At 58.7% G+C, this 55,827-nt stretch carries 54 protein-coding genes and 1 pseudogene (2 of these 55 only partly in view); 24 read left to right on the forward strand and 31 right to left on the reverse strand.

Annotated features, from left to right (window positions below; genetic code table 11):
- Positions 1-1,604 carry the 5' portion of a GMC family oxidoreductase gene (locus AC1Q6Z_RS26940; RefSeq protein ID WP_137935223.1) on the reverse strand. Its footprint begins 106 nt before the window's first position, so the window shows 1,604 of its 1,710 coding nt (coding positions 1-1,604); the start codon lies at positions 1,602-1,604; the stop codon falls past the left edge of the window.
- 345 nt (positions 1,605-1,949) lie between these two features.
- Between AC1Q6Z_RS26940 and AC1Q6Z_RS26945 the strand changes: the two genes are divergently transcribed.
- Entirely contained in the window at positions 1,950-2,894 is a 945-nt protein-coding gene (locus AC1Q6Z_RS26945) for a LysR family transcriptional regulator (RefSeq protein ID WP_137935224.1), read from the forward strand.
- A gap of 30 nt (positions 2,895-2,924) precedes the next feature.
- Here AC1Q6Z_RS26945 and AC1Q6Z_RS26950 read toward each other — a convergent pair.
- Positions 2,925-3,275, reverse strand: a pseudogene (locus AC1Q6Z_RS26950) (aldehyde dehydrogenase family protein); the annotation flags it as partial.
- A gap of 93 nt (positions 3,276-3,368) precedes the next feature.
- On the opposite strand from AC1Q6Z_RS26950, the gene tnpA reads away from it, so the two are divergent.
- From tnpA to AC1Q6Z_RS26975, 5 genes are all read left to right on the forward strand, one after another.
- Positions 3,369-3,767 (forward strand): IS66-like element accessory protein TnpA, encoded by a 399-nt coding sequence (gene tnpA, locus AC1Q6Z_RS26955; RefSeq protein WP_137935546.1) that lies wholly within the window; start codon positions 3,369-3,371, stop codon positions 3,765-3,767.
- Complete coding sequence (tnpB, locus tag AC1Q6Z_RS26960) at positions 3,764-4,111, forward strand: IS66 family insertion sequence element accessory protein TnpB (RefSeq protein ID WP_137935547.1); 348 nt, start codon at positions 3,764-3,766, stop codon at positions 4,109-4,111. Before tnpA ends, tnpB begins: the two co-directional genes overlap by 4 nt.
- Before the next feature lie 65 nt (positions 4,112-4,176).
- Positions 4,177-5,781, forward strand: a complete 1,605-nt coding sequence (gene tnpC / locus AC1Q6Z_RS26965) for an IS66 family transposase (RefSeq protein WP_137935548.1) — start codon at positions 4,177-4,179, stop codon at positions 5,779-5,781.
- Between the two features lie 81 nt (positions 5,782-5,862).
- Positions 5,863-6,315 (forward strand): hypothetical protein, encoded by a 453-nt coding sequence (locus AC1Q6Z_RS26970; RefSeq protein ID WP_137935549.1) that lies wholly within the window; start codon positions 5,863-5,865, stop codon positions 6,313-6,315.
- 24 nt (positions 6,316-6,339) lie between these two features.
- Positions 6,340-6,573, forward strand: a complete 234-nt coding sequence (locus AC1Q6Z_RS26975) for a hypothetical protein (protein ID WP_137935550.1) — start codon at positions 6,340-6,342, stop codon at positions 6,571-6,573.
- Between the two features lie 16 nt (positions 6,574-6,589).
- Here AC1Q6Z_RS26975 and AC1Q6Z_RS26980 read toward each other — a convergent pair whose 3' ends face one another.
- From AC1Q6Z_RS26980 to AC1Q6Z_RS27015, 8 genes are all read right to left on the reverse strand, one after another.
- Positions 6,590-7,693, reverse strand: coding sequence for an aldehyde dehydrogenase family protein (locus AC1Q6Z_RS26980; RefSeq protein WP_137935361.1), 1,104 nt, complete (start codon positions 7,691-7,693; stop codon positions 6,590-6,592).
- 15 nt (positions 7,694-7,708) lie between these two features.
- Positions 7,709-8,401, reverse strand: coding sequence for an amino acid ABC transporter permease (locus tag AC1Q6Z_RS26985; protein WP_137935360.1), 693 nt, complete (start codon positions 8,399-8,401; stop codon positions 7,709-7,711).
- Positions 8,398-9,072, reverse strand: coding sequence for an amino acid ABC transporter permease (locus AC1Q6Z_RS26990; RefSeq protein WP_137935359.1), 675 nt, complete (start codon positions 9,070-9,072; stop codon positions 8,398-8,400). Before AC1Q6Z_RS26990 ends, AC1Q6Z_RS26985 begins: the two co-directional genes overlap by 4 nt.
- Before the next feature lie 55 nt (positions 9,073-9,127).
- On the reverse strand, positions 9,128-10,030 hold the full coding sequence (locus AC1Q6Z_RS26995) for a transporter substrate-binding domain-containing protein (RefSeq protein ID WP_137935358.1): 903 nt from the start codon (positions 10,028-10,030) through the stop codon (positions 9,128-9,130).
- 365 nt (positions 10,031-10,395) lie between these two features.
- Positions 10,396-11,748 (reverse strand): FAD-dependent oxidoreductase, encoded by a 1,353-nt coding sequence (locus tag AC1Q6Z_RS27000; RefSeq protein ID WP_171026548.1) that lies wholly within the window; start codon positions 11,746-11,748, stop codon positions 10,396-10,398.
- Positions 11,741-12,007 carry a 2Fe-2S iron-sulfur cluster-binding protein gene (locus AC1Q6Z_RS27005; RefSeq protein WP_137935356.1) on the reverse strand — a complete coding sequence of 89 codons (267 nt, stop codon included), beginning with the start codon at positions 12,005-12,007 and terminating at the stop codon, positions 11,741-11,743. The genes AC1Q6Z_RS27000 and AC1Q6Z_RS27005 overlap by 8 nt, the downstream gene beginning before the upstream one ends.
- A complete protein-coding gene (locus AC1Q6Z_RS27010; RefSeq protein ID WP_298799655.1) occupies positions 12,004-13,167 on the reverse strand; it encodes an NAD(P)/FAD-dependent oxidoreductase in 1,164 nt (387 codons plus the stop codon). The genes AC1Q6Z_RS27005 and AC1Q6Z_RS27010 overlap by 4 nt, the downstream gene beginning before the upstream one ends.
- A gap of 307 nt (positions 13,168-13,474) precedes the next feature.
- On the reverse strand, positions 13,475-14,092 hold the full coding sequence (locus tag AC1Q6Z_RS27015) for a TetR/AcrR family transcriptional regulator (protein ID WP_067941717.1): 618 nt from the start codon (positions 14,090-14,092) through the stop codon (positions 13,475-13,477).
- A gap of 332 nt (positions 14,093-14,424) precedes the next feature.
- On the opposite strand from AC1Q6Z_RS27015, the gene AC1Q6Z_RS27020 reads away from it, so the two are divergent.
- From AC1Q6Z_RS27020 to AC1Q6Z_RS27035, 4 genes are all read left to right on the forward strand, one after another.
- A complete protein-coding gene (locus tag AC1Q6Z_RS27020; protein WP_067941716.1) occupies positions 14,425-15,174 on the forward strand; it encodes an electron transfer flavoprotein subunit beta/FixA family protein in 750 nt (249 codons plus the stop codon).
- 27 nt (positions 15,175-15,201) lie between these two features.
- Complete coding sequence (locus AC1Q6Z_RS27025; RefSeq protein ID WP_067941714.1) at positions 15,202-16,137, forward strand: electron transfer flavoprotein subunit alpha/FixB family protein; 936 nt, start codon at positions 15,202-15,204, stop codon at positions 16,135-16,137.
- Between the two features lie 49 nt (positions 16,138-16,186).
- Positions 16,187-17,062: an aminotransferase class IV gene (locus AC1Q6Z_RS27030; RefSeq protein WP_067941712.1), complete on the forward strand. Its 876-nt coding sequence runs from the start codon at positions 16,187-16,189 to the stop codon at positions 17,060-17,062.
- 87 nt (positions 17,063-17,149) lie between these two features.
- On the forward strand, positions 17,150-18,820 hold the full coding sequence (locus tag AC1Q6Z_RS27035; RefSeq protein WP_067941710.1) for an FMN-binding glutamate synthase family protein: 1,671 nt from the start codon (positions 17,150-17,152) through the stop codon (positions 18,818-18,820).
- Between the two features lie 146 nt (positions 18,821-18,966).
- Here the strand turns inward: AC1Q6Z_RS27035 and pcaF are convergent, their stop codons facing one another.
- The 8 genes from pcaF to AC1Q6Z_RS27075 all read right to left on the reverse strand — a co-directional run bounded on the left by pcaF (position 18,967) and on the right by AC1Q6Z_RS27075 (position 28,051).
- Positions 18,967-20,169, reverse strand: coding sequence for a 3-oxoadipyl-CoA thiolase (gene pcaF, locus AC1Q6Z_RS27040; protein ID WP_033967481.1), 1,203 nt, complete (start codon positions 20,167-20,169; stop codon positions 18,967-18,969).
- A 28-nt stretch (positions 20,170-20,197) separates the two neighbouring features.
- Positions 20,198-22,222, reverse strand: a complete 2,025-nt coding sequence (locus AC1Q6Z_RS27045; RefSeq protein WP_093744152.1) for a 3-hydroxyacyl-CoA dehydrogenase NAD-binding domain-containing protein — start codon at positions 22,220-22,222, stop codon at positions 20,198-20,200.
- 98 nt (positions 22,223-22,320) lie between these two features.
- Positions 22,321-23,472 carry an acyl-CoA dehydrogenase family protein gene (locus AC1Q6Z_RS27050; RefSeq protein ID WP_033967480.1) on the reverse strand — a complete coding sequence of 384 codons (1,152 nt, stop codon included), beginning with the start codon at positions 23,470-23,472 and terminating at the stop codon, positions 22,321-22,323.
- Positions 23,473-23,690: 218 nt separating this feature from the next.
- Positions 23,691-25,061 (reverse strand): aspartate aminotransferase family protein, encoded by a 1,371-nt coding sequence (locus AC1Q6Z_RS27055; protein WP_033967567.1) that lies wholly within the window; start codon positions 25,059-25,061, stop codon positions 23,691-23,693.
- Positions 25,062-25,129: 68 nt separating this feature from the next.
- Positions 25,130-25,927: a cystine ABC transporter substrate-binding protein gene (gene tcyJ, locus AC1Q6Z_RS27060; protein ID WP_137935353.1), complete on the reverse strand. Its 798-nt coding sequence runs from the start codon at positions 25,925-25,927 to the stop codon at positions 25,130-25,132.
- A gap of 87 nt (positions 25,928-26,014) precedes the next feature.
- Positions 26,015-26,860: a transporter substrate-binding domain-containing protein gene (locus tag AC1Q6Z_RS27065; RefSeq protein WP_492649908.1), complete on the reverse strand. Its 846-nt coding sequence runs from the start codon at positions 26,858-26,860 to the stop codon at positions 26,015-26,017.
- A 152-nt stretch (positions 26,861-27,012) separates the two neighbouring features.
- Entirely contained in the window at positions 27,013-27,663 is a 651-nt protein-coding gene (locus tag AC1Q6Z_RS27070; RefSeq protein WP_151652876.1) for a TetR/AcrR family transcriptional regulator, read from the reverse strand.
- A 4-nt stretch (positions 27,664-27,667) separates the two neighbouring features.
- Positions 27,668-28,051, reverse strand: a complete 384-nt coding sequence (locus tag AC1Q6Z_RS27075; RefSeq protein WP_492649909.1) for a hypothetical protein — start codon at positions 28,049-28,051, stop codon at positions 27,668-27,670.
- On the opposite strand from AC1Q6Z_RS27075, the gene AC1Q6Z_RS27080 reads away from it, so the two are divergent.
- From AC1Q6Z_RS27080 to AC1Q6Z_RS27145, 14 genes are all read left to right on the forward strand, one after another.
- The gene (locus AC1Q6Z_RS27080) at positions 28,050-28,757 is read left to right on the forward strand and encodes an ABC transporter permease (protein ID WP_137935350.1); all 708 of its coding nucleotides are present in this window, start codon (positions 28,050-28,052) and stop codon (positions 28,755-28,757) included. The genes AC1Q6Z_RS27075 and AC1Q6Z_RS27080 overlap by 2 nt on opposite strands.
- A 6-nt stretch (positions 28,758-28,763) precedes the next feature.
- Positions 28,764-29,483 carry an ABC transporter permease gene (locus tag AC1Q6Z_RS27085; RefSeq protein WP_093744157.1) on the forward strand — a complete coding sequence of 240 codons (720 nt, stop codon included), beginning with the start codon at positions 28,764-28,766 and terminating at the stop codon, positions 29,481-29,483.
- A complete protein-coding gene (locus AC1Q6Z_RS27090) occupies positions 29,480-30,274 on the forward strand; it encodes an ABC transporter ATP-binding protein (protein ID WP_093744154.1) in 795 nt (264 codons plus the stop codon). Before AC1Q6Z_RS27085 ends, AC1Q6Z_RS27090 begins: the two co-directional genes overlap by 4 nt.
- Positions 30,275-30,537: 263 nt before the next feature.
- On the forward strand, positions 30,538-31,755 hold the full coding sequence (locus AC1Q6Z_RS27095; RefSeq protein ID WP_067938298.1) for a CaiB/BaiF CoA transferase family protein: 1,218 nt from the start codon (positions 30,538-30,540) through the stop codon (positions 31,753-31,755).
- Between the two features lie 5 nt (positions 31,756-31,760).
- Positions 31,761-32,516 carry a TetR/AcrR family transcriptional regulator gene (locus tag AC1Q6Z_RS27100; protein ID WP_081988879.1) on the forward strand — a complete coding sequence of 252 codons (756 nt, stop codon included), beginning with the start codon at positions 31,761-31,763 and terminating at the stop codon, positions 32,514-32,516.
- A gap of 2 nt (positions 32,517-32,518) precedes the next feature.
- On the forward strand, positions 32,519-32,968 hold the full coding sequence (locus tag AC1Q6Z_RS27105; protein ID WP_235923488.1) for a thiamine pyrophosphate-dependent enzyme: 450 nt from the start codon (positions 32,519-32,521) through the stop codon (positions 32,966-32,968).
- 62 nt (positions 32,969-33,030) lie between these two features.
- Positions 33,031-34,479, forward strand: a complete 1,449-nt coding sequence (locus AC1Q6Z_RS27110; protein ID WP_137934791.1) for an aldehyde dehydrogenase family protein — start codon at positions 33,031-33,033, stop codon at positions 34,477-34,479.
- Positions 34,480-34,552: 73 nt separating this feature from the next.
- On the forward strand, positions 34,553-35,803 hold the full coding sequence (locus AC1Q6Z_RS27115) for a sarcosine oxidase subunit beta family protein (RefSeq protein WP_137934800.1): 1,251 nt from the start codon (positions 34,553-34,555) through the stop codon (positions 35,801-35,803).
- A 24-nt stretch (positions 35,804-35,827) separates the two neighbouring features.
- Positions 35,828-36,100 (forward strand): sarcosine oxidase subunit delta, encoded by a 273-nt coding sequence (locus AC1Q6Z_RS27120; RefSeq protein WP_137934790.1) that lies wholly within the window; start codon positions 35,828-35,830, stop codon positions 36,098-36,100.
- Positions 36,097-39,057 carry a sarcosine oxidase subunit alpha family protein gene (locus AC1Q6Z_RS27125; protein ID WP_151652874.1) on the forward strand — a complete coding sequence of 987 codons (2,961 nt, stop codon included), beginning with the start codon at positions 36,097-36,099 and terminating at the stop codon, positions 39,055-39,057. The genes AC1Q6Z_RS27120 and AC1Q6Z_RS27125 overlap by 4 nt, the downstream gene beginning before the upstream one ends.
- Entirely contained in the window at positions 39,050-39,583 is a 534-nt protein-coding gene (locus AC1Q6Z_RS27130; RefSeq protein ID WP_137934788.1) for a sarcosine oxidase subunit gamma family protein, read from the forward strand. The genes AC1Q6Z_RS27125 and AC1Q6Z_RS27130 overlap by 8 nt, the downstream gene beginning before the upstream one ends.
- A 29-nt stretch (positions 39,584-39,612) precedes the next feature.
- The gene (gene metC / locus AC1Q6Z_RS27135; protein WP_137934787.1) at positions 39,613-40,773 is read left to right on the forward strand and encodes a cystathionine beta-lyase; all 1,161 of its coding nucleotides are present in this window, start codon (positions 39,613-39,615) and stop codon (positions 40,771-40,773) included.
- Positions 40,770-42,434, forward strand: a complete 1,665-nt coding sequence (locus AC1Q6Z_RS27140; RefSeq protein ID WP_492649910.1) for an electron transfer flavoprotein-ubiquinone oxidoreductase — start codon at positions 40,770-40,772, stop codon at positions 42,432-42,434. The genes metC and AC1Q6Z_RS27140 overlap by 4 nt, the downstream gene beginning before the upstream one ends.
- 112 nt (positions 42,435-42,546) lie before the next feature.
- Complete coding sequence (locus AC1Q6Z_RS27145; protein ID WP_137934785.1) at positions 42,547-43,311, forward strand: SDR family NAD(P)-dependent oxidoreductase; 765 nt, start codon at positions 42,547-42,549, stop codon at positions 43,309-43,311.
- Positions 43,312-43,396: 85 nt separating this feature from the next.
- Here AC1Q6Z_RS27145 and AC1Q6Z_RS27150 read toward each other — a convergent pair whose 3' ends face one another.
- The 13 genes from AC1Q6Z_RS27150 to AC1Q6Z_RS27210 form a co-directional block, all read right to left on the reverse strand.
- Positions 43,397-45,520 carry a type IV secretory system conjugative DNA transfer family protein gene (locus AC1Q6Z_RS27150; RefSeq protein ID WP_137934784.1) on the reverse strand — a complete coding sequence of 708 codons (2,124 nt, stop codon included), beginning with the start codon at positions 45,518-45,520 and terminating at the stop codon, positions 43,397-43,399.
- On the reverse strand, positions 45,517-46,515 hold the full coding sequence (virB11, locus tag AC1Q6Z_RS27155; protein WP_137934783.1) for a P-type DNA transfer ATPase VirB11: 999 nt from the start codon (positions 46,513-46,515) through the stop codon (positions 45,517-45,519). The genes AC1Q6Z_RS27150 and virB11 overlap by 4 nt, the downstream gene beginning before the upstream one ends.
- Positions 46,512-47,930 (reverse strand): type IV secretion system protein VirB10, encoded by a 1,419-nt coding sequence (gene virB10 / locus AC1Q6Z_RS27160; protein ID WP_137934782.1) that lies wholly within the window; start codon positions 47,928-47,930, stop codon positions 46,512-46,514. Before virB10 ends, virB11 begins: the two co-directional genes overlap by 4 nt.
- Positions 47,927-48,712: a TrbG/VirB9 family P-type conjugative transfer protein gene (locus tag AC1Q6Z_RS27165; RefSeq protein ID WP_137934781.1), complete on the reverse strand. Its 786-nt coding sequence runs from the start codon at positions 48,710-48,712 to the stop codon at positions 47,927-47,929. Before AC1Q6Z_RS27165 ends, virB10 begins: the two co-directional genes overlap by 4 nt.
- A complete protein-coding gene (locus tag AC1Q6Z_RS27170) occupies positions 48,709-49,443 on the reverse strand; it encodes a VirB8 family type IV secretion system protein (protein WP_137934780.1) in 735 nt (244 codons plus the stop codon). The genes AC1Q6Z_RS27165 and AC1Q6Z_RS27170 overlap by 4 nt, the downstream gene beginning before the upstream one ends.
- Before the next feature lie 154 nt (positions 49,444-49,597).
- On the reverse strand, positions 49,598-49,969 hold the full coding sequence (locus AC1Q6Z_RS27175; RefSeq protein ID WP_137934779.1) for a hypothetical protein: 372 nt from the start codon (positions 49,967-49,969) through the stop codon (positions 49,598-49,600).
- A 16-nt stretch (positions 49,970-49,985) separates the two neighbouring features.
- Positions 49,986-50,219: a hypothetical protein gene (locus AC1Q6Z_RS27180; RefSeq protein WP_137934778.1), complete on the reverse strand. Its 234-nt coding sequence runs from the start codon at positions 50,217-50,219 to the stop codon at positions 49,986-49,988.
- 54 nt (positions 50,220-50,273) lie between these two features.
- Complete coding sequence (locus tag AC1Q6Z_RS27185) at positions 50,274-51,293, reverse strand: TrbL/VirB6 family protein (protein ID WP_137934777.1); 1,020 nt, start codon at positions 51,291-51,293, stop codon at positions 50,274-50,276.
- Between the two features lie 4 nt (positions 51,294-51,297).
- Entirely contained in the window at positions 51,298-51,471 is a 174-nt protein-coding gene (locus AC1Q6Z_RS27190; protein WP_163602861.1) for a hypothetical protein, read from the reverse strand.
- Positions 51,472-51,477: 6 nt separating this feature from the next.
- Positions 51,478-52,194, reverse strand: coding sequence for a type IV secretion system protein (locus AC1Q6Z_RS27195; RefSeq protein ID WP_137934776.1), 717 nt, complete (start codon positions 52,192-52,194; stop codon positions 51,478-51,480).
- An 11-nt stretch (positions 52,195-52,205) separates the two neighbouring features.
- Complete coding sequence (locus tag AC1Q6Z_RS27200; RefSeq protein ID WP_171026492.1) at positions 52,206-53,369, reverse strand: transglycosylase SLT domain-containing protein; 1,164 nt, start codon at positions 53,367-53,369, stop codon at positions 52,206-52,208.
- A complete protein-coding gene (locus tag AC1Q6Z_RS27205) occupies positions 53,362-55,773 on the reverse strand; it encodes a VirB4 family type IV secretion/conjugal transfer ATPase (protein WP_137934774.1) in 2,412 nt (803 codons plus the stop codon). The genes AC1Q6Z_RS27200 and AC1Q6Z_RS27205 overlap by 8 nt, the downstream gene beginning before the upstream one ends.
- Positions 55,770-55,827, reverse strand: partial view of a VirB3 family type IV secretion system protein gene (locus AC1Q6Z_RS27210; protein ID WP_137934773.1) — the final stretch only. The gene runs 233 nt beyond the window's last position; the window shows 58 of its 291 coding nt (coding positions 234-291); its start codon lies off the right edge, out of view — the gene reads right to left on this strand; it ends in the stop codon at positions 55,770-55,772. Before AC1Q6Z_RS27210 ends, AC1Q6Z_RS27205 begins: the two co-directional genes overlap by 4 nt.

Consider the following 55,827-nt stretch of genomic DNA (forward strand, 5'->3'; position numbering starts at 1 on the left):
CACAGGCCTTCGACTCCATAGACCTTTCCGCGAGAGTTGACGACAGCCGCCTTGTCGTCCGGTCTACCCATGCGGCAGGTTCCACAAGCATGCCAGTCGCCCTGCACCCCGGTGCGTATCCACTCCTCGAGACTGTGCTCGTCATTCAGTACTTTATCGAGGGTGAAACGACTGTCGATCGCCTTGCCGAGAACGAAGTTGCGAGCCATTCCGCCCATGTCGAGAAAGCTGGCGGCGATCCGGGTCTTGACGTCGTTGATCCAGGTCTTTGCCGCGAGATTCCTGAGCGAGTCTGCATAGATGCCGGGCCAGAACGTTCGAACATAGTCATTAACAGGAGCGCTTGAAAGAATACCGCTTACCCACCGAGCCGTGGCCTTCATACGGTTCAAATCACGAATATCGGCGAGATAATTGAAGGCCACGAGCGGGTGCTCATTGGGGTTCTTGCTGCGCAGTTTGACGAATCCTCTCGAATAAGCCTTGTTCGGGCCGAAATTGACCATCGCAAGGCGCTTGCCAACCTCGCTCCAAGCAAACCGACCAGAAACAGTCAGTTTCATATCGGTTGGTGGGCAGCCCTCGTAGCCCGAGCTCCAACGCATATGCATCAAAAGACTGCTTTTTACGTAGTCGTCCATCATGCCCTTGGGGTCGAGATACACAGCGAAGCCGATCAAGGGATGGTCCTGCAGGTTCTGACCGACGCCCGGCCGATCGGCAACTACATCAATACCCAGTTCGCGAAGGTGTTCGGCTGGCCCTATGCCTGTCCGCATCAACAGCGCCGGCGAGTGCAGGGCGCCGGCCGACAGGATCACTTCTTCCGCGTGGATTGTTTCGGTCTTCCCCTTTCTGCGGAGAACAACGCCCTTCGCAACCCTGCCTTCGAGAAGGATGGATTCAACATGGGCTTCGGAGACAATCGTCAAGTTCGAACGCCGGCGCGTCGCCTCGTCGAGATAGCCTGCGGCCGAAGACACGCGATGATCGTAGACATTGTTACGGGTAAACGGAAAGCAACTGTCGATCGGTTCGGCATGACAATTGTCCACGTAAGGGATTCCCTTGGTCGCAACGCCTTCCCTCATGGCAAGCGCAAACTTGCTCCAGTGCTGAGGAAAGGTCCGTCGAATAGGGATTCGTCCTGCCGGCTGCCCGCTTACGGCGGGAAAGTCGATGTCGTTCTCCATTTTTTGAAAGTATGGTTCGCAGTCTCGGTACGACCATCCATCCGCTCCGAGCTTTTCCCATTCGTCGTAATCAGATGGAAGCCCACGAATGGCAACCTGGCCGTTGACCGTCGATCCGCCGCCCATGACGCGCGCCTGTTCGTAGCGCCTTGGTTTCATGTCTGCTTCTATCTGCTGCGGCGACCGGTTACCGACCGGGTCTGCGTATGCTGTCAACTCGGTCCAGTAACGGTTGGGCTGGAAATAGTCTGGGAGAAATGCATCGCCATAAACCGATCGCGGCACGTCTTCTGGCGGGGTATCGGGACCAGCCTCGATCAAGCATACATTATGCTTCCCGGTCTCGGAGAGTCGGTTGGCGAGGACGCATCCGGCGGAGCCGCCACCTACGATCAGATACTTGTATTTCATTGAAATCCACTCGTTTGCCGGAGACCAAATTCCATGCCGGTCGGAAGTATGGAGATAGCCGACAAGACCTTCTCCGACGCCGTGCGCGGGCAATGTGTGGAGCAGGCTAGCCGCTTGAGAAATCGAGCAGAATACAAATATGCGATGCCCTTGTAGGGGAAACCTTGGAACTTTGGCCGCGTTGGCGCGAATTGCTATCGAACGCAAGCCGCGATCTTTCTTGTAGTCATTTCAAGGGGCTTTTGCTACCAAACTTGGCGTGAACCAGTGGGGCAATGCAGCATCTCCAGGCGCTCGAACGCGCCCGGATATAGAACAAATGCCCATCAAGGAAAATGTTTCTCAATGAAGAATGTCAGCCTGACCCTCGTCCAAACGTTCCATCTGGTCGCGAAGGAAGGTTCTTACTCTGCCGCCGCTCGAAAATTAAATATTTCCTATCAGTCTGTAGCTAATCATATTCGTCGTTTCGAACAGATACTCGGCGAGAGATTGGTCGTGTCGGAGCAAGGCGCAAAGACAACGGTTCTGACCGCACGCGGTCGCACGCTTTACAATCTGCTTGTACCAGAGCTGGACGCGATGTTGAGCCGTCTTAACGAGCTCATCGATAAGGAGCGTCCCGTCATTCGTTTCGGCATGCCGCAGGCGATCTTCTACTATCTTTTCCAACCCATCATTGGCGAATTCAGTTCCACATATCCGGAAGTTCAGATCGTTTGCTATGAACGCGACGTAGCATTGGTGGAACTGGTGAAGACCGGACAGGTTGATGCCTTTATAACGGAGCGGCCGTTCATTGGTGATGAAGTGGTGCAGCACGCGCTCGGCAGTTACAAACTCGCCTTGATCTACCCGATGGACTGGCAATCGCCAGACGAGTTTGCGTCAGTTGCGGACTGGGCTGATGGGAAGCCCTACGTTACGTTTGAGCCCGGTCATATGTTGCGGAACATGGCATTGGACCTCATGCGCAGAGACGGGAAATCGCCGAGAGTTGCGATTTCGACATCGTCGAGCTCCAACGTTAAACGCTGCGTGGAGACAGGGCTCGGCTTTACAATACTGCCTACCTGGACGCTTGAAAGCGCGCGCTCGCACCTTGCGGTTAGAGTTTTAGAAGAGGTGCAGGATATCCCGGTCTATTTTGGGGAATCGAAATATCTCTCCCAAAACCCCTACATCTTGTTGCTCAAAAATCTCTGTCAGCAGAAATTCCCACAGCTCTTTGAGATCAATCACGACTACGGTGACATGCCAATATCCTCGGAAACTGCCGGAAAGCCATAGAACCGTCGTCTATTCCGGCACAGACGTTCCTCAAGCGTCGAGGCCGACCTGCGTAGCGAACTTCACGGACAGATAAGCATCAAGGCCTTCCGTGCCTCCCTCGGAGCCAAAGCCGCTATCCTTAACGCCTCCAAACGGATGCTCCGGCAGACCCAATCCATGATGATTGATCGATATCATGCCCGCCTCGATTCGGTTCGTAAGCGCGGCCGCTGTTTTCGCCGAAGAAGTGTAAGCGTAGGACGCAAGACCATAGGGAAGGCGGTTCGCTTCCATCAAGGCGTCATCGAAGTCGTCGAACGAGTTTATAAGGGCCACCGGGCCAAAGGGCTCGACGTTGCGAGCCTTGGCGTTGATCGGTGCGTTGACAAGGATCGACGGTAAGCGTCCGGTGAATCTGCCTTTGAGATTTCCCGCGAACACCTGAAGTTACGTCACTAATTCCGTCATTAGAGACGTCATCAGGGATGAACTATGGGCCGCATGGAGATTTTGACGGGCGTCGAGCGTCGACGCGACTGGTCCGACGACGAGAAGCTTTCGATACTGCAGGAGGCTGCCGAGCCGAATGCCAGCATTGCCGACGTCGCGCGGCGGCACGATGTCAAACCCCAGCAGATTTATGCCTGGCGGCGCAAGTTCGCGGCCGAACAGTCGGAGCCGGTGGTCTCCTTTCTGCCGGTCGCATTGATTGCCACGGAGACGAGCAACGAAGCGGAGCGACCCGCCTCCGTCGACAAGCCTGCGGCAAAGCGGTCGGCACGCCCCATGCGGATCGAGATCGGTTGCAAGGGCGGCCGCGTCTTGAAGGTCGAGGCCAACATTGCGGCTGACGTCCTGAAAGCACTGATCCGCTCGGTTGAAGACGCATGATCGCGCCCGGCGCAAATGTACGCGTCTATCTCGCCTGCGGTGTGACGGACATGCGCAAGGGGATCGATGGCCTGATGGCGCTGGTGCAGTCGTCACTTCGCCAGAGGCCCGCGTCGGGTTCGGTCTTCGCGTTCCGAGGCCGTCGTGGTGATCGTATCAAGCTACTGTTCTGGGATGGTCAGGGTTTCTGCCTCTATTACAAGGTCCTGGAGAAGGGCCGCTTTCCCTGGCCGTCCGCGACCGATGGCACGGCCCGGCTGACGGCGGCGCAGTTGTCGATGCTGTGGGAAGGTATAGACTGGCGGCGTCCTTCCTGGACCTCTGCGCCGACACGGGTCGCGTAAGACAGATGCGAATCTTTACAGATAGATAAGTGGCAATCTGACGCCAAATCAGCTACAGTTTTGGCATGGAAACGAGCCCTTCGATCCTGCCGGATGACGTCGATGCGTTGCGAGCCATTATCGCTGCGCAGGCCGATCAACTGGCAGAACAGGCTCGAAAGCTTCAATCCCGCGACACCCTGATCGACAAACTGAAGGCGCAGCTTGCGGTTCTCAAGCGGGCACGGTTCGGCTCGTCCTCCGAAAAGATGGACCGCGCCATCGAACAGCTCGAACTGGCGTTGGAAGATATCGAGGCGGCCGAGGCGGAAGCCATGGCCCCAGCATTGTCGTCGACTGCCGGTCCGGCAAAGGCCAAGCCGAGCCGCCAGCCATTGCCCGATCATCTGCCACGCCATGACGTGACGCACCAGGCAACTTGCGCATGCCCGGTCTGTGGCGGCTCCGACTTCATCCGTGCAGGCGAAAGCGTCAGCGAAGTTCTCGACTATGTCCCGGCCTCATTCCGTGTCGTGCGCCATGTCCAGCCCCGCTTCACCTGCAAGGGCTGCGATACGCAGATTAAGGCCGACATGCCGTCGTTGCCCATTGAACGCGGCAAGCCGGGACCGGGGCTGGTTGCCCATGTGCTGATCGCCAAATATTGCGATCACCTGCCTCTTTATCGCCAATCCGAGATTTATGCGCGGGAAGGCGTCGATCTGTCCCGCTCGACCATGGCCGACTGGATCGGCAAGGCTAGCACATTGCTGGAGCCGTTGCTGGCGAAGCTTCGAGACCATGTGTTCGCTGGCCATCGACTTCACGGTGACGACACGCCCGTTCCAGTTCTGGAGCCAGGCAAGGGCAAGACTAGGACCGGGCGGTTGTGGACCTATGTTCGCGACGGTCGTCCCTATGGTGACACGATCCCACCTGCAGTCTGCTACTTCTTCAGCCCGGATCGTAGAGGACTGCATCCCCGGCAGCATCTCGCTACCTTCTCCGGCGTGCTGCATGCCGACGGTTATGCTGGCTTCCGTGATCTCTACGAGCCACACAAGCCAGGCGGCCCACCGACCATCCTGGAAGCCGCCTGCTGGGCGCATGCAAGACGCAAGTTCTTCGATCTGACGACTTCAGGAAAAGCGCCGATTGCGGAGGAAGCGCTCCGTCGGATTGGCGAACTCTACGAGATCGAGAAGACTATTCGTGGGGAGCCGCCAAACGTGCGGAAAGCTGTGCGGCAGGAAAGAGCCAAGTCTAAGGTCGAAGCCCTGCGATTATGGCTGGACGACAACCTCAAGCGCCTGCCGCAAAAATCCGGGACGGCGGAAGCGAGCCGATATGCGCTTTCCCGTTGGAAATCGCTCTGCCGTTTCCTCGATGACGGCAGTATCGAGATCGACAATAATGCTGCCGAACGGGCAATCCGGCCGATTGCGCTCGGCCGCAAAAACTGGCTGTTCGCTGGCTCGGACAAAGGCGGCGAACGTGCTGCCGCGATCCTGTCGCTGATTGAGACTGCAAAGCTCAACGGCCTCGACCCGGAAGCCTACCTGCGTGCTGTTCTATCCCGGATTGCGGACCATCCGATCAACCGAATCGATGAACTCTTGCCTTGGAATACAGAGATTGCCGTGACGTCGGACTTTCCGACGCAAGGCAAGGTGCACATCGCTTTTGCCTGACGCCGCAAATTATTCTTATGTCCAAGCTCAACATTCCGAATCTTGGCTGTAAAATTGAATTGAGAGAGCAGGAGATATGAGATGCAAGCCGAGACCTTCTACTTTGATGACGCGAGCAGCGTTGACTTCGACAAAACCACCGCTATCGAGGTCATCGCAGATATTGCTTATGTGAACTCGGATTTTTTTGCCCGGGACCTGGCTGTACAAGATGACCCCAGAGGACCGACCGGCGAAGGGGCTGCGCTACTTGTGCCGCACGCCGGACTTCGCACCATCAGGCTTGCCAAAGGTGGAGAAAAATTGTCCCGGGCCGACATCGGTGCTTGGGATGACCTAGTGAACAATCATCTACTTCCTTTCCTCGACCGACAGATAGCCGATCTCGAAGCAGAGAAGAGCGCCACGCCCGAGTTCGAACAGCCCTACGCGCTGCTTGCGGCGAGCATTCGGTCAAAGCGTGAAGCGACCGCGCGGCAGCACAAGGCATTCATGAGTGGCTTCGACATCGCTTCGAAATCCAGACAACGCTGACAGGAGCCTTTGACGGAGATCGATATGAAGCTGACGAATGCGCAACGAAGGCTCCTTGACCGTGTTAAGGCCGACGGCGGAGCTATCCGTCAAGTTGACATGACGGCCTACGAGAACCGCTCAGCCCATGCCCTCCGAGAGCGGGGCCTTCTCGAACTGGATGGGGCGATCACGTCCAACATCTACGGCGGATCGACATACAATCATTTTACGTGGGTGTTGCCAGAGGACTCTGCCGAGAACATCGCATCCAAGTGAAAGTAGAAATGGTCCCTCACCGGACGCTTACGATCGACGGCTCGAAAAAGAAGCCTCTGTTGCCGATTCGCTTGCCTCCGAGCCGCAGCTCGGCACCTTGATTGGTGGCGTCCTCAATCAAATCTTCCATGCTCGCGATGCGGCGGCTATTGGCGAGCGGCCCCATGAGGGTGTCCGGGTGCATCCCGTCCCCAACACGGATACCTGCGGAATGCTGCGTAAAGCGGTCCGCAAACCTCTCGAAAATCTGTTTCTGCACAAGGATGCGGGTCGGCGATCCACAGACCTGGCCTGCGTTGCGGTACTTCTTGCTGGAAAGGATTTCTGCGGCCGCTTCCCAGTTCGCGTCCGCAAATACAATTGCGGGTGCATGGCCCCCAAGTTCCATGGTGAGGCGCTTGAGGTGACGCCCTGCAAGCGCCGCCAAATGCCTGCCGACGATGGTGGAGCCGGTGAAGGACAGCTTACGGACCCGTTGGTCGGCGATGATCCTTTCCGAAATTTGAGCAGGTTCTCCGAAGACAAGATTGAGTACGCCAGCAGGCAGGCCGGCATCGGCGAAGGCTTGCACCATCGCGGCGGGCGCCCCCGGCGTTTCCTCGGCAGCTTTCAGTACCACCGCACAACCTGCGGCAATCGCGGCAGCTACCTTCATTGCCGCGGTCTGGATTGGGAAATTCCAAGGGCTGAACGCGGCGACCACACCCACGGGCTCCTTCAGCACGAGCTGTCGCGTGTCCTCGGTCCTGCCGGGGATGATCCTGCCGTAGGCGCGGCGACCCTCTTCAGCATTCCAGTCGATCACGTCCGCGGTGACAGCTACCTCCGATAGGGCCTCGGCGATAGGTTTGCCCTGTTCTACCGTGATTTGCCGCGCGATTTCCGCTTGCCGCTCACGCAGAAGGTTGGCGGCTTCGCGCATAATGCCATAGCGGTGATATGCACTCTTCTCGCGCCACCGTTGGAACGCGACCGTTGCGGCACCAATAGCGGCATCGACATCGTCCGGTTCTGCTTTTGCGACAGACCCGATTGTCTCGCCGGTTGCCGGGTTTTCGACCGGAATGGCAGCTCCATTGCGGCCGGCGCGCCAAACGCCATTGATGAACAGTTCGGTCATGATGCTATTCTCCTGCTAGGATTTTTGGCTCTTGGACGGCATCCTATAGTCGGAGAATTTCTTCTCGAGATGGAGCGTCAGGTAAGCGAGAGGGATTAGAATTGTGGAAAACAGGAGGGCAAGGGTTGTATAGGCTTCAATCGGCCGAAACTCCTGATCCGAAATTGTCTTTGTGTGCAATACGAGTTCCCCATAGGCGATGATGGAGGCGATAGAGGTCAGTTTTATGATCTCCATGGCCTGATTGGCGAAAGGTGGGATCATCTTGCGCACGGCTTGAGGTAGTATGACCAGACGCAGCGTTTGAAGGCGCGTTAGTGCTAGCGCTCTTGCAGCCTCGATCTGCCCTTTTGGGATCGAGACAATGCCGCTCTTGAATATCCCCGAAATATAGCATGCGCTGTACAGCGAAAACGCGACGATGGCGGCAATGAACGGGCTAAGCTGCACCCCAAGCAGGACGGGGAGGGCGTAGTAGATCCAAAGGAGTTGCACCATCGATGGAGTATTGCGGAACAAGCCGACGAACATCTGAGCCGGTATTCGAAGCAGCACTCGATGTGACGAGAGCGCCAGTCCGAGCAGAAGGCCAAGGAGCGTCCCAAACACAAGACAGATTGCTGCCAAGTATAGCGTGCCGGCTAGGCCTTGACCAAGATATCCGATGTTGTTCCAGATCGTCGAAAAATCCCACTGAAAGTTGCTCATGCGCGGACCTCGTTTCGACCAAGCCGGCGCTCAAGATAGCTTGCAAGCTGATTCAGCAGGAAAATAACCACGAAGTAGAGCGCCGCGACGATCGTATAGGTCTCAAGGGGACGGTAGGTTGTCGATGCCACCATTGAACCTTGAAAGGCTAGTTCAGCATAGGCGATAGCAGCGGCGAGAGATGTTCCCTTTATGATTTCGCTGAGCACATTCACCAGAACGGGAATGATTGGTCTAATTGCCTGGGGTGCAATGATGAGCCAAAAAAGCGGGATGAGATGTAGACCGAGCGCCCTGCCGGCCTCCCATTGGCCACGGGCGACGGATGTGATTCCTGCCCGGAACACTTCGGCGAGGTAAGCGGAGTTTTGCAGACCCAACGCGAGGGCGGCCGCCTCGAAGGACCCCACCCGTAGCCCTGTTATCATTGGGAACGCAAAATAGAACCATATGATCAGGACCAGCAGGGCAGACGTTCTGAAGAAGTCCACGAAGGCGCGCGCAAACCAATATATCATCCTAATGTTCGAAAGAAGCGCTAGAGCAAGGATGAAACCCAGCGGAACTGCTATCGCGATAGTCACCGCGGTTAGATTAAGGGTCGCAACAAGACCCTTCCAGAGAAGTTCATTACTCCTCAGAACTACACTAAAATCCCAGTCGTAAGCCATATGGGAGACCTGTTCAGAAACGGAGGAGTGCCGTTTGGCCCTCCTCCGCGTATTGTCAGAGCAGTCGTTCGCGCATCAGGGGAACCGATTTAGAGGGGTCGAGGCCGCGCCAGCGGGCATAATCCTCGTAGGCGTTCTGGATTTCGCTAGCGAAGTAGAGATATCCGACTGACGTGCTGAGATAGTCGCGCAAGCGCGGAGTCGGCTCGTAAGGAAGCCCCGCACCGGAGGGGATTGCGAAGAGCGGCTTGGGGATTACCACATTGCCAATCTTCAACTTTTCACGCAGGAGATCCATTTCCGGCCCGGCGCCCGTGATGCCCTTCACGCGCCCGCCTTGGAAAGCAGCGTAAGTCTGCGAGGCTTCCTGGAAGCGCACGATTTCCGCTTTGGGGAGGAGTTTCGAAATAAACTGGTCCATCGATGTGCCCAACATCACCGCGACCGAAAATTCGGGGTTGTTGAGGTCCGACCAGTTCGCGGCGTTCACGCCGTCGGCGACCAGAACGTTGAAAGGGTTCCAGGCCATCTGAGTGGTAATGAAATCAATAGCGAGCGCGCGGGTCGGTGTGCCATCGAGCGCGAGCATTACGTCGAATTGGCCGGCCTGGAGGCCCGCGACGGCGTTCCCCCAGGTCGTTTCGACGAGTTCGAGCTTCACGCCCATCGCGTCCGCCAGCATCTTGGCGAGGGCCGGGCAAACGCCTCTCCAAACCACGCCGTTGGATTCGACCCCGCCAGGCGCGTCACTGCCGCTCACGTCCTTGAAATACCACGGCTCGCTGTTCGCGGCACCAAAGCGGATCACGCCGTTTTTGCGGATCCGGGCAAACGCGTCCTCACCTGAGACGGGAGCCTCTTGCGCCGATGCTCCAGTAGCGGCAGCAGCTCCGGCGATTGCAGCCGCAGCACCGATAGCGGGAAGGCCCGACAGAAAGTTTCTTCTCGATTCATCCATTTCGTTGTTCCCCTTGTTTGACTTTGCCCAAAATTCCTGTCGCAAACCTTTGCCGAAGAAGCCGAGGTTGCGATCGTTCGGTATCGTGACGAATTTTCGATCCGAGACGATACAAATTGACCTCGTCTTCCTAACGGCAATTTTGGAGCTATCGCGGATTGGTTGCGACTTCTAAAATCAACACACCCGGCATGTGTGCTTCTGATGCAAGTGGAGATGGATAATTCCGATGAACACGATGGCCAGCACGAAGGTCAAAGTGAATTCGTGAAGCCCGGAGGACGTGAGCAGAATTGAAGGGAACAACGCAGCAGATTTTTCCGCGGAAGTCCTTTAGATCTGGCGCGGCCAGCCCTTCTGGTCGGTCATCGCTTTGACGAAACTGCATTCGCAGGCTGGAGCAAGATAGGTTCCTGCTCGAATTCCGTCTGAAAAGGTGTAACGGAGCATAGAGAGGCGATCGATACTGGTCGCAAAGGCCATCGCTGTTCCTGATGGTTCCTTCCGGAGAGTTCCTCCGCCGATATTCCGGTGATCCGATTAACGCTTGCGCGGCAGAAGCGGCCCTGGCACGGCCCTGTTCCGAAACGACCTACCAGTCGTGTTTCAAACGCGGACCGCCCATTGCCGAGCTTGAGAAGGTCAGAGCGCTTCATTCCCTCACAGCGGCAGATAATCGGATCGCCTACCAGTTCTGAGTGGTCGAGCGACGTCAGCTTCCTCAATGCAGCCTGTAGCTTTCGCGCTTTTTCGAGTTCATGCGAAGGAGAGGGAGTTGGCGCCCCTTTCAAAAGAGCAACAAGTTTCCTAGCTGCAAATGCGCCATCCTCAATTGCTGCGTCGGCACCGAGAATTTCGCGGCAATCCCCTGCATGAAGGATAGGGTAGACAGAAGACTCCGAAGTTCTCGGCAAGCCGATCTGATTCGAGCGGAGTCCGTTGCTGATGACCAGGTTATCTACCTCGTACCGCGCTATCCTACCGGTGTCGGAAGTGACTTCCACCAGAAGAACCGAGCCGGACGCTTCTGCCCTTACGATACCAGTCCCGGTTTTATAGGGAATCCGCTTACGCAGGATAATGGATCCGTATCTCATCGTCTCCGCAAATGTAGACCGGCTTGCCAGCAGGCGAAACGCCGCGCCTGGCGCTCGCCAAGGTGTTCCGCGTTCCACAAGCGCGACTGGCGGAGCGCCGGCCGACGCCAGTTGCGCAGCAACAGCAAATATCAACGGCCCCGATCCGACCACTAGGGTCCGCCCAGGTACAAAACGCCCAGTTTCCTTCAACATGAGCTGCGCGCCACCAGCGGTCATGACGCCGGGTAGCTGCCAACCTTCGAAAGGTTCTATGTGCTCGATCGCACCAACCGCAACGAGAAGTCCGGCTGCCTTGGCCGAAAGGGTGCGTCCCAATGCACGATCTTCAATCAAGGCATGACCGGTATCGTCGGCACCGAGAAAGACGCTATTGTAAAGAATTCGGATCTTTCCCTGAACGGCGGACAGTCTTTCGTTAAGAGCACGCCAGTTGCGAGTATGATGCCTTCCATGAAGGGAATGAACGATGTCACGATTGGCGGGCTGTCGGTGAATTGCACCGCCGAGTCGGTCGCGCTGTTCGACCAAAACAACTCGATGATCGCTTTCGGCAAGACTGACAGCTGCTGCGACACCGGCGGGCCCACCGCCAATTACCAGAACGGGCGCGTCACACATCGTTGTCTCCCGCATCAGTGAGAAATGGCCTTAAGCACATCGCTTCATCCGCCCGAGTGATGCAGCTCTCGAAAGGAGCACCACCACGATCCGTGACGAGGCAGCTTTGGCAGGCACCGATACCGCAAAAGTAGCGGGCGCTGGTCGATGGCGAATACGAACCGAAATCTCGGACACCTGAAAGCGCAAGCGCCGAAGCGACGGTTTGACCTTCGACAAACGGTATCAACCGGCCATTCCATAAGAACGCGTGTGTCATGAAGCGGCTCGTTCAGCAAGAAAGCGCTGGGGCGCGAGAAGTGAATATTCAGGTTCCGTTACCTTGTCCGTGATGATGTCAGCCACGATTTTCCCTGTATATGGTCCTAAGCAGATTCCATCTCCTTCGAATCCAGTGGCCAGAACGAGGTTCTCGATAGTCGGATGTTGGCCAACGATTGGCAGCCCGTCACGCGTGGCGGTACGAACGCCCGAAAAGGTCCTAATCACTCGGCGCGCCAGAAGCGGTGGATACAACGCAGCTGCCTCGCGAACGATTTGGGAAATCGACTCGATATCGGTGCCTGTGTCGGATCTATTGTCCTCTCGCGTTCCTCCAAGCAGAAACTGCCCCGTTTTGAGCGGATCAATAACAAGGCCTACACGAGAGGGTGCAGTTTTTGAGCCTCGCCGTTTGGCGGCAATATAGCTTGCTGCCATTAGATGTCCGTCAAAAGCGGCATGGCCAATCCCGCCCCGATCCGTAATCACGATCTGGCCTTTTCTCGCGAATAGCACATCTTCCAAGCCAAGCAACCGGCTCGAGCCCAAGCCTGCGGCGACCACAATAGCGTCGGCGGAAACGAGTCCTTGCGATGTGTAAACGCCCGTTACGCGGGCACCGGCCGTAGCTACCGCATCGCACCGACAATTGCGGATAATCTCGACACCAGAGCGGCTCAGAAGCCGCTCGGTAACCTCATAACCGAGCGCATGCCCATCGTTCCAGACAACAACGCCGCCAATAGCGGCATCACTCAGACCGGGAACGAAACGTTTCAGACGCTCTGAATCCGCAATCTCTGTCTCTTCGCCGGATGCTCTAAGGTCGTGTGCGTGAACCTCAAGCAGTTCCATTTCTTCTTCAGTACGAGAAATTAAGAACGTGGGTCGCGGATGATAGATTCCAGCCAGTACGCCTTCAGATGCGAGTTGAGAATAAAAAGCTCGAGCCTTCTGCGCGAGCGTCATCATCATCCCCGGCTGTTTGCTTGCAACCGATACGGCACCATCCGAAGAACCCGTCGCGCCGGCGGAGGGGCCAGCGGTATCGATTAGAGACACGGCGATCCGTTGCTTCGCGAGAAAATAGGCTGCCGAGGCGCCTACAATTCCGGCTCCCACCACAACAACTTTTGGTGCATTGGCATTCACATACATCGGCTTCATTCTCGACAGAACCAGCCGGAGCATTTTTCAAAGTGCGCCTCAAGTCGATCCTAATGACCACACGAGGCTTGTTTGTTTTTTTTTATGTCCATTACCAAATGGCATAAAGGAATAGATGTGACGCAATTTGTACGGAAAAGGTTGCATAAGGCGAGCAAGCCCATGACTCCAGCGCGCCATCGCAAATGACTGGAGAATGCCATTCGCGATGCTAGGTGGTTCAGTCGAAGAAGAGCTAGTGGTGACCTGTAAAAACTGCCTCAAACCCCACTGCGATATCTTCCTGCCGCTCTTACTCTCATCGGCTGTAGAGACCATTTGTAAGGAGATCAAAATATTCCGCTGCGACGGTTTCCGCGCGTTTTTGTCCGCCTGGTTTGAACCAACGGACCATCCAGTTGAGCATAGAGAGAACCGAGTGAGACGATATTGTCACATCCGCCTCGCGGAAGGCGCCGGTTGCCATTCCTTCCCGAAGAATTCCCCGGAGTATGCTCTCATACTCGATACGAAGCTGATTGGCTTCGGACTTGAGCCCCGGATTTGCCATACCGCCGTATCCGATCAGCATGCACACGAAACCCCAGTAGTTTTTTTCAAAGTACCCAGCGTGCGAAACCATGAATGATTTCAGCTTACCGTCAGCCGTGGTGGACGCCGCAACAGCTCTACTGACATGTTCGAGCAGTCCCTCCAATGTGCGTACAATGATGGCGTCATAAACAGATTGCTTGGTGTCGAAATAATGGTAGACGGCAGCCTTGGAGACGCCGAGCCGCTCGGCAACGACATTCATAGAGCCATTGTCGAAACCGCCCTCTCCGAACAAGACGGCGGCCTCGTCAAGAATGCGATCGCGAGCATTTTCGAGAACGGGCGGTCGTCCCATGCGGGGCTTTGTTTTGGTCTGCTTCATTGGGCCTCTGATGTAGGTGTTTGCTCGCGTAGAGTGGGATTTCTCTTGTGCTACCACATTACCAATGCGCGACAAACACCAATACGCCGATCAAACTTCTTGTTGCCAACTTAACGACGGGTCGGAAGGGAAAAAAGAGTCCCTCCAGAAGTTCGGTGACCTAACTTGCTCTGATAACGGCCTCGACGAGAGCAAGCGCGTCCTAAGATTTCTATTTACTTACCGACGGAACGGAATATAAGTATTCGCATCTGTCACGGAGTAGAGCGTAGGCCGTTATCACGCCCGCGTTGGGTGCGGTGCTGCGTCCTTATATGGAAGGCAAGGCTGCTATGAAAATCTTGGTCCCAGTCAAGCGGGTCGTTGATTACAACGTGAAGATTCGCGTGAAGGCGGACGGCTCGGGTGTCGAGCTTGCCAATGTGAAGATGTCGATGAACCCGTTCGACGAGATTTCGGTCGAGGAGGCTCTGCGCCTGAAGGAAGCGGGCAAGGCCGAGGAAGTGGTCGTCGTGTCGATCGGACCTGCCAAGGCCGAAGAGACGCTGAGGACGGCGCTGGCCATGGGGGCCGATCGCGCCATCCTGGTCGAGACCGACGATCAAGTCGAGCCGCTGGCCGTCGCCAAGATCCTCAAGGGTGTGGCCGACGCCGAGCAGCCGGGCCTCATCATCGTCGGCAAGCAGGCGATCGACGACGATTCCAACCAAACCGGCCAGATGCTGGCGGCCTTGCTCGGCACGGCGCAGGCCACCTTCGCCTCGAAGATCGAGATCGGTGACGGTTCGGCCAAGGTCACGCGCGAAGTCGATGGCGGCCTGCAGACGATCGAGGTCAAGCTTCCGGCCGTCGTCACGTCGGACCTGCGCCTGAACGAGCCGCGCTATGCCTCGCTGCCCAACATCATGAAGGCCAAGAAGAAGCCGCTCGACAAGACGTCGCCCGCAAACTTCGGCGTGTCGACGGAGCCGCGGCTGAAGGTGCTGAAGACCGAGGAGCCGTCGGGCCGCAAGGCGGGCGTCAAGGTCAAGACGGTCGCCGAGCTGGTCGAGAAGCTCAAGACCGAAGCCGGCGTGCTTTGATCGGCGAGATTTGAGGAGATTACGATAATGGCCATTCTTCTTCTGGCAGACCACGACAACGCCCACCTTTCCGACCAGACCGCCAAGGCGCTGACGGCGGCCTCCAAGATCGGTTCCGACGTGCATGTGCTTGTCGCAGGCGCGGGCGCCAAGGCGGCGGCTGAGCAGGCGGCCAAGCTTGCCGGCGTTTCCAAGGTGCTGGTTGCCGAGGATGCAAGCCTTGCCAACAATCTGGCCGAGCCGCTGGCGGCGCTGATCGTGTCGCTCGCCGGGTCCTACGACACCATCCTCGGCGCGGCCACCTCGGTCGGCAAGAACGTGCTGCCGCGCGTGGCGGCGCTGCTCGACGTGGCGCAGGTGTCGGAGATCGTCGAGGTGGTGAGCCCCGACACGTTCAAGCGTCCGATCTATGCGGGCAACGCCATCCAGACGGTGCAGGCCACCGATGCGAAGAAAGTGATCACTGTCCGCTCTTCATCCTTTTCTCCTGCCTCCCAAGGCGCACCTGCTGCCGTCGAGGAACTCTCGACGGCAGCCTTTTCTTCTGATCTATCGGCTTTCGTTTCTGCCGACTTGTCGACCTCGGACCGTCCGGAGCTAACCTCGGCCAAGATCATCATCTCGGGCGGCCGTGCGCTGGGCTCGTCGGAGAAGTTCCAGGAAGTGATCCTGCCCGTCGCCGACAAGCTCGGCGCGGCCGTCGGCGCGTCACGCGCGGCCGTCGATGCCGGCTACGCACCGAACGACTGGCAGGTCGGCCAGACGGGCAAGGTCGTCGCTCCGCAGCTCTACATCGCTTGCGGTATTTCCGGCGCGATCCAGCACCTTGCCGGCATGAAGGACTCGAAGGTGATCGTCGCGATCAACAAGGACGAGGAGGCGCCGATCTTCCAAGTAGCGGACTACGGCCTTGTCGGGGATCTCTTTGAGGTCCTACCGGAGCTGCAAAAGGCAATTGGCTAACCGCGACTGCCCCACAATTTTTTCCAACGAAATGACAGGAACGCGCACAATGGGCAGGACAGTGTTCGTCAACGGCCAATGGCTGGACGAGACGGCAGCAACGATCTCGATCTTCGATCGCGGATTTCTTTTTGCGGATGCGATATATGAGGTAACTGCCGTTGCTGACGGCAAGTTGATCGATTTCAAGGGCCACACCGATCGACTGAAACGCTCGCTCGAAACGCTCGGAATTCCGATGCCGGTCGCGGAAGGTGAACTCTTGGCTTTGCACCAGGAGATCGCGCGCCGGAATGGCATTACGCATGGCTTAGTCTATTTGCAGATTTCCCGTGGCGCGGAAGACCGCAATTTTATCTACACCGATGGCCTCCGTCCGACGATCGTGATGTTCACGCAGCCGCGCACCATCCTGGCTAACCCTGGCTGGGAACGTGGCATCACAATGAAGACAGCACCTGATGGGCGATGGGCTCACCGGCAGATCAAAACGGTACAGCTTCTCTACTCGTCAATGGCCAAGATGGAGGCGTTGCGCGAAGGCTATGATGATGTGCTTTTCGTGGAGGATGGCCTCATAACGGAGTCAGGTTCAGCGAATTTCCACATCATCACCAAGGATGGCATTCTGATTACGCGGGACCTCTCAAACGCCCTACTGCATGGCATTACTCGCGCGTCGGTTCTGGATCTCGGGGCACGAGCGGGGCTTGAAACACGTCAGGCTGCGGTCACGCTCGAAGAAGCCAAGAATGCGGAAGAAGCGTTCATCACCGACTCCATCAGCTTCGTTATGCCTGTTGTTTCGATCGATGGTCATCCGGTTGGACTTGGCAAACCCGGTCCGGCGACTGCAAAGCTACGCAAGCTCTACATCGAAGATCGCCTCGCCACCGGCATAAACATCGCGGAAAGAGCGGCATAGCCGCTCCTCATTTTTCACCGACCTGTACTTCATCGCAATCTTCCGACCGCGTGCCCCGCTCGTCGACGAAGAATAGGGAATGGAATTATGATCCTGTACCAGCGGTACGCCATCTTCCTCGTAATTCTCTTGGGTTCACTCCTCTCGGTCATGGGCCTCGCGCTTTCGAGCCCTTGGTGGGCAGTCCCTGCCGTGGTTCTTGTTCCGCTCGCGCTGATTGGCGTTTACGACATCAAGCAAAGAAGGCATGCTATTCTTCGGAACTATCCGGTGATCGGCCATATCCGCTTTCTCATGGAAAGCATCCGTCCGGAAATCCGACAGTATATGATCGAGGCTGATCACGAGGAGGTTCCGTTCAGCCGGCAGGCGCGAGGGCTGGTCTATCAACGCGCAAAAGGTGTCGAGGACAAAAGGCCGTTTGGGACGATCGAAAATGTTTATGGCGCCGGCTATTCGTGGCTTACCCACTCTGCCACGCCAACACATATCACCGACTTCGATTTCCGGGTGAGTATCGGTGGGAGCAGTTGTCGCCAGCCCTATGATGCCAGCCTCTATAATATTTCCGCAATGAGCTTCGGTGCCCTTTCCGGCAACGCGATTTCAGCTCTGAACCGGGGAGCCAAGAAGGGCGGCTTCGCCCATGACACCGGGGAAGGGGGGATCAGCCGCTACCACCGCGAAGGTGGTGGCGACCTAATTTATCAGGTCGCCTCCGGCTATTTCGGGTGTCGGGGAGACGATGGAAGCTTCTCAGAGGAGAAGTTTGCTGCAATCACTGCCGACCCTCAGATAAAGATGATCGAGGTCAAGCTAAGCCAAGGCGCGAAGCCTGGTCACGGCGGTATGCTTCCGGCGTCGAAAATCTCGCCTGAAATTGCCGAGGCGCGGGGCATTCCCATGGGTGTAGACTGCATCTCACCGCCAGCACACAGCACGTTCTCCACGCCTGTCGGTCTGATGGAATTTGTCGCCAGATTGCGCGAACTATCTGGCGGTAAGCCGGTAGGCTTCAAGCTCTGTATCGGTCATCGCCGTGAGTTTCTCGGCATGGTGAAGGCTATGGTGAAAACCGGAATCAAACCGGATTTCATCGTGATTGACGGTGCGGAAGGAGGAACAGGAGCCGCTCCGGTGGAATTCGCCAATCGGGTCGGCATGCCGATGCTTGAGGGCCTGACCTTCGTTCATAACGCGCTTCGTGGCGCGGGCATTCGCAACGATATCAGGCTCGGCGCAGCGGGGAAGATCATTTCCGCGTTCGATATCGCCCGCGCACTTGCTCTTGGTGCAGACTGGTGTAATTCCGGCCGGGGCTTTATGTTTGCCGTAGGCTGTATCCAGGCTCAGGCATGCCATACGAACAAGTGCCCGGTTGGGATCGCCACGCAAGATCAGGCCCGTCAGCGTGCTATTGATGTAGGTGATAAGAGCGACCGTGTCGCGCGTTTCCATCGCAATACGATGCGCGCCTTGAGCGAGATTGCCGGCGCCGCAGGCCTGACCGATCCTCGCGACTTCATGCCGTACCACTTCATGTTCCGCCAGTCGGACAACGAATTCCTTGATGGCAATGAGGCGTATCCATATTTGCCCGAAGGGTTTCTGCTGTCGGAGGAGGAAATTCCGGAGTTGGCGGATTGGTACGATCGCTGGGACCGGGCGAGCGCGGAGACCTTCGCGCCGCCGGAGATCCCCTTTGGGCCTTTTGCCTCGCGTCGAAAGCGTAAGCCTGACCTGCGGGCCATGGCGTAAAGCAATCTGAAAGTGATGGTTAAGGAAAAAGCCGCAGCCCGACCAGGTTGCGGCTTTTCTGTTCTGCACGCCAACGTTCATTCAGGTGACGAACAACAAGCTGGAATTCGGGAATGGGCGACGAGACGCCGCCCAGCCTTCAATGCTTATACTGACGCGAGGGCGATCGCGATGCCCTGACCAACGCCGATGCACATGGTCGCGAGGGCGAATTTGCCGCCGGTGTTCGCCAGCTCCAGCGCCGCCGTGCCCGTGATCCGTGCGCCCGACATACCCAATGGATGTCCTAAGGCGATGGCACCCCCATTTGGATTCACGCGAGGATCGTCGTCGACGATGCCAAGGTCACGCAACGTCGCAAGCCCTTGAGATGCGAACGCTTCGTTGAGCTCAATGACATCGAACTGCTCCTGGCGCATTCCAAGGCGGGACATCAGCTTTTTGGTCGCCGGCGCAGGGCCAAATCCCATGATCCTCGGTGCTACACCTGCGGTCGCGCCACCCAGAACGCGTGCGATCGGAGTCAGTCCGAATTTCTTGACGGCGGCTTCGGAAGCCAGAAGGATTGCCGCCGCTCCGTCATTCACGCCTGACGCATTGCCTGCGGTCACAGTGCCGTCGGCGCGGACAATCGGTCGGAGCTTGCCGAGAGCATCGATGGTTGTCGCGCGGGGATGTTCGTCCGTGTCGACGATTAGTGCGTCGCCCTTCTTTTGCGGGATCGTGACCGGGGTGATCTCTTTAGCGAAGCGGCCATTTGTCTGGGCCTGTGCTGCTTTCGCTTGCGAACGCACCGCGAAAGCATCCTGGTCCTCGCGGCTGATCTTGAAGTCATCCGCCACGTTCTCGGCGGTTTCCGGCATCGAGTCGACGCCGTACTGCTTTTTCATGAGTGGGTTGATGAAGCGCCAGCCAATCGTTGTGTCGTGAATCTCCATCGAACGAGAGAAAGCCGTCTCGGCTTTTGGAACGATAAAGGGAGCACGGCTCATGCTTTCGACGCCGCCGGCGATCACCAGGTCAGCTTCACCGGAAGCGATAGCGCGCGCACCGGTGATTGTGGCATCCATGCCGGAGCCGCACAGGCGATTGATGGTTGTTCCGGGAACGCTCACAGGCATGCCCGCGAGCAAGGACGACATGCGTGCAACGTTCCGGTTATCCTCGCCTGCCTGGTTGGCGCACCCGAACACCACTTCATCGATGGCTTCGAAGTCGAGGTTGGGATTTTGCGCCATGATTGCCTTCAAGGGGATAGCGCCGAGATCGTCAGCCCGCACGGATGAGAGCGAGCCACCGAAGCGGCCGATCGGCGTGCGGATATAGGCGCAGATATAGGCTGGGGACATCGGATTCCTCCAAAAAGTATGGGTTGGTTCAATCGAGCAATGCGAGGTTCCCGCGGCGGCCGCCGCCGACTACGGTCGCAAGAGTACGTTCAAGGCGGTAACGTGGTTGACGCTTCGCCCAGAAGAGTGGTCCACCAAGATGTTTCGGAAAGCCATATCCGTTGATCATCACCAGATCGATATCTGAGGCACGCGAAGCGATGCCGTCTTCCAGAACGAGCAGGGCCTCGTTGACGATCGCGCAAAGCGTGCGCTCCTGGATTTCGTCCCGGTCCAGCGACCTCGGCGCAGCGCCATAATGTGCCCGCGCCTTCGCGATGAGATTTCTCACGTCTGGGTCCGATGCGCGTTGGCCATCGTCATACCGATACCAGCCGGCACCTGTCTTGCGGCCGAGCCGGCCGGCTTCAACAAGCCATTCGAGGACCGGAACGTCACCATCCTTGTCCCCGCGGGCCTCCTGCTTCCTCTTCCGGTTAGCCCAAGCTATATCGAGCCCTGACAGGTCCGACACGCTGAACGGCCCCATGGCAAAACCGAGCGCCTCAAGGGCGGTATCAATTTCGTCCGGGCTTGCGCCATCGATCAGCATCGCTTCGCTCTGTGCGCGGTAAGCATTGTAGATGCGGTTGCCGATGAAGCCTTCTCCGACTCCGGAAACGACGGCGACTTTCCGAAGCCGTCTTGCGATCGCAAAAGCGGCCTGCAGGACTTCCGGTGATGTTTCTTCGCCCCGAACAATCTCCAGAAGCTTCATGATGTGCGCCGGCGCAAAGAAATGCAGTCCAACGACGGATTGAGGACGCGTGGTCGCGGCGGCTATGACATTCACATCGAGATAGGAAGTGTTGGTCGCAAGGATCGCATTGGTCTTGGCGAAACTGTCGAAACGAGCCATGAGCTCAGTCTTCACGGCCAGATCCTCGAAGGCAGCTTCGATGAGCAGATCGCACTCTGAAAGATCTTCGAGATCATGGACCAATGTCAGCTCGGCGGGGTTCGAAGCTTTCGCGAGAAAACCTTCGATGCGGGTCCGTGCGCTTGCTAGGGCCTCTTGTTTGAGGTCCGTGAGCTTCACCGGATAACCTGCGGCGAGAAAAGCGGCGGCGATCCCCGCGCCCATGGTTCCGGCTCCGACGATACCGACTGTCTCGATCGACAAGGGCGAAGCGTCCGCGAGGCCCTCGACACGCGCGGCCTGCCTTTCCGCAAAGAAAAGATGCCGCAGGGCCGCCGACTCATCGGAATCGCGGAGGCGCCGAAATGCGGTGCGGGCTGACGCGAGCGCGTCATCGAAGGGAACCGTGACTGCCTGCCAGATTGCTTCGGTCTGGTCGAAGACGAAGGGTCGCCCGCGACCGCGTTTCAAGACCTGCTGGACGGCAAGGTCAAACGCCTTGTGATCGAAGGGCTTTGGTTCTCTGTCCCTTAATCTGATCTTCGTGGTCCCGAAGGCACGAGCATAGGCAATCGCATCGTCTGGAATTTTCCCAACAATAGCGTCGATGAGGCCGAGGTTCTTGGCTTCTGGAGCTTTGACTTGACGGCAAGACGCGATCATGTCGAGTGCGGTGACGGCATCAGTCACCCGAGGCAGTCGGACGGTGCCCCCGGCACCTGGAATTATTCCGAAGGTTCCTTCCGGCAGTCCGACGGCAGCCTTTTCCGTCGCGATCCGCGCGTCGCAACCGAGGGCGATTTCGTAGCCACCGCCGAGTGCCGCCCCTTCGATTGCCGCGATGACTGGCTTCGAGCACTGCTCGATGGTTTCAATGACATCCGGCAATGTGGGATCGGTCAGGGGTTTGCCGAACTCCTTTAGGTCGGCTCCGGCGATGAACGTACCGTTTTTTCCAAGAAGGACGATCGACTGAACGTCGTGTTTCGCAGCGAGATGGTTGATGGCGTCGATCATAGCTTCGCGGAGATCGCGCGAGAGCGCATTGACAGGCGGATTGTCGATCGAAACCAGGCCGACACCATCAACGATTTCGGTGGTGGTAAGACCTGAGCCAAATTTCTGAACGAGGGGCGAGGGGGTCTCTGTAGTCATAGCGGGCTCCGTAAGGATTGTTCGAGCCGTCGGTCCAGCCTCCCTCCGACGCCGTGCTTGCAAGCCCGCCGAAGAACGAAGGCTGAGTGAGGGGACGCTTACGAGGCGGCCTTGATCATGTTCTTGGCGATCACAATCTGCTGGATCTGCGTGGTGCCCTCGTAGATGCGGAACAGCCGAGCATCGCGATAGAACCGTTCGATGCCGTATTCGGCCATATAGCCGGCTCCGCCATGAATCTGCACGGCGCGGTCGGCGACTCGACCGACCATCTCGCTTGCGAACATCTTGCAGCACGCGGCATCGGTCGTCACGTCCTGGCCTGCATCACGGCGCCGTGCAGTTTCCAGCACCATGCAACGTGCGGCGTAGGCTTCCGTGCGACTATCGGCGAGCATCGCCTGGATGAGCTGGAATTCGGCGATCGGTTGTCCGAACTGCTTGCGGTCCATTGCATAGCGCAAACTGTCCTCGATCAAGCGTTCGGCCATTGCAACACAGATCGACGAGATGTGCAGGCGACCGCGATCCAACGTCTTCATGGCTGTACGGAAGCCCTGGTTCTCAACGCCGCCGAGAAGCGCGTCGAACGGGACCAGGCAATCCTCCAAAATCACATCCGACGTATGAGAGCCCTTCTGACCCATCTTGCGGTCGATGGGGCCGAGCGAAAGGCCGGGCGTTCCTGCTTCGACCAGAAACGCCGAGACACCTTGGGCGCCGGGCTTCGAGGCGTCAGTGCGTGCGAAAACGGTGAAAAGACCGGCGTGAGGGGCGTTTGTGATGAAGCGTTTCGTGCCATTTATCACATAGCCGTTCTCAGTGTGCTTTGCAGTGGTTCGTACCGACGCAGCATCCGAGCCAGCTTCCGGCTCGGTCAGCGCGAATGAGCTGATGAGTTCGCCGGTGGCAAGGCGAGGCAAATACCGCTGCTTCTGCTCTTCCGTGCCGTCGAGAATGAGGCCGAGCGAGCCGATACCGTTATTGGTCCCGATAAGCGAGCGGAAGGCGGGAGAGGTCTTGCCCAGCTCCAGTGCGATCCGGACTTCTTCCTCCATATTGAGACCAAGGCCACCGTACTCTTCGGGAATCGTCAGGCCGAATAGACCTAAATTCGCGATCTCCTGGCGGATTTCGACCGGGATAGCATCGTTATCGGCGACCTGTTCCTCGAGAGGACGAAGACGCTCTCTAACGAAACGCCCGACCGTATTCACCAGTTCATTCATCGTGTCTGAATCGAGAGCCATGTAGTCTCACCTGTTTGCTTGCGCCACCAATGGCATTTAAAGCATTTATATACTGTTTGGACGGTAAGTAAATAAGCCAGGAGACCCGATTCGAAAAATACCGAATGAATTCGAGCCGTTGGATCATCAGTCCCGTCAGCATCGCTGCGAATGCGGACCGGGGCATGAAACTCCGGTCCGCTACGCTGTCGTGGTCTGCCATCCGTATTTCGCGTACGCTATGCGGCGAGTTCCGCTGTAACTCGATTGAGAACCTTGCCGATCTTCTCGATTAAGAAGTCTGCGTCCCCCACGGTGATCGTGAGAGGCGGGCAAATCGTGAGCGCGTCGACGGCTGCGCGCAAAAGCACGCCCTCCTCGGCGAGATACGCATTTGCCTTGGCGCCCAGTTCTCCGTTCTTGAGGCCGGCTGCATTTGGGAAATTCTGCTTGAACAGTTCCACGGCGGCGACCAATCCAACGCCACGAACCTCTCCCACCAACGGATGATCCGAGAAACGTTGCAGGCCGTCACGCAGGTATTGACCGACGCGTGATGCGTTGCCGACGAGGTCGCGATCTTCGATGACGGCGATGTTTTCGAGTGCCACGGCCGCCGCAACCGGATGCGCACCGCCGGTAAAGCCGTGGCCGAAGGTGCCTATGCGATGGCTCTCATCAGCAATCGGTTGGTACACCTTGTCATTCACGAGCAGAGCGGAAATCGGAAGGTATGACGAGGAGAGCGCCTTCGAGAGAACCATAATGTCCGGTTTGATATCGTACGTCTGGGAACCGAACATGTTACCGGTTCGGCCGAAGCCGCACACGACCTCGTCAGCGACCAACAGTATATCGTATTTCCGCAGAACGGCCTGAATCTTCTCCCAGTAGGTCCGCGGAGGAACGACAACACCTCCGGCGCCGAGGACCGGCTCGCCGAAGAAGGCAGCGATTGTCTCCGGACCTTCATCGAGGATCAGCTTCTCCAGTTCGTTCGCCCTTCTGGATGCAAAATCCTCTTCGCTTTCACCAGGTTCCGCATCGCGCCAGAAATGGGGGCTGCCCGTACGTAGGACGTTGGCAATGGGCATGTCGAAGGATTCGTGATTGTAGGAGAAAGCGGTCAGGCTGCCCGAGGCCAGCGTGACACCATGATAGGCGCGTTCTCGGGCAATAAGCTTTTTCCGCTGGGACTGGCCGAGCGCATTCGACCTGTACCAGATCATCTTGATTGCGGTATCATTGGCTTCGGAACCGGAATTCGTGAAGAACACCTTGCTCATCGGGACCGGGGCGATCTCTACTAGCTTTTCCGCAAGATCGATCGCCGGCATATGCGTCCGGCTAGTAAAATTGTGGCCAAAGCTCAGGCGTTCCATCTGCCGTGCAGCGGCTTGCACGAGACGCCGCTCGCCGAAGCCGACGGCGACGCTCCAAAGGCCGGCCATGCCTTCAAGGTAGCGCTTCCCGTTGCTGTCGTAGACGTAAGCCCCCTCAGCCCGGTCAATGATAAGCGGCGTCGTCGCTTCATGCTTCCGGGCGTCAGTATAGGCGTGGAAGTGGTACGCAATATCCCGCGCTTCATTGGAGTTGGGTATCATCGTCATCTTCATTCACTTTCTTTGTGGAGAGCTGCATTCGCAGCTCTCCTGCTTGATGGTAGGAACGCACAGTCTCACTTCGAGACATCGACACCGAGCCATTTGATCGACATGGCCGTCAAAGTGCCGTCGGCTTTCATTTCTTCGATGGCTTTGTCGATGGCAGCTTTCAGTGCCGGTTCTTTTCGCATTGCGACCGCCTGCTCTTGGGGGGCGAACGGTTCGCCCGCCGTGACGAAGCCCGAATCGGCTTTTTTGATCAGACTCGCCGCGACCATCGTGTCGTTGAGGGCCACGTCGATCCGGCCCGCCTTCAAATCGCGATACATGGTGGCGTCGAGGTCGTAGGTCTTGACGTCCGCGTCAGGGACGTTGGCACGAACCCATTGCTCGAAGTTCGTGCCGAGCACCGCGCCAACGGCGCGCCCTGAAAGCTTTTCAGGTGCCGTCAGCTCGGCTGCGAGTTCTTTCCGAGTGACCATCTGGATCTTGGTGATCGTGTATGGAACCGAGAAATCGTAGTTCTTCTGACGTTCCGGAGTGATGGTGATCTGATTGATCACGACGTCGAGCCTACCAGACGCGAGAGCCGCGAGAATGCCGTCAAACTGTGTCGGCACATATCTAGGCGTCAGTCCGAGCCTCTTGCAGAGATCGTTAGCAAAATCGACCTCGAACCCGACGAGATTGCCGGATTCATCCTGAAAATTAAAGGGGGGATAGGTCGACTCGAGACCAATCGCAAGTTCACCCTTTCCGGCGATTGTCGACGGCAAGACGTCGGCTGCGGCCGTGGCTTCCAGAGCGGTCAGGGATGTCAGGCAAAGCGCAGTTACTGCGAAAAATGCCCGTCGGTTTAAGTTGAAATACATGAAGAATCATCTCCATTGAGTTTGAATTATTAAGCGACTAGTCGGTATGTAAAGACGACATGCGGTCTGAAGGAATATTCTGCAAGTTTACGTCGGCGAAAGATCCGCGCCGAACCATTTGATGGTGAGCGCCTTGATCGTTCCGTCCTTCTTCGCGTCCTCAATAGCCTTGTTGAACATTGCTTTGAGATCCGCATCGCTCTTGCGAAGGCCAACGCCGGCGCCAGCACCTAGCAGGCCGCCCGCAAGCTTCGGCCCGACGACAACCATATCGCCGCCATCCGCGCCCTTGAGAACACCCATCAGGTAGGGCAGTGTATCGAAAGCGATATCAATGCGGCCGGCTTGGAGGTCGAGTACGTATTGTTCGGCTGTCTTGTATTGCCGAATCTCCGCGACGTCGGCGAAGTTCTTCTCGACGAAGAGGGTGTTGGCGGAAGCGGTCAGCACGCCGAGCGTCGAGCCAGGGAGTTCGGAGCGGACCGCGTCGATCTGCTTGGTCGCGGAATCGGCGTCCTTTTCCAGATCAAGGATGGATTCGCCAAGCGGAAGATTTGCGAATTTGCTCGACTTCGTCGTCAGGAAAGCGCGCGGGCTCGCCGCATAAGAGACAGAGAAATCGATCTCCTTCAGCCGCTCCTCCGTGATGTTCATTCCCGCGATGATGGCGTCGAACTTCCCGGCCTGCAGGCTGGGAATGATCGTATCCCAAGGCTGCGATGTGAGTTCGCATTCGACCTCCATGCGTTTGCAGAGGTCATTCGCGAGGTCGACTTCGTATCCCAGGAATTTGCCGTTGGCATCGGTATATGCCCAGGGAGCATAACTGACGTCCATGCCGATCACGATCTTCTTCCACTCCCCGGCATGCGCCGGCATCGTGGGGAGTACAAAGGCCCCTACGATAAGTAGATTGAACAAGAATTTTTTCATCGATAGTCCTCCTCAGTGTGAATGTTGTTGCGTTGCCTTCACGTACATCCATGCAGGGCGTCAGAAAAAACGCACAGATGCACCGCTCCTGGTGAGACCTTTACGGACCCCATCCAAGGTCTTGATATCCATGATTTGCGGATGCGTAGGGGCTAAGCTCTTATCGCAATGCCAAACAGGACAGTCTTCAGGTCTTCTTCAAGCATGGCGGTGAGATCATCGACCGTTGCTTCCTCACTGGTTATGTAAAGGACAAATACGTGCCGTATGACGCTATGGATAATGCGGGCTGCGCTATCCAGATCAACATCATCATGGATCGAGCCTGTCCCACGAAGCTTGTTCAAAGCGACACGCACATGTTTTGCAGTAATCGAGAGGAGCTCACGGAACTGGCTGCGCTGCTCAGGGCCCATGTGTATCGATGCCCCCAGGATCTCCCTCCACACGCCTTTTCTTGAAATATCATATCCATCCAAAAGGACCGATTTGGCGATCAGCACCATCGCCTGGACAGGATCGTTTGGCAGCCGCTCCACAACGCGCGCCAAATTCGGCTCAAGGATATGCCTGTCCTCCTCAAGCAAGCCTAGCAGCAGATCGTGCTTCGATTTGAAAAAGGAGTAGATGGTGGGGACGGAGACGGTAGCGCGCGCGGCGACGGCTTCGAGACTAACCTCATTGAAGCTGTGTGCCGCGAACAAATCACTCGCCGCAGCGAGAATGTTCTCCCGCCTTATTAGGCGTTGGCGCTCCCGCAAGCCCATTCCTGCATGCCTCCCCCCAGACTTTTGATTGATCATGGCCTCACACCGTTTTGAGTTTCAACGCGCTGAAAACTTTTAACGGATGTAAATATTTATGCAATTCCGTGATGACCGCCGGCGGCTGGCGACGCCGACATACGGTCGTCCGACGGACTGTCTGATTGACCTGGCACACTTTCTCGACGCGTCCAAACTTCAATCGAACAAAAACTTTGTATCTAATAAAAATATTCCTTGCAATAAAAATATTTTGTGCGAACTGTGATGCCGCTGGAGGAGCGTGGCTGAGGGAGCGCGGCCGTGCAGGTGTCTCGTAGTTCGACAATTGGGCTATCCCCAATTCGATCAGGCCGCCACTGTGCCCTTCACATCCGTAATTTCTGAAAATGCGCAGTGTATTGGACAAGCTGTGGGTTGGCTGCATGAATTACACTGATCTTGTTGGTTTTGGTGAAGGAGGATGGGGTCGTGTCCTCATCGCTGGCGCGGGCGTCACGTCCGCTATCGCCGTTTTGGGGTTCCTCATCGGGTCTATTCTTGGCAGCCTCGTTGCCTGGGCAAAAATGTCACCAATCCGTTTGGCTCGTGGCGTCGCCGACGCTTACACGACCACACTGCGAGGCGTGCCTGATCTTCTGGTCATCTATCTACTCTACTTCGGCGGAAACTCACTTTTGTCGACCTTCGCCGGCTTCTTCGGGGCGAACGGTTTTGTTGGAATGCCTACGTTCGCTACTGGGGTTCTCGCGATCGGGATCATTTCTGCCGCTTATCAAGCTGAAGTGCTTAGAGGCGCTTTCAACACTGTCGCCAAGGGCAGTATCGAGGCGGCTCATGCGGTTGGCATGGGCCGTTGGCTACTGTTCAGGCGCGTCGTTGCACCACAGGTACTGCACTACGCATTGCCGGGCCTCGGCAACACATGGCAATTGGCCCTGAAAGAGACGGCCCTCATCTCGGTCGTCGGGCTTGTGGAACTGCTTCGGCAAGCTCAAATGGCTTCGGGTTCAACGCGCCGACCGTTTGAGTTCTTTATCACGGCTGGACTGCTCTATCTGACAATCACCGTGGTCTCGTCGCTTCTCTTCCGCTTCGCCGAGTATCGCTCTGCGTGCAGGATGGGGGGCTAAACAGTGATCGATTTCGGTTTTCTCTGGCAGGCTTTCGTCAGGCTCATTGCCGGTTTGCCTATTACGCTCGAATTGGCCGCAACGGCGATACTTGTCGGGACAGTCCTGGCAACAGCCCTGGCGATTGTTGCGCACCTGCGGGTCCCCGTCGCTTCCCAATGCGTTGCCTTTTTCGTCTTTTGCATACGCGGCTCGCCGCTCCTCCTGCAGATGTTCATCATCTACTACGGCCTCGGACAGTTCCGTCACGAACTCCAGAGTTGGGGTGTCTGGCCGTTTTTCCGTGAACCTTACTGGTGCGCCATCACTGCTCTAGTGCTTAGCGTCGGCGCCTATGGAAGTGAGATCATCCGCGGAGGGCTAAAGTCCGTTTCGGCCGGATTGATTGAGGCGGCAAGGGCTTGCGGCATGTCCGGTTTTCTACTGTACAGGCGCATCATCCTTCCGATCGCATTCCGGCAGGCTTTGCCAGCCTACGGCAATGAAGTCATTCTCGCGGTAAAAGCAACTTCCCTCGCTTCCACCATCACCATCATGGAAGTAACTGGTATAGCTGCGGAGCTAATCTCCCAGACATTTCGCGCTTTCGAAGTGTTTATCGTCGCTGGTGCAATTTATCTGACGCTCAACTTCATAATAACCCGCCTGATCGCTCTACTTGAATACCGTCTGTCACCGCATCAGCGCGATCTCCCCGTCAAAACAAACATTGAGGCGCGGCCATGACGTCAATCGAGACGAATAACGTTCCCGTAATTTCCATTCGCGACCTCCATAAAAACTTTGGCGATCTTGAGGTGCTAAAGGGCATCACGTTCGAAGCACATGAAGGAGAGGTGGTCTCGATCCTTGGATCGTCGGGCTCTGGCAAGTCCACAATGCTCCGGTGCATCAACATGCTCGAAACCCCGAGCGCGGGAACAATCGCCATCCGGGGCGAGGAAATCGCCATGCGAACGACCAAGAATGGAACCCGTCCCGCGGATCGAAAACAGCTCGACCGGATTCGGTCAGACGTCGCGATGGTGTTCCAAGGCTTCAATCTATGGCCACACATGTCGATCCTCGAAAACGTCATTGAAGCGCCGGTCCATGTTCAGAAGCGTTCAAAAACGGAATGTGTGGACGAAGCAATGTCACTGTTGGCGAAGGTGGGGCTTTCCGACAAAGCCAACAGTTACCCCAGACACCTATCGGGCGGGCAGCAGCAACGCGCAGCGATTGCAAGGGCGCTTGCTCAGCGGCCAGCAGCCATCCTGTTCGATGAGCCGACATCGGCGCTAGACCCGGAGCTTGTCGGGGAGGTCCTGAAGGTCATTCGAGATCTGGCTAAAGAGGGACGAACAATGCTCATTGTCACCCACGAGATCAATTTCGCACGGGAGGTTTCGAACCGCATCATTTTTCTGGAAAAGGGTACGCTCATCGCGGACGCGCCGCCCGCAAAACTCTTCTCTGAAGCTGCACCGGACCGCTTCAAAAAGTTTATCTCCAAAACCTTACACACTTCCTCCTAGGCCGTCCGCGGCTCCGGTTGTGCGGTGCGCCACAACGCTATCGTGTAGCCTCCAAGACACTAAATTCTGAGCGGCATGGCGATTGACATGCCGCTATCAGTTATATACTGTTCGGACGGTAAGTAATTAGGTCGCTTCCGCCCGAGCAGTCTGGTGCATTAAGCGGCTCGATTCACCGTGAGGAGAAGAGCTGCCCCGCCTTATCCGCGTAGGCCTTTCTCCGATATTTTGTTGAAACGGATAGAGGAAGGATCGCGTTTCCGATGAGCGTCGCACTGAACGGAATCAAGGTTCTCGACCTGTCTCGCGTTTTGGCCGGCCCCTGGGCAACAATGACGTTGGGTGATCTCGGTGCTGACGTGCTGAAGATTGAGCAACCTGGAACCGGGGACGACACCCGGACGTGGATGCCGCCGGCTGTGGAGGGTGTTTCAACCTACTATCTGGGCGCAAATCGCAACAAGAAGAGCGTTGCGATCGACATCGGCAAGCCGGAAGGAAGAGATCTGATCATTGAACTCGCAAAAAAGAGCGATGTCCTGATCGAGAACTTCCGCCCGGCCTCGCTCAAGAAATTCAAGCTCACCTATGACGATCTGAAGGACATCAACCCTCGGCTCATCTATTGTTCCATATCGGGTTATGGCCGCGGTCACGAGCTGGAGGAGCGTCCGGGTTACGACTTCATTATCCAGGCTGAATCTGGATTCATGTCGATTACGGGCGAAAAGGATGGCGAGCCGATGCGGCTCGGTGTCGCCTTCATCGATCTCATATCGGGCATGAATGCCGTGCAAGCAATTCTCGCTGCCCTGTTTATGCGCGAACGCACCGGAAAGGGCCAGTGGCTCGACATCAGCCTGACCGACAGCGCGATGTTCATGTTGGCCAACGTCGCGTCGGGTCATCTCAATACCGGAAGAGAAGCGTTGCGCTATGGCAACGCTCATCCGAGCATCGTACCATATCAACTGTTCGATTGCGTCGATGGCCGAATTGCACTCGCAGTCGGAAACGACGAACAGTTCCGGCGGTTCTGCAAGATCATCGGTCTGCCGGATCTCGCGATGGATGAGCGGTTCGTCACCAATAAAGGACGAACCGAGGCGCGTGATGAGTTACTGCCGATCATCGAGGACAAGTTGCGCGATCGTAAACTGCATGAGCTTCTCGCCGAACTTCGCGCCGTCGGAGTCCCGGCTGGCGAGCTTCGCACTGTCGGCCAGGCGTTCGCTAGCGATGTTGCAATCCTTCGGGACACTGTCGTTTCGGTTCCTTCCGAAAGGATCGGCACCTTCCGCTCCGTGCGCAGCCCGTTGCGCATGTCGGAAAGTCCGTTTGCTCCGCCGACACTTCCACCCGAGGTCGGCGAGCATACCCGCCAAGTCCTTCAGGCCGAGCTGGATCTGAGCGCAGATCGGGTCGATCAGCTTTTGGAGATGGGCGTAGTTGCCGGTATCCCGGCGACGACCCGAAAGTAGCTCTGATGCAGAAGGAGCGCGTTCGCCGCCAGGGCCGTCCACCCACGATGGAGAATGCACGCGGCAAGATTCTGGACGAAGCCGCCGAACTGTTCGCGCGGGAGGGCTTCGATGGGACTTCGTTAGGAAGTGTCGCGGAAGCGGTCGGCGTCACCAAGGCCGCGATCTACCATTACTTCCCGAACAAGAAGGAAATATACGAGGCTATCATCGTCCGGACGCTCAAGGGCCTTCTTGAAGCTGTAAATATCGCTGTTGATGGTGACGACGAGGCCCCGGAGGCTCTTTGCCGCTTTATGACGGCACACGCCGACTACTTCGAAGCGCATTACCATGGCTTCGTCACGATGTTGGTGGGCTACGGCGGCATGGAGAATGGTGGGCTGCTCGAAGAAGCGCAGGAACTGCGCGACGCCTACGAAGAGCTTCTTCGACGGATCGTGCTCGCAGGCATCGAATCCGGCCGCTATCGAAATACGGATTCCCGGTCGATAAGCCGCGCGATCCTCTCGATGCTGAACTGGATGGTTCGCTGGTTCAAGCCAGGGCATGGCCGTCCCGCCTCCTCCTTCGCGATGGAGTATTGCGAGCTCATTCTGAACGGTCTGGCCGCCGACGGCCGAGCCCTGAACACCGACACGCGTCCTCAGCCCTCCGATAGGCGCCGAGGCCATGAGAGCGCATCAAAAGTCAAGCGTTCCGTCATCTCAGTCGATGGCGAATGTACGCAGAAGTATCCCATGAATTGGAAGAGGAACTAACAATGGCAGATAAGCTCACGCACAATGCCCCAGCTCACGACTGGCTGAACCTTGGCGGCGGCGCGATCGGCGACGGCCTTCCGGTCTCCACCGGCGCAGCGGTCGCCGGTGGCGGTGATCGAAGGGTTATCAGCCTGCAGGCAGACGGCTCCGCGATGTATTCCCTGCAGTCGCTCTGGACGCAGGCCCGAGAAAAGCTCCCTTGCACGACGATCCTGCTCAATAACCGGAAGTACAATATCCTGATCGGCGAATACAAGAACGTCGGCGCCGTTCCCGGCCCGACAGCGATGGGCATGCTTGACCTCTCGAACCCCGATCTTGACTGGATCAAGTTGGCAAATGGCATGGGCGTCGAGGCCGCACGCGCGACCACAATGGAAGAGTGCGCCGACCTGATGCAGCAGAGCTTCAGGCAGAAGGCACCGTTCCTCATCGACCTCATTATCTAATGCCATCGATGCCCGCTCTTCCGGCGGGCAACGTCCTTCCTTTCGAAAAATTGGAGACAGCAATGCTGGAAAAGAAATTGTTTTACATCGATAGCGAATGGGTGGCACCGCTGGAAGCCCGCGAACTCGCCGTTATCGACCCGTCGACAGAAGAGGCCTGCGCAGTTATCAGCATCGGTAGCCCCGCCGACGCCGACCGGGCGGTCGCGGTCGCCAAGCGTGCGTTCGAGAGCTGGTCGAAGACTGCCCCCGCCGAACGTCTCAAGCTGGTCGAGCGCTTGCTCGAAATCTACAAGCGCCGCGCACCGGAAATGGCCCAGGCAATCAGCCTGGAGATGGGCGCGCCTATCGACATGGCGCTGGAAAAGCAAGTCGGCGCCGGCACCTGGCACATCTCGAACTTCATCACCGCATTCAAGGACTTCGAGTTCATCCGGCCGCTCGGTCCGCATGCTCCCAACGACCGCATCCTCATGGACCCGATCGGCGTCGTCGGCCTCATCACTCCCTGGAACTGGCCGATGAATCAGGTGACTCTCAAAGTCATCCCCGCTTTGCTGGCGGGCTGCACCATGGTCCACAAGCCCTCCGAGATCGCGCCGCTTTCCTCGATGCTGTTCGCGGAATATATCGACCAGGCTGGTTTCCCCAAGGGCGTCTTCAATCTCGTCAATGGCGATGGTGCTGGCGTAGGCACGCGTCTGTCCTCGCATCCCGATGTGGAAATGATCAGCTTCACGGGTTCCACGCGGGCCGGCGTCGCGATCTCCAAGACCGCGGCAGAAACTCTGAAACGGGTGGTCCTCGAACTTGGTGGAAAAGGCGCCAACTTGGTGTTTGCCGACGCGGACGCGGAAGCGGTGAAACGCGGTGTCCTCCATTGCTTCAACAATACCGGGCAGAGCTGCAATGCGCCAACGCGTATGCTGGTAGAGCGGTCGATCTACGATCGCGTCGTTGACGAGGCGAAGGCGGTTGCGGAAAGCCTCGTGGTCGATTCCAGCCACAAGCCTGGCAACCATATCGGACCGCTTGCATCGGAGGCGCAGTTCCAGAAGGTCCAGGAAATGATCCAGAAGGGAATCGAAGAAGGGGCGCGTCTCATCGCTGGTGGTCTCGGTCGTCCGGAAGGGCATGAACAGGGCTACTTCGTCCGTCCGACGATCTTTGCCGACGCCAACAATGACATGGCAATCGCACGGGAAGAAATCTTCGGACCGGTCCTGACGATCATCCCTTTCGACACCGAAGAAGAGGCTGTCCGGATCGCTAATGATACGCCTTATGGCTTGTCGAATTACGTCCAATCCACCGACGGCGAAAGGCGTAACCGCGTCGCCTCGCAACTCCGCGCCGGGATGATCGAAATGAATGGCAATCCTCGCGGCGCCGGTTCGCCGTTCGGTGGCGTGAAGGCATCCGGCCGGGCTCGCGAGGGCGGACTCTGGGGGATCGAAGAATTCCTCGAAGCCAAGGCGATCTCGGGCTGGGCGGGCTCGAACCCGGCTTGATCGAATGTCCGGCAGCGCATCGCAGCATCATGCGATGCGCTGCATTTCCCCGCAGCATATTCGGTATCTTTCGATGCGCTACTCTGCCCTCTCGATTTTTGCGAACGGCCTCTTCGGTAACAGATGGTGGAAGCCAGCCTGGCGCAGCCCCGAACCGAAGCCGCATTATGACGTCATCATTGTCGGAGGTGGCGGTCACGGACTTGCGACGGCCTACTATCTCGCAAAGGAATTCGGGCTCTCGAACATAGCTGTATTGGAAAAGAGCTACATTGGGTCCGGCAATGTCGGACGCAACACAACCATCATCCGCTCGAACTATTTGCTTCCTGGAAATAATCCTTTCTACGAATTCTCGTTGAAACTCTGGGAAGGGCTGGAGCGGGAGCTCAATTTCAACGCGATGGTTTCCCAACGCGGCGTGCTCAATCTCTTTCATACGGACGGCCAGCGCGACGCCTTCATTCGGAAGGGAAACGCCATGCACCTCCATGGCGTCGATGCAATGTTGCTCGATCTCGATGCAGTGAAGTCGATGGCACCGTACCTCGGCTTCAACAACACGCGTTTTCCTATTTTGGGCGGGTTCCTCCAGAGCCGTGGCGGTACGGTTCGCCACGATGCCGTCGCCTGGGGCTACGCGCGCGGGGCCGACAGCCGCGGCGTCGACATCATTCAGAATTGCGAGGTCAACGGAATACGCCGCGAGGATGGAAAAGTTGTTGGCGTCGAGACCAGCCGCGGCTTCATGGGCTGCGGCAAGCTGGCATTGGCCACGGCCGGCAATTCGTCGAGGCTTGCGGAGATGGTGGGCCTCAAACTTCCGATTGAAAGCCATGTGTTGCAGGCCTTCGTGTCAGAGGGACTGAAACCCTTCATCGACTGCGTCGTATCGTTTGGAATGGGGCATTTCTACATATCGCAATCTGACAAGGGGGGCTTGGTCTTCGGCGGCGACATCGATGGTTACAATTCCTATGCCCAGCGCGGTAATCTGGCGACCGTCGAGCATGTCGCGGAGGCGGCGAAGACGATGATCCCTTCGCTTTCGCGCGTTCGTATTCTTCGGTCCTGGGGGGGTATCATGGACATGTCCATGGACGGTTCGCCCATCATCGATCGAGCGCCAATCGAAAATCTCTATCTCAACGCGGGCTGGTGCTACGGCGGATTCAAGGCGACGCCGGCATCCGGCTATTGCTTCGCCCACTTGCTCGCTCGCGGGACATCGCATGCGACCGCATCGGCATTCCGGCTCGACCGTTTCGAGCGCGGTTATCTGATCGATGAAACCGGAAGCGGCGCACAACCGAACCTGCACTAACCCCTGCCGATCTGGATTGAACGAATGGCAAGTCTTATTCCCTGCCCACATTGCGGCGGCCGCCCGAAGGAAGAGTTCACGGTAAAGGGGGCCGCCCTCCCACGCCCAGAAACGCTGGCCAACCCGGAAACGTGGTTCGAGTATGTCTATTTGCGCACGAATCCCCGCGGCCGTCATGACGAGTTTTGGCACCATACGGCCGGATGCCGCCGCTGGCTGATCGTCACCCGCGACACTGCAACCCATGAAATTGAGGCGAGCCGGGATGCTACGCTCGAAGGAGAACACCCTCGATGAGCACCCATCGTCTACCGGCCGGCGGTCTCATCGACCGTGCCGCACCACTAGCATTCACCTTCGACGGAAAGTCGATGCGAGGCTTTGCTGGTGACACGTTGGCATCTGCGCTTCTGGCCAACGGTCGTCAACTTGTCGGTCGCAGCTTTAAATATCATCGTCCGCGCGGCATCCTTACAGCCGGTGCCTCCGAACCGAACGCACTGGTTACGGTAGGCCGCGGCGGGCGCTCTGAGCCCAATACGCGGGCCACGACGCAGATGCTGTACGCCGGTCTGGAAGCCTCCAGCCAGAACCGCTGGCCCTCCCTTGAATTCGACCTTGGCGCGGTGAACGGTCTGCTCTCTCCCTTCCTGGGCGCCGGTTTCTACTACAAAACCTTCATGCGGCCGTCGTGGTTCTGGGAAATGGTCTACGAACCGCTGATCCGGACAGCGGCGGGTCTCGGAAAAGCGTCGGGCGAAGCGGATCCTGATCGCTTTGAAAAGACTTGGGCGCATTGCGATCTTTTGGTGATCGGCGGTGGACCCACCGGCATAGCGGCCGCTTTAACGGCCGCGCGATCAGGTGCGCGCGTTGTGCTCGTCGACGAGCAGGCAATGATTGGCGGCTCGCTTCTTTCGGAAACCGCAACGATTGGCGACGTGTCAGCCCCGGAATTCGTGCGGCAAGCCGTGGGCGAGCTGAACTCCTTCCCCAATGCGCGGGTGCTGGCCAGTACGACCGTATTCGGTTGGTTCGATGGTAACGTTTTCGGCGCGGTGGAGCGTGTCCAAAGGGGGGATAGCGTTGCCGATGCCGGCCGGCTCGCGGAAAGGCTCTGGCGCATCGTTGCCAAGAAGGCGCTCTTGGCCAGCGGCTCGGAGGAACGCCCGCTCGTCTTCGGTGGCAATGACATTCCGGGCGTCATGATGGCGACGGCAATGCGAACCTATTTGAATCGCTTTGCTATCGCACCGGGCACTCGAACTGCGATCTTCACGACGAATGATAGCGGCTATGCTCTTGCGCGCGATCTCGAAGCGAGGGGGCAACCGGTTGTTGCCGTTATCGACAGCCGAAATGACGCGAACCCGCCATATTTCGGTGAATTCCGGGTCATCCGCGGTGCGGTGGTTTCGGACGCCCGCGGCGGCAAGATGTTATCTTCAGTCGATATCTGGCACGGCAATCGGAGAGAAAACCTGAAGGTCGATGCCTTGGCAATGGCTGGAGGTTTTAGCCCAATCATACACCTTGCCTGCCACCGCGGCGGCAAGCCCGATTGGTCTGATCAGTATGCGGCATTCCTCGCACCGGAATTGAGCGGGCTCGTCGTTGCGGGCTCTTGCAATGCTATTTCCGGGATCGCCGCATGTCTGGACGATGGTGCTGCAAAGGCAGCGAGTCTCGTTGGCGATCTCGGTTTTCGCGTAGAGCAGCAGGATTTTGGAACCATCGAGGATGATATTGTTGCCCCGCCGGCGCGCGCCTTGTGGTCGATTCCGCGTATCCGCGGTAAAGCCTTCGTGGATTTTCAGAATGACGTTCACCACAGAGATCTCGGTCTTGCGGTCCAGGAAGGCTATGGCCATGTCGAGCACGCGAAGCGATACACGACGAATGGGATGGCAACAGATCAGGGCAAGCTGTCGAATGTGAACGCGATCGGTCTCCTTGCCGACGCGCGCGGCGTGTCCCCTAGAGAGGTCGGCACAACGACATTTCGCCCGTTCTATACGCCTGTCTCCTTCGGATCGCTAGCGGGTTCCTACCATGGGGAGCATTTCCAGCCGGTCCGGAAGTCGCCGCTCCACGATTGGGCGGCAAAGCACGGCGCCGTGTTTGTAGAATCCGGTCTATGGTATCGCTCCGCCTGGTTCCCGCGTGACTACGAAACGACCTGGCGGGAGAGCGTCGATCGAGAGGCAACCAATGTTCGGGCGAATGCCGGCCTTTGCGATGTTTCCATGCTTGGCAAAATAGAGGTCCTCGGAACAGATGCGGCGGAGTTCCTCGACAGGGTGTACTCGAATGGCTTGCGCAAGCTGCCCATCGGGAAAGCGCGCTACGGCCTCATGCTGCGCGAAGACGGTATGATCTACGATGACGGAACCGTCAGCCGGTTCTCTGAAGACCATTTCTTCATCACCACCACGACAGCCTATGCAGCAGGCGTTCTGAACCATCTCGAATTCTGCGCCCAGGTGTTATGGCCGAATCTCGACGTTCATCTTTCGTCGTCTACCGACCATTGGGCGCAAATGGCGGTTGCTGGACCCCAGTCACGAAATATCCTGCAGCAGATCGTTGATGAAGACCTGTCGAATGCGGCGTTTCCTTTCCTCGGCGCTAGGGAGATATCACTTTTCCAAGGTCAACTTCATGGGCGGCTGTTCCGCATCTCCTTCTCAGGGGAACTTGCCTATGAACTTGCGGTGCCCGCAGGTTACGGCGAGAGCGTCGCCGATGCGCTGATGATCGCCGGCCAGAACCACGGCCTTCAACCCTATGGGGTCGAGGCGCTCAGCGTGCTCAGGATTGAAAAAGGCCATGTAACCCATAGCGAGATTAACGGTACGGTCGTTCCGGCTGATCTCGGCTTTGCCAAGATGGTCTCACCTTCCAAAGCGGATTTCATCGGCAAGCACATGCTGGCGCGCGAGGGCCTCCGTGACCCGGAGCGGCCGCAACTTGTCGGGATCGTTCCCCTTGATCACCAAGCCGCAATCCGGAGTGGCGCGCACATCCTCGAAAAGAATGCTTCGTGGACGCTGGAGAACGATCAGGGCTATGTGACCTCGACGGCGTTCTCACCGCATGTCGGCTCCAAGATCGGGTTGGCCTTGGTCAAGCGTGGGGCGGCTCGACATGGGGAAGAGGTGATCGCCTACGACAGCCTTCAGCAAGAATTCACTCCCTGCCGGCTTTGCAGCCCGGTCTTCTACGATTCAGAAGGTGAAAGACTCCATGGCTGAGGCTGGTATCAAACATCGGGCCGTCCTTGCTGGTCTAAGACCGATCAACGTGAAGCAAGTCGATCTTCGTGCTTTGCCGGAGGGGTCGATCATTCAAATTCTAGCCCGAAGGGGAGCCGGTGATCTCGCACCGCTCCTGGCAGATCTCACGGCCGACAAAGAGTGCGAGGTTCGACCGGCCGCTCCGGGCGAGTGGCTTCTCGTCGGGAATACTGCTTGGGCGCGGGAGGAACTGGACAGTCTTGAAGCAAGTATTCATGCGGTAGGTTATGCCGTTGACCAGAGTCATGGGCGCGTTCGCCTATCGCTTGCCGGATCGGCCGTCGAGGACGTCCTCGCAAAGGGAAGCGCGGTCGACTTCGACGCCGCCGCATTTCCCATCGGGAACTCCACGGTGGCGTTGATCGGCCATGTTTCCGTCCACCTTACCCGCGTGAAGGACAGCGGATTCGAACTTATCGTCGGGCGCAGCCTTGCAGAGGGTCTTTGGCAGGACCTGGCTCGCATGTCCTCCGAACTCGCCTGATAACCCCATATCCCAGGGAGAGAATTTCAATGTCGCACTCGAGCAAGAAAATCGGAACCAATACGCAGCTTGGCCACGCCGGCTATGATCCGCTGTCATTTCATGGTTTCGTCAACCCGCCGATCGTGCGCGCCTCCACAGTTCTTTTTCCGGATGCCGAGACGCTTGCAAGCGAGAACCAGAAATACACCTACGCAACACATGGCACGCCGACGACTGATGCTCTTTGTGCGGCGCTGACGGAACTCGAAGGTGCTGCCGGAACAGTTTTGGTGCCGTCCGGACTGGCCGCGATCTCTGTCCCGCTTCTGACCTTTCTCTCGGCAGGGGATCATGTGCTTATCACGGATTCCGTCTATGGCCCGACCCGTCGGTTTGCGAACGAGGTGCTGCCGCGAATGGGGGTCGCGGTCGAATACTACGACCCGTTGATCGCCGGAGATATCGTCTCTCTGTTTCGCCCGGAAACGAAGGTTGTGTTCTTGGAGACGCCCGGCTCGAACACCTTTGAGATGCAGGATGTGCCGGCGATCGTCGCGGTGTGCAAAGAACGCGCTATCGTCACGATGATCGACAACACCTGGGCGACGCCCCTCTTTTTCAAGCCCATCGGTATCGGCGCGGATATCGTAATCCATGCGGCAACCAAGTATTTTGGAGGACATTCAGACGTTCTGATGGGTACGGTCTCCGCCAACGAGGCATGCTGGCCGAAACTCAATCGCGGGCACATGGTTCTCGGCATGTGCGTAGGGTCTGATGACGCATATCAAATCCTCCGCGGATTGCGGGGAATGGGCCGAAGGCTCGACACGCACCAGCAATCAACGCTTGCCATTGCCAAATGGCTCGAAGGCCACCCCAAAGTCGAGCAGGTCTACCACCCTGCTCTTGAAGGCAATCCTGGTCACGCAATTTGGCGACGCGACTTTTCCGGCTCTTCCAGTCTTTTCTCGTTCGCCCTGCCGCGTGCCGCAGATCCAAAGAGTTTCCTGAATGCATTGGAGATCTTTGGCCTTGGCTATTCCTATGGTGGCTATGAGAGCCTTGCAGTTCAGGTGGGCCTCTCCGACCGAATTGTTCGACGGCCTGATTTCGAGATGTCGATCATCCGCCTCCAGGTGGGACTTGAGGATGTGAACGATCTGATCGACGACCTCGATCGTGGATTCGCGGCGGCCTTCGCATGACCGAAACGGCGGAACTCCCCGAACGCGAGAGTATGGAATTCGACGTGGTGATCGTAGGTGCCGGTCCTGCGGGGCTTTCTGCGGCGATCCGGCTGAAGCAGGCCAATCCGGATCTGACGGTCGTCGTGCTGGAAAAGGGTTCGGAAGTCGGCGCGCATATCCTGTCCGGCGCGGTTGTGGATCCGATCGGCATCGACCGCCTGCTGCCCGGCTGGCGTGAGGATGACAGCCATCCGTTCAAGACCGAGGTGAAGGACGACCATTTCCTGCTGCTCGGCCCGGCCGGCTCGGTGCGGCTGCCGAACTTCGCCATGCCGCCCTTGATGAACAACCACGGCAACTACATCGTCTCGCTCGGCAATGTCTGTCGGTGGCTCGCCACCAAGGCGGAAGAGCTCGGCGTCGAGATCTATCCCGGCTTTGCCGCGACCGAGGTGCTCTACAATGACGAGGGCGCCGTCATCGGCGTGGCCACCGGCGACATGGGCATCGAGCGCAACGGCGAGCCCGGCCCGAACTTTACCCGCGGCATGGCGCTGCTGGGAAAATACACGCTGATCTCCGAGGGCGTGCGCGGCTCGCTCGCCAAGCAGCTCATCGCGAAGTTCGACCTTCAGAAGGATCGCGAACCCCAGAAATTCGGCATCGGCCTCAAGGAACTCTGGCAGGTCAAACCCGAGAACCACAAGCCCGGCCTCGTGCAGCACTCCTTCGGCTGGCCGCTCGGCATGAAGACCGGCGGCGGCTCGTTCCTCTATCACCTCGAAGACAACATGGTTGCCGTCGGCTTCGTGGTGCACTTGAACTACAAGAACCCCTATCTCTTCCCCTTCGAGGAATTCCAGCGCTTCAAGACGCATCCGGCGATCCGCGGCACCTTCGAAGGCGGTAAGCGCTTGTCCTACGGCGCACGCGCCATCACCGAGGGCGGCTACCAGTCGGTACCGAAACTGTCGTTTCCGGGCGGTGCGCTGATCGGCTGCTCGGCGGGCTTCGTCAACGTGCCGCGCATTAAGGGCAGCCACAATGCGGTGCTCTCGGGCATGCTCGCCGCCGAAAAGCTCGCGGATGCAATCGCGAGTGGCCGCGCCAATGACGAGCCGATCGAGATCGAGCGGGGCTGGCGCGACAGCGCCATCGGCTCGGACCTCAGGAAGGTGCGCAACGTCAAGCCGCTGTGGTCGAAGTTCGGCACTGCGGTCGGCGTGGCGCTCGGCGGCCTCGACATGTGGACGAACACGCTCCTCGGCTTCTCCTTCTTCGGCACGCTGAAGCACGGCAAGACCGATGCGCAGTCGCTGGAGCCGGCGGCCAAGCACAAGAAGATCGACTATCCGAAGCCGGATGGCGTTCTGACCTTCGACCGTCTGTCCTCGGTGTTCCTGTCGAACACCAACCACGAGGAAGACCAGCCGGTCCACCTTCAGGTGAAGAACCCGGAGCTGCAGAAGACCTCCGAACTCGACGTCTATGCCGGTCCGTCGACCCGCTACTGTCCGGCGGGCGTCTACGAATGGGTGGAGAAGGACGGCAGGCAAGTTTACGTCATCAACGCGCAGAACTGCGTGCACTGCAAGACCTGCGACATCAAGGACCCCAACCAGAACATCAACTGGGTGCCGCCGCAGGGCGGCGAGGGGCCGGTCTATCCGAATATGTGAGCCAAACCCTGGCCGAAAAGGTGAATCCCACCAAGAACATGGTGGTCGCATCTCACTCCATGGAGATTTGCGTGCGATCACCGATTTGCGAAGGCGAATATCAACGAAGGATATGAACATGGACCAGTCTTTGCTTGGGCAGACGATCTTGGTTACTGGTGCCTCAGGTGGGATCGGAGCGGCGGTCGTAGAGCGACTTGCGTTGGAAGGGGCGAGGCCGATCATTCACTACAGGAAGAATGAGGATAAAGCGCAAGAATTGCTGGCCAAGATCGGTGGCAACGGTCTCATCGTACAAGCTGACCTTTACGAAGACGAGGGAGTATCCGCGCTTTGGCGGAAATCGGTTGATTTTGCGGGCCGAATCCACGGCCTCGTCAACAATGCTGGCAATCGCTCGGAAATTTCGATTGAAAACTCGCACGGCGAGTGGAAGGCACTATGGCAGAAGGAGTTTCAGGTAAATCTCTTCGCCGCCGCCGATCTTTGCAAGGAGGCGGTTCTTCATTTCAAAACCGAGGGCGGTGGGCGCATCGTGAATATTGCTAGCCGCGCTGGTCAGCGCGGTGGGGCACGGGATTCGATGCCTTATGCTGCGGCGAAGGCGGCTATGATCAATCTCACGAAATCAATCGCTCGCAGCTTCGGTCGGGAAGGTGCATCTGCAGTCTGTATAGCCCCCGGTTTGGTACGCACCGACATGGCAGAGAAGTTCATCGCTACGCATAGCATGGCAGAGGCGATAGATGACATCCCGATCGGCGACATGGCCGAACCCAGAGAAATTGCGGAACTCGTCGCCTTCGTGCTGCGCTACGGCCAAGACTCGCTGAACGGTGCGACGCTTGACGTCAATGGCGGTAGCTATCTCCGCTGAGATGTCGGAATAGTGTAACGCGGCCCATCGCGGTGGCCATCGACCAGCCTTTTAATGTCCGTGTTAAAGTGTTCCGGATGTTGGGCTATTCGTCGGAAAATACCGATGCGACTTCCCTTTGGACTTTTTTGGCCGCCCGTTTCTTGACGGGCGTGCCGCCAAGCAAAGTAAGTATCCTCTCGAGGGACTTGTCCGCGTTCGCTTGTCGCTCTGCACTCCTCTTCATGGCAAATCTAAAGTCCGGCTCGTCGCCGCCGGCTTCATGAACGGCATGCTGAGAATCAGCTACCACCCGCTGCGCATCATTTCGGTTGTCGGGAATACGTGCAGTGGACGGTGTTCTCGATGGCTCGTTGCCGGCTTCGAAACTCTTGGCGACAAACGTTGCTCCAGCGAGCGAAGGCGCTGGGAAGTGCAGCTCAGAGGACAGAGCGACCTCGAAATCCGTATGTTTGGCGCCGATTGCGACTGTGACACCCTGCTCCTTTTTCGGCGTTCGCACACGCCACCACGCCCGCTTCATCAACCCGCCGTCGGCATAGTAGAAATTGCGCACGCCGAAGATCGGCTGCTGGTTCCGCAGCTTGATGACGCATCGCGTCTCGTGCATTGCACCAAGCTCGTCGGGCCGCATGAGCGGGCGCATCGTGGTCTTGTGCGACATGGTAGCGCCCTTGCGATCGAACAGGGTCACGCCCGTCGATACCGCTTTATCGACGGTCACCTCTTTTCGCTCGCCGAGAAGCTGCGAGACGTATCGCTGATCTTCTGGATCCTGGGCGCCAAGGAAGATCTGCGCGCGTGCCGAATTCACCAGCGTCTGCCGGCCCTCGCGGGTGTAAACGTTGTCGAGCGAGCGCAGGGACTGGACGAAGAACCAGCACGGAATTCCATAACCGCCGAGGACGGTGGCGACGGTCAGGGCATTTTCCAGCTTGCCGAGATTCTGGAACTCGTCGAGCAGCACGAGCACGCGGCGTTCGCCCCGCTTCATCATGTTGCGCGACATGTAGTCCATGAACTGGACCATCAGCACGTTGAAGATTGGCCCGATCGAGGCGATCTGCTGGATACGGAAATCCAGGTAGAGGCTCATATTTTCGCGGCGCATCGCCCGGATGTCGAAGGTGGACCGCGCCGTCGCGCGCAAAATGCGATTGTTCTTGAAGGGCCGCACGGCGGCGGCGAGGGAACCATAGACGCCGTCGAACTGCTTGCTGGCCATGACGGCGAAGCGGGCGAGGGTGGTATAGGTGAAGGAGCTGATCCACTCGGCACGAAGCTCGGGATTGGCAACCTCCTCCAACCATTCGCGCAGCGGCTGGTCGCCACCCTCGACGACATTGAGGACCGTTCCAAGGTTCTTGTCCTTGTCGATGATATCAGGGTTTTCGAGCACCCAAGATGTGACGCCAGCGAACAGCGCTCGAGCATCGGAAATCCAATAGGCATCGCCTTTGGGCGTCGGCAGCAGCGCGGTCGCAATCGAGTTGATGTCGATATCGCGCTGATCTGGATCAATGGCCACGAAATCCAGCGGGTTATAGCATTCGGTATCGCCATTCTCATCTGCCGGTGAGAAGCGCAGTACGCGCGAGAATTTCGAGCGATAGCCCGCCGTCGCCTCATAGGTTTCGCCGCGCATGTCGAGCACGACGATGCTGTCAGGCCAAAGCAGGCAGTTGGGCACAATCAGCGAAGCACCCTTACCGGACCTCGGCGGGCCGATGACGAAGCCGCCGACGTCATCGCCATCGATCCAGAGCTTCTTGCCGCCGAACAGCATGGGCTTCAAGAACCGCCGCCGGCCGGACCCGCGCTGCGTGAACCCGCCCGGAACCTTGATCAGACTGCCGCCGATCCGTCCGACGAACACGCCGCCCGTGCGGGTAAGCCCGAGGGTCCGCGCTTCCAGCGGGCTCAGAAACCGCGCATCCGTCGATTTCTTTTTGCCGGTCATCGCCGTGATGAGCATTGCGAAACCAGCAACCGCGCCAGCGCCAGCCGCAATCGCAGGCCGATGCCAGTCGCCGGCGGCGAGATCGAGACGCGCCGCTCGATAAGATGCGAGCATATCGTCCTGCAGCGCCTGGAACATCCCGGTCGAGTTATCGAAGGCGTAATAGAGGCCGGCATAGGCAAGCGAGGCGACGAAGGCCGCCATCGCGGCGGCGATGACCAATCCGAACAGCAAGATTGCCGGGTTCACAGTACGTCTCCCTTGGTGAAGACGATTTCCGACACGACCCGCCGACCGTCCGGGAAACGATGAAGCTGAACAACCACCGGGATCACCTCCTTCAGGTAGTCGATGATCTCGTGCTTCTGCAGCCGGACGCCACTCTGCATGACCATCAATGCCAGACGGTCATAGGCGTCACGGGCGGAATTGGCATGGACCGTGGTGAGCGAGCCGGGATGTCCGGTATTGATCGCCTGAAGGAAGGAGAACGCCTCCTCGCCGCGAAGTTCGCCCAGCATCACCCGATCCGGCCGCATGCGCAGCGACGCTTCCAGCAATTGCTGTGGCGTCACCTTCGCCCGGCCTTGATCACCCTTGGAGGCGAGAAGGGCGACGGTGTTCGCAGTCGGCGGTCTCAGCTCGCGGGTGTCCTCGATCGTTACGATGCGCTCCTCGTCCGGAACCTCCTTCAGCAGAGCATTAAGGAAGGTGGACTTGCCGGTCGAGGTGCCCCCGGAGACGGCGATCGAGACCCGCGAACGCACGGCGGTCCGCAGAAACTGCATGACGTCGACATCGCCCTGCAGCATGGCGGCAAGGGTCTCTTCGGCCGGAGAAAGCCGGAGTTGGCGACCGACGCGCGTATCGTCGAAGGCGCCGCGGCTCTTGTAGACGTCCAGGCCGATGTCATGGATGACCTGCTTGCGGATGGAGATCGCGCCTCCGGCAGGTGCCGCCGGCGGCAGCACGCACTGAAAGCGCTCGCCGGTCGGAAGTGAGGCCGACAGGATGGGATGTTCCTCGTTGACAACCTGGTTGGTGGAGCCCGCCACCCGCTCGCTCAGGGTTCTGATCCAGTCGGCGGTAAACTGTGCGTCGACAACGCGTTCCATGCCGGCGACGCCAAGTCGCTCGATGAACACCTCGCCAGGGCGATTGACCGAGATTTCGGAGACGCGATCATCCGAGAGGAACGGCTTCAGCCGCTCCAGGGCTTTGTCGAGAAACGGGAACTGCTTCATTTGTAGACCGGCGCGATCGGATAGTAGGGCGTCGGGTCGACATTGCGCCGGATCTGGCCACCGCGCTTGAGCCGCATCATCTCCTGCCGGACCGGGTCGGCATAGAAGGCGGAGAAGTCGAGATCGCGCCTGAGGAAGACGATGATCGACTCGCCCTGCGCGACATAGATCGTCGGCGGAATCTTCGAGCTTTCCTTGAAGGCTTCGTTGGCGATGTCCTGGAGGACGGCCGACGATTTCTCGGCGGCGATCGAACGGGCTTCAGCAGCCGTGCGGCTCGGCTCCGTGGTGACCGTCGTCACCGCGCCGGTGAGCGGATCGACCGTCGAGATTGAACGAGCGCTTTCCGTGGCGGTATCGCCCAGCGCCGAGACATATTCCGCAGCTCCGCCGATTACCGACAGCATGATGGCCGAACCGAACCGCTCCCAGAAATGCGTGTCGATCTCGCCGGTGAGCCCGGCGCGGCCGAGGCGATCGGCGCCAGGGGAGGCGATCTCGACGGAGACGCCATCCGAGCGGATGACGCGGGACCAGACGATGAAGATGCGCTTCTGGCCGCGGGCCAGGCCGGACTTGTATTCCCCGACCAGCCGCGAGCCCTTCGGAATGAGGATGCGGCCGCCGTCGAGAGAGCGGACATCCTCGCGCACGATAGCGCGCACCATACCGGGCAGGTCGGTATTGATCGCCGTCTCGAGGAAGCCACGGATCATAGTGCCTTGTGCGACCAGCGCATCCGTCCGGTCGAAGCGGGTCGCCTTCACGATGCCCGCGGTCTGCTTTTCCGACTGGGCGAGAAACGCCTTGTTGGCGTCGCTTTCCGCGCCGGGGACGGCGACGAGCTGGCCGTCGTCGGCGATGGTCACGGCCGGGTCGCCGGACAGCGTCTCCCGGTTCGAGCCATCGAGGACGATTTGCTCGGAGCGCAGCCGTTCCCACCGCGCCTTTTCCTCATCCGCCAGCCGCTTGGCCTCGAGTTCGGCGAGACGAGCGTTTTCTTCCGCGCGCCGGCGAGCCTCTTCCATTCGTAGCCGCTCTTCCTCGGCCTTGCGACGTGCTTCCTCGATCTGCCGCAGCTTTTCGAGATCGTCGCCCTGGTTGACGGTGACGTCGACATCAGCGGAATCCACTGGCTTCTTCTCCGCGACGGGGATCTGCACGAGGTTGGGATCGGCGGCCTGCTTCACCGGCTCGTCAGGGAAATCGCGAATGCTGGAGTTCGAAGTCTCGAAGCTCTCGCCGCTGCCTTCGGAGAGGCTGGGGTTCTGTGGTCCGGTCGGCCAGTTGACGTATGCCAGGACGCCCACGCCGACGACGAGCAGGACAGGAAGGGCCAGCTTGCCGAGGCGACCATTGCGGTCGCTTGCCACGCTGCTTTGTCCATCGAGATGGTCGAAGTCGATTTTGCTCACCGCTGGCGCTCCTCTTTGTGGCCGAGGCGCTTCGGCCCGTAGGCGTCCTCGATGAGATCGAAGGATTGGCGATTGGCCTGCCGATTATAGAGGCACAGCCACTTGTCGCCGGCGCGCAGGGTGAACTGAGCCGCGATCTTGTCGACGACGACATATTTGCCTTGCGTGCGCAGGTTGACGAGCGACTCCTGGCGCTTGCCCTCGACCACGAAGATCGCGGGAATATCGCCGGGAAATTCCAGATACATATGCGTGCCGTCATCGAAGGCGACGCGCGGCTTCAGGCTGGTGTCGCCCTTGAAGACATAATCGTAGTTCAGGCGGTTCGGATCGAGATCCTTCAGCAATGGATCCTTGGCGCTCTCCTGCGCGGCGGCCAACAGCCGGGCATTGACGTCCTCATCAGGATATTTGAACCGCACCTGAAACGCGGCGCGCAGGTCGGCCGCGGCGGAACCTTTGAGGAGCAGGGCATAGACGCGCTGGTTCGTGACGATGTTGACGTTCGTTTCGGCGTTTTCGCGCAGAGGCTTCACGAACAGGATGCCGGAGCCCTTTTTCGGCACGATCGACCAGCTGGCGGTATCGCCGGCCGAAATCGTTTCGATCACTTCTGAGCTGCCAAGCTGGATCATGGTGGAGACACCGAGGCCGGCCGGGACGGTGACGACGGCATTGTTGTTGAAGGTGATGTAGCGGATGCGGGGATCGGCCGCCGGCGAGGTGGTCGCAGTGGCGAGCAGCGTGAGCGTCGCGAGGGCGAGGACAGGTTTCCGCATCATCGCACCGCCTTGTCCGCCGGCAGAACTTCCGGCAAGGATTCCTGGTCGCGCCTATATTCAGTTGCTTGGAAGCCGAGTGGATTGTCAAAACGATATTCGTTCTTCAGCGGCGCGGTCGTGTAGCGGAAGCGAACCACCGAGACCCAATGCTCACGGCGCAGGGTGTTGTCGCGTCGCGTTTCCGTCGAAAAGCGCACGGTTGCCGTGGAGGCATTGAGGAACGAGACCGACTTGATGGTGACGGCAATACGCGTGTCGCGGCCGAGCAGCTTGTCCTTCGATTGCGGGTTCGACGGCTCGAATTCGTGGCGAAGGTCGGTCGCGGCCTGTCCCGTCGAATAGAGCTGGGCGAGATCGAAATTATCCTTCAGCGCCCGCGGATCATAGGTCTCGCGCGCCCGGATATAGCGGACGATGTTGGCGGTCTTGATGGCGTCGTTCTCGGAAAGCTTGCTCTCGTTCAGGGAACGGGCGACCTCGACGAAGCCGGTGGTCTTGTCGGCGATCACCACCACGGCCTCGAACTGCTTCAGGGGAACAAGGAGATTGAGGGCCGACAGGCTGAGCAGCGTGGAAATGCCGGCGACGGTCGCCACGGTCCAGGCGATTTTCCGGGAGCGGCGTTCCTTGCGATAAAGCTCGGCCTCCCAGGATGCGCCGGCTTTCCAATAGGCGGTGAGATCGATCGGCGGGGTTTCTGGCGTTTTTGCGGCGGCATCTTCGTTGGTCATTTAGGTATCCGGTGATCGCCGACGGCGAAAAAAGAAACTATAGTTTATTCACTTAGCCGAGCGATCTCCTCTGCCGGGTGGACCAGCGTCAGGATCAATCCGCAAAGCCTGGGATTAGGGAGCGCTCAGCTCCTCGGTGCAGCGGCTCTAGGTCCTAGCTGCACAAGCGCATCAGCGTTTTCTTGGACGCCGTATTGGAGAAGAAGAAGGAGCGATCGTCCTTCACCTCGATCGTGACGGTATCGCGGTCGCCATCCGCTTCGTCGGCGCCGGCCTCGATCCACAAGACATCGAGCGTATAGGTGCTGCCGTCCTGTTTGACGGACAGCACCTTGCCGGCGGTCTTGTTGGCGCCGATCGCCTTGTCCTCGACATAGATAAACGCGGCGGCCGCGGCTTCGCAGCCGCCTTCAGCGGGTGCATAGGCCCCGGTCAGCACTGGCAGGATCGAGCTTGGCGATTGTGCCTGCGCCGCGCCGGGGAGCAGCAGGCCGAGCGCGAGCATCGTCGATACGATTTTCTTCATTCTCAAGCCTCCTTGTTCAGAAACCGAACAATGCGCCGAGGCTTTGAGCATAGCCGGCGAGCGTGTTGTAGAGATCGATGCAATATTCCGCGAACGGCTTGAAGAAGATAACCGCAAGGATGAACAGCAGATAGCCGAAGCCGCCGCCCTTTTTGGATTCAGCGCGAGCGTGTTCCGCAGCTTCTTCGTTGATCTGAGCCTGCTGATGTAAGGCCGCCTGGTAGCGACGGGGATCATTCCAAGGGTGCATTCAAGCCTCCTTCATATAAACTATATTTAACGAGCAGCGACCTGTCTGGCTAGCCTAAAATTGCCCGTTCCTTTCGGTTTCCCGCTGTATCGCACGCGCCCGTGCTGCCTGAACGTCGGCGGATGTTCGGCGACGCCCGAGGCCAGTTCGGAGAATCTGCGCTCGGTTGGTGAATTGGTATCCGGTGCGCCGCAACGATTCCCTTCCCCCCTGGAAGGGGACATCGCCTTGGCCTGGCGCTGTGCCCCCGGTAATCGCGGCAGCAAAGGCCGGAATAAACCGGAACACCACAATCCCGAGCAGGCAGACGATTACGAAGGGCGCGACATAGGAGAGCTTGCTTTCCGTCGCCGTGTTGTTGGCCGTGTTGATGGCGAGCTCAATCAGCTGGTAGAGGAAGGCGAGGAACGCCATCATCAGGGTCTGCGTCACCATCAGGTTGACCATCAGCAGCAGCCAGCCGTCGGTGAAGCGGAAGGTCCAGCGATAGAGCGCCAGGATGATGAACACCGGCGCCAGTGCAAGAGTGATGAACAGCATCAGCTTGGCGGCGAGGATCGCGGCCGCTGCGACGGCGATGAAGATCATGGCGACGACAAAGACGATCGCACCGATCAGCGCGCCGACATATTCGAAGGTGCCGGTCGCCACCTGCTCATAGATCTTGCCTGCGGTCTCGAACACGGCGTCGAGGATTCTGACGACGCCGGTCGTGTCGCCTGTGCCGCCATCGAGTGTACCACCGGAACCCGCGATCGACTCGATGATGGTATCGGAAATCAGGTTGGGCACGGACTGGACCAGCTGGTAGAGCGTGGCGGAGAACGCCCCCCAGTTGGTCGCCATATAATAGATGGCGAAGGCGCGCCCGAGCCGCCAGGCCGCCTCGGGTACGGAGAAGCCATCGCGGCCGGCAAGGATCATGTATCCCCACCAGATGACATAGAGGGTGAGCATCGACCCGAACAGGACATTCACCTGGAGCGCGAGGCCGTCATAGGCGTTCTTGATGAACGTCTCGCCGATGCCGTCGAGCTTGGCAAAAATGTCCGAGATGATCGTGGTCGCTGCCATCGGCCTATTCCTTCAGCACGGGCGCGAACACGTCATTGACCGGCATTGCCCGGCCGCACAGGTCATCGGCTTCCGCATATCCGGAGATCGGCGGGCAGGGGGCCTTCTTCTCCCCCTTCGTCTGACAACCGGCGAGCAGGACGAGACCTGCCAGCATCGTGACAACGAGGAAACGCATGCGGCCTCACTTGAAGGGGTTGATGTCTTTGTATTGCAGCATCTTGGCGGTCTCCGATTGCTGGGTCAGCCGCATCTGCATCTCGGTGTTGAGCGCCGAGACCGCTCCATTCGAGACGCCGATCAGCTCGTTGATCGTGCGCGCCGTCTCCAGCTGCATGCGGGTGTTGGCGTCGACCGAGCCCTTGACGTCTTCGGCCGAGCCGATCTGACCGGTGGCCGACTGCAGCGATTGCTCGCGCTGCGTCACGCCTTTCGTCGCCTGCTGGGTCAACGCCGAGAGCAGCGCCACCGTGTTGACCGCGCCCGAGAAAGCATTGTTCATCGCGCCGGCATCCTCGCCTTCGACGATGGCCTTGACCTGTTTCACCAGCTGTAGGCCGTTGATCAGCGTGGCGGCGATATTCTGGGCGTCGGAGCCAAGACCGCCGAAGGACAGTGTGCCGCCGTTCATGATTGACGAGAAGGACGGCGCGGCCGAGACCGACATGTTGCCGCCGAGACCGGTCGAGGAAATGCCCATCGATCCGTCGCGGCTGCCGGAGAGCGCGCCGAGGATTTCCTTGGTCTTTTCCAGGATGTTGGTGTTGGTCTTCATGATCTCACCGGTGTTTTCGGCGTTCTTCTTGGCGATGGCGAGATTGGTGTTGTCGATCACCGGAATGTCCGCGAGCGCCGGCGTCGCGAAGGTGAGGGCGGCGGTGACGACGAGAAGCTTGTTCATGGAGAACCCCCTTAATCGGCCGCGTTGGCGGCGTTCTGGATGGATGAGAGATTGTCACTGACCGAGCGATCCGAGCCTCCCGACGAGAGGATTTCGCTGTCGGCGTCGGCGGCCGCGACCACCGCGCAGCGCGGCCAATCCTCGCGCGGCACCTTCATCGCCTCAAGGATGACCGGATCGCAGCTATAGGGATTGACCTTGCTGTCGGACTTCAGCGTCTTGGCGGTCTCGGATGTTTTCGAAAGCCGCATCTGCATGCGCGCCTGCAGGAGCTCGTTGAAGAGGTTGCGCGCGGTGATGAGGTTGTTCAGAAGCTCGGCATTGACGGCACGAGCCTGCGTGTTGTCGTCCCAGGCATCCTGATAGATCTCGGAGGCGCCGACCGACGCCGACAGCGCATCGATGCGCCGGCCCGCCTCCTGGACGCGCGCGGAACTTGCGTCGATGCCGGAAACGGCCCGGTCGATCGCGTCGGCCGCAGCGCTGCTCGAGCTGCGCGTCGCGCCCGAGCCATAGTCGACATAGGATTTATATGAAGGCGAGGCGATGTCCTCGATGTTCGAGCCGCCGGCATAGGCGTTGAACCAGGTATGGTTCCGGCCAACTTTGCCGGCCCAGTTCTTCTGCTCGGCCGCGGTCGATCCGTTGTACCAGGAGGCGAGGCAGGCATAGTTGGTGCTGCCGCATTTGTTGACGCCCATGCCGAGGTATTTGACGCCGCCCTCGATATTCTCCTCGTTGATGTCGCGGTCGAAGCCCATGCCCTTGCCGGTCCGCTTCGTCAGCTGCATGACGCCCTTGACGCCGGTGGGCGAGCCAGAGCACGTCGAAATCCCGGACTCGGCATGGGCGACCGACAATGCGAGGCCGACGGGGACATTGTGCTTTTCCGCATAGTGCTTGATCAGTTCGACGTTCTTTGCGTCCTCTTTCACGGCTTGCGCCGGCGAGCGGTAAAGCCGCCGTTTCTTCTCCTTCTGGGAGATGTTGCAGTTGGTGATCTCCTGCCCCTCGAGCTGCTCGGCTTGCGTTTCCGTGTCCTTCTTCGAGTGCTCCTCGTCCTCGGCACGCTTGTCCTCCACATCGTCGTCGTAGACCGGAATATCAGCCCGGACCGAGGGCGCCAGGGCTCCGGCGATTGTGGCGGACAGCAAAAGAATGATCGCTCTACGCATCGGTCGCCTCCGGAATGGTCCAGCCGCAGAAATGGGGAAGCCACGCCGCCGGCGCCTCGCCATACGTCTCGCGCAACGCCTGGCATTCGCGCACGGTCTCCGGCCGTCCGGAAAGCACCTTGACCAGATCGGGCATCGCCGAGAGGTCGAGCCGGGCGATGATCGAATCCTGCGCGTGTTTGATGAGAAAGGTGCGGCTGGCCTTGTCCGCTTGCTTCACGAAGCGGAATTCCTTTTCCGAGAGGCCGAACGCCTTGCGGTAGCTTTCCTCGTCGGCGGACGCGTTCGGGAAGAAGATGTTGGTCATCGTCTGCTCGATGATCGTGTTGCGCAGATCGGAGCGCACGACGTCGGCCGCCGATTGCGTGCCGAAGCCGACGATGCCGTTCATTTTGCGGATAGTTTTGAGCCAGTCCTTGATGAAACCGGAAAAAACCTCGTCATCGAGCAGCCGCCAACCCTCATCGAGAAAGATCATCGAAGGACGGCCGTCTAGGATTTCGCCAATGCGATGAAACATATAAAGGAGGGCGGCCGAGCGCGTTCGCTTGTCGGAGAGGATCTCCGTCATGTCGAAGCCGATAACCGAGCCGTCGAAGTCGAGCTTGTCCGTGGGGTTATTGAACAGCCAGCCCTTGTCGCCCGTGGTCCATTCCTTCAGCCGGTCGGCCAGGTCGCCGATCCCCGACCGCATCCGCCCGCGCATCGCCTCGGCAAGCATGTCGAGCCGGCGCTGTGGCCGCTCGAAATCGGTATAGATGCTGTCGACCGCATCGGAGATCACAGCCATTTCCTCGGCATTCAGAACCCGGTCCGAGGGCGTGACGAGGTACGAGACCAGCGTCTTGCCGAAGCTCCGGTTGGCCGGCGTGTCCTCAAGCTGCAGCGGTGCGAAGCCGGTCGGTTCACCGGGCGACAGCCGCTCGTAGCGTCCGCCCATCGCGCGCACGAAAATCTCGCCACCCCTGTCCTTGTCGATGAAGACGCAGCGCGGGCGCGGCTGGATGCGCATGCCTTGGGCAAGCAGGAAGGAGAGGGCGACGGTCTTGCCCGAGCCGGTCGGACCGATGACGGTGAAGTTGCCGACATCCGCCTCATGGAAATTGAAGAAATAGGCCGTCTGGCTGGTGGTCTCCAGCAGCGAGACGGGCATTCCCCAATGGACCTTATGCGTCTGCCCGGACGGGAAATTGTGCGCCGAGAACAGGCCGGCGAAATTCACCGACGAGATCAGGCCCTGCCGGGCGATATAGGCGAAATTCGTCGGCAGTTGCGCCCACCAGGCCGCTTCCTGATTGAGGTCTTCGCGTACGGCGACGACGCCCATGCGCGCCAATTCGGCGGTGACGTCGGCCACCGCCCGGTTCAGCCGCGGCAGGTCGCGCTCGAGCACCGCGACGGTCATATGGTGCTTGCCGAACACGACTTCGCCTGACGCCAGTCGGTCGCGGGCCGTCTCGATATCGTCTTCGACGGCCGTGCCGCCGTCGTCGGAGTTGGAAATCTGCCGGCTGATCGTGGCGATCGCCTCCGTGACCGTGGTGCGGTCTTCCGGCGCGAAGGAATGGGTGAGAATGAACTCGTAGGGAAGACGCAGCAGGCCGTCGAGCTGGCCGGGTGTCGTCATCGGCGGATATTCCTTGATCGACACCATGGCGGCGACCTTCGACGTCGCGCCATCGGCCGACCAAATCTCCGTCGCCTTGCGGCCGAACATGATCCGCCCAGTTCCGATATAGTCGGCAAGCGACATGCGGGGCAGGGGCATGCTGCGCTCATCGCCGGCGGCGAGGATCTTCGCGAAGAATTCGGCCGGTTCGGAAAAGAGGCCGCCATCGCGCGTCACGCAGGAGAGGATCTCCGGGCGGTAGGTGCGGAAATCGCCGACGATGCCAGAGACCATGTCCTTGAGGTCGCGCAGCGCCTCGCCCCTGGCTTCGACCTCGTTGTCGGCCATGCGGAAGATGTCGAACATGCGATCGACCTTGCCGGCGCGCCCGGTCATGGGGCGCCGGATCACCGTCAGATAAAGCTCGTTGACGAACATCGTCCGGTGCTGGAGGCCGTCCATGTAGCGGGCGTTCAGCTCGTCCGCGAAGGGATTGTCGAAATCGCCATCGATGGCAGGTGCGATCTTGCGCCGGATAATGGTGGCATAGAGCGCGAAACGCGACGAGCCGAGCGAACGGACCGTCATGTTGCGATTGGCAAGACGCGCATTGATCTCCGCCTGGTCCATGGTCTGGTAGGGCAGGCCTGACAGCCGGATCACCTGCAGCAGCAACCCGGACTTGGTGACGATCGTCTCCTCGTCGACATGGCGAAGGTAGGGAACATGCGTGCCGATCCCCAGATCGCGGGCACGCTCCCGCCCGAACTTCAGATCGTGATTGACGATGTTCATGGGGCATAGCTCCCCGCTTTCCAGAAGCGCCGGTTACGGATCGCCCGGCGCATC

The sequence above is a fragment of the Shinella sp. GW835-FHT14H05 genome (assembly GCF_058793575.1).

Bases quoted from the DNA above. Each gene is read 5' to 3' on its own strand.
- AC1Q6Z_RS27045 (WP_093744152.1), bottom strand. From the start codon at position 22,222: ATGACTACAGAGACCCCCTCGCCCCTCGTTCAGAAATTTGGCTCAGGT.
- AC1Q6Z_RS27100 (WP_081988879.1), top strand. From the start codon at position 31,761: ATGCAGAAGGAGCGCGTTCGCCGCCAGGGCCGTCCACCCACGATGGAG.
- tnpA (WP_137935546.1), top strand. From the start codon at position 3,369: ATGGGCCGCATGGAGATTTTGACGGGCGTCGAGCGTCGACGCGACTGG.
- AC1Q6Z_RS27205 (WP_137934774.1), bottom strand. From the start codon at position 55,773: ATGAACATCGTCAATCACGATCTGAAGTTCGGGCGGGAGCGTGCCCGC.
- AC1Q6Z_RS26980 (WP_137935361.1), bottom strand. From the start codon at position 7,693: ATGACCGAACTGTTCATCAATGGCGTTTGGCGCGCCGGCCGCAATGGA.
- AC1Q6Z_RS27200 (WP_171026492.1), bottom strand. From the start codon at position 53,369: ATGCGTAGAGCGATCATTCTTTTGCTGTCCGCCACAATCGCCGGAGCC.
- tnpC (WP_137935548.1), top strand. From the start codon at position 4,177: ATGGAAACGAGCCCTTCGATCCTGCCGGATGACGTCGATGCGTTGCGA.
- AC1Q6Z_RS27110 (WP_137934791.1), top strand. From the start codon at position 33,031: ATGCTGGAAAAGAAATTGTTTTACATCGATAGCGAATGGGTGGCACCG.
- AC1Q6Z_RS27055 (WP_033967567.1), bottom strand. From the start codon at position 25,061: ATGACGATGATACCCAACTCCAATGAAGCGCGGGATATTGCGTACCAC.
- AC1Q6Z_RS26985 (WP_137935360.1), bottom strand. From the start codon at position 8,401: ATGAGCAACTTTCAGTGGGATTTTTCGACGATCTGGAACAACATCGGA.
- AC1Q6Z_RS27075 (WP_492649909.1), bottom strand. From the start codon at position 28,051: ATGCAGCCAACCCACAGCTTGTCCAATACACTGCGCATTTTCAGAAAT.
- AC1Q6Z_RS27025 (WP_067941714.1), top strand. From the start codon at position 15,202: ATGGCCATTCTTCTTCTGGCAGACCACGACAACGCCCACCTTTCCGAC.
- AC1Q6Z_RS27175 (WP_137934779.1), bottom strand. From the start codon at position 49,969: ATGAAGAAAATCGTATCGACGATGCTCGCGCTCGGCCTGCTGCTCCCC.
- AC1Q6Z_RS27035 (WP_067941710.1), top strand. From the start codon at position 17,150: ATGATCCTGTACCAGCGGTACGCCATCTTCCTCGTAATTCTCTTGGGT.
- AC1Q6Z_RS27125 (WP_151652874.1), top strand. From the start codon at position 36,097: ATGAGCACCCATCGTCTACCGGCCGGCGGTCTCATCGACCGTGCCGCA.
- AC1Q6Z_RS27020 (WP_067941716.1), top strand. From the start codon at position 14,425: ATGAAAATCTTGGTCCCAGTCAAGCGGGTCGTTGATTACAACGTGAAG.
- AC1Q6Z_RS27005 (WP_137935356.1), bottom strand. From the start codon at position 12,007: ATGACACACGCGTTCTTATGGAATGGCCGGTTGATACCGTTTGTCGAA.
- AC1Q6Z_RS27095 (WP_067938298.1), top strand. From the start codon at position 30,538: ATGAGCGTCGCACTGAACGGAATCAAGGTTCTCGACCTGTCTCGCGTT.
- AC1Q6Z_RS27190 (WP_163602861.1), bottom strand. From the start codon at position 51,471: ATGCGTTTCCTCGTTGTCACGATGCTGGCAGGTCTCGTCCTGCTCGCC.
- AC1Q6Z_RS27090 (WP_093744154.1), top strand. From the start codon at position 29,480: ATGACGTCAATCGAGACGAATAACGTTCCCGTAATTTCCATTCGCGAC.
- AC1Q6Z_RS27115 (WP_137934800.1), top strand. From the start codon at position 34,553: ATGCGCTACTCTGCCCTCTCGATTTTTGCGAACGGCCTCTTCGGTAAC.
- AC1Q6Z_RS27185 (WP_137934777.1), bottom strand. From the start codon at position 51,293: ATGGCAGCGACCACGATCATCTCGGACATTTTTGCCAAGCTCGACGGC.
- AC1Q6Z_RS27000 (WP_171026548.1), bottom strand. From the start codon at position 11,748: ATGTGTGACGCGCCCGTTCTGGTAATTGGCGGTGGGCCCGCCGGTGTC.
- AC1Q6Z_RS27015 (WP_067941717.1), bottom strand. From the start codon at position 14,092: ATGAAGCAGACCAAAACAAAGCCCCGCATGGGACGACCGCCCGTTCTC.
- AC1Q6Z_RS27050 (WP_033967480.1), bottom strand. From the start codon at position 23,472: ATGGCTCTCGATTCAGACACGATGAATGAACTGGTGAATACGGTCGGG.
- AC1Q6Z_RS27080 (WP_137935350.1), top strand. From the start codon at position 28,050: ATGAATTACACTGATCTTGTTGGTTTTGGTGAAGGAGGATGGGGTCGT.
- virB11 (WP_137934783.1), bottom strand. From the start codon at position 46,515: ATGAAGCAGTTCCCGTTTCTCGACAAAGCCCTGGAGCGGCTGAAGCCG.
- AC1Q6Z_RS27030 (WP_067941712.1), top strand. From the start codon at position 16,187: ATGGGCAGGACAGTGTTCGTCAACGGCCAATGGCTGGACGAGACGGCA.
- tnpB (WP_137935547.1), top strand. From the start codon at position 3,764: ATGATCGCGCCCGGCGCAAATGTACGCGTCTATCTCGCCTGCGGTGTG.
- AC1Q6Z_RS27065 (WP_492649908.1), bottom strand. From the start codon at position 26,860: ATGAAAAAATTCTTGTTCAATCTACTTATCGTAGGGGCCTTTGTACTC.
- AC1Q6Z_RS27070 (WP_151652876.1), bottom strand. From the start codon at position 27,663: ATGATCAATCAAAAGTCTGGGGGGAGGCATGCAGGAATGGGCTTGCGG.
- tcyJ (WP_137935353.1), bottom strand. From the start codon at position 25,927: ATGTATTTCAACTTAAACCGACGGGCATTTTTCGCAGTAACTGCGCTT.
- metC (WP_137934787.1), top strand. From the start codon at position 39,613: ATGTCGCACTCGAGCAAGAAAATCGGAACCAATACGCAGCTTGGCCAC.
- AC1Q6Z_RS27120 (WP_137934790.1), top strand. From the start codon at position 35,828: ATGGCAAGTCTTATTCCCTGCCCACATTGCGGCGGCCGCCCGAAGGAA.
- AC1Q6Z_RS27180 (WP_137934778.1), bottom strand. From the start codon at position 50,219: ATGCACCCTTGGAATGATCCCCGTCGCTACCAGGCGGCCTTACATCAG.
- AC1Q6Z_RS26975 (WP_137935550.1), top strand. From the start codon at position 6,340: ATGAAGCTGACGAATGCGCAACGAAGGCTCCTTGACCGTGTTAAGGCC.
- AC1Q6Z_RS27105 (WP_235923488.1), top strand. From the start codon at position 32,519: ATGGCAGATAAGCTCACGCACAATGCCCCAGCTCACGACTGGCTGAAC.
- AC1Q6Z_RS27140 (WP_492649910.1), top strand. From the start codon at position 40,770: ATGACCGAAACGGCGGAACTCCCCGAACGCGAGAGTATGGAATTCGAC.
- AC1Q6Z_RS27165 (WP_137934781.1), bottom strand. From the start codon at position 48,712: ATGATGCGGAAACCTGTCCTCGCCCTCGCGACGCTCACGCTGCTCGCC.
- pcaF (WP_033967481.1), bottom strand. From the start codon at position 20,169: ATGTCCCCAGCCTATATCTGCGCCTATATCCGCACGCCGATCGGCCGC.
- AC1Q6Z_RS27010 (WP_298799655.1), bottom strand. From the start codon at position 13,167: ATGTATGTGAATGCCAATGCACCAAAAGTTGTTGTGGTGGGAGCCGGA.
- AC1Q6Z_RS27170 (WP_137934780.1), bottom strand. From the start codon at position 49,443: ATGACCAACGAAGATGCCGCCGCAAAAACGCCAGAAACCCCGCCGATC.
- AC1Q6Z_RS26990 (WP_137935359.1), bottom strand. From the start codon at position 9,072: ATGGCTTACGACTGGGATTTTAGTGTAGTTCTGAGGAGTAATGAACTT.
- AC1Q6Z_RS26970 (WP_137935549.1), top strand. From the start codon at position 5,863: ATGCAAGCCGAGACCTTCTACTTTGATGACGCGAGCAGCGTTGACTTC.
- AC1Q6Z_RS27130 (WP_137934788.1), top strand. From the start codon at position 39,050: ATGGCTGAGGCTGGTATCAAACATCGGGCCGTCCTTGCTGGTCTAAGA.
- AC1Q6Z_RS27145 (WP_137934785.1), top strand. From the start codon at position 42,547: ATGAACATGGACCAGTCTTTGCTTGGGCAGACGATCTTGGTTACTGGT.
- AC1Q6Z_RS26995 (WP_137935358.1), bottom strand. From the start codon at position 10,030: ATGGATGAATCGAGAAGAAACTTTCTGTCGGGCCTTCCCGCTATCGGT.
- AC1Q6Z_RS26945 (WP_137935224.1), top strand. From the start codon at position 1,950: ATGAAGAATGTCAGCCTGACCCTCGTCCAAACGTTCCATCTGGTCGCG.
- AC1Q6Z_RS27195 (WP_137934776.1), bottom strand. From the start codon at position 52,194: ATGAACAAGCTTCTCGTCGTCACCGCCGCCCTCACCTTCGCGACGCCG.